Below are 56071 nucleotides of genomic sequence, written 5' to 3'. Positions count from 1 at the left end.
TGAGGCGCAGAAACCATGCGGGAACGTCGCCGGGCCATACCCACATTGCCGCCAGTTGGTCGACCGGCATGAAAAACTTCATACAGCCGAACAGCGTGAAGGCAATAAAGAGAAGCACCTGCGCGGACCATAGCCCGATTAGAAGCAACTTCCCCTGGGGCGCAGGCAAACCAGTCGCGGTGTTGGACATTCGAACCTCCTTGATAAGGGATGACGGCAATCCCGTCGAGCGAACAGATAGAGCTGGAAGCTCATCGTGAAAACCGTTATATTTTCGTGAAAATTTATCGACAGGATCGATGAGATATGCAGCCCCACCCGACTTTGGATCAGCTTCAGGTCTTCCTGACCGTGGTGGAGAAAGGCAGTTTTTCAGCCGCGTCCCGCGCCCTCAACCGAACGCAGTCGGTCGTCAGCTATACGATCGCCAATCTCGAGGCGCAGCTCAGGGTGGCGCTTTTCAGCCGCTCCGGCACCAAACGGCCGCAGCTGACGGAAGCCGGAAGGTCGGTGCTCGAGGATGCCCGCCGGTTGCTCGGCGATCTCGATCTGATGCGGGCGCGCGTCCAGGCCCTGAGCGACGGGCTGGAGGCCGAGCTCAATGTGGCGATGAGCGCTATCGTGCCGACGGACATTGTCGTCGACGTGCTGCGTGCCTTCCGCAGTCATTATCCCACCGTCTCCCTGAATGTAACGGTCGGCACATTGGGGATCGTCATAGATGCGGTTAGCAATGCGAGGGCCGTCGTCGGCTTTGGCGGCGCCATGGCGACGAGGAACGATCAGATCGTTTTCGAACGGATCGGCCAGTCGGCGATGATCCCCGTCGCCGCCCCCGACCATCCACTTGCAAAGTTGCGCCGGCCGATGACCCTCGCTGATGTGCGGGACGAAACCCAGCTCGTCGTCTACGACGCTTCGGGCTTGACGAAGGGACGCGATTTCAACGTGTTCTCGCTCAAGACTTGGCGTGTCAGCGACAACGCGACAAAACATCTCTATATCCGCGGCGCATTGGGCTGGGGCGGACTTCCGGCATCCTTGGTTAGAGATGATCTCGCCGATGGCCGTCTCGTCCATCTCCAGTTTCCCATCTTCGACCAGGGTGAGTACCCCATCCACGTGATACGCAATGTCGCAAACCCGCCGGGGCCGGCGGCAAGGTGGCTTACCACCGAACTTCAGGCGCGGCTTTCAGCCACTGACAAAGACGGGGGAGATCAAAAGGGCGTCCATTGAACGAGCCGCACTCAGTTCGATGCGTATCCTTGCGATATCCAAATTTCGCAGGCATGTACAATATGCGCAGGAAACCGTGCGTCGGCTACCCGTTTTTCTACAGGAACTGCAGGAATTAACAGAGGCTTAAGCGCTTTAGCGACATCTCGCACGGGACTATTTTCATAATCCATATGCGGTGTTTCTTTGCGGTCGACTCTTTCACATTCACTTGCCCGGGTCTTCGGAACCCTTCGCAGTCTCGGAAGAGATAGAGGCGGCAACGTCGCGATCGTCGTCGCCCTCACCCTGGTCCCGATGATCATCGCGGTCGGCGCGAGCTTCGACTACATTCGCACCTACAATATCCGACAGAGGATGCAGAGCGATCTTGACACTGCCCTGATTGCCGCTGTCAAAGAGATCGACACCGACGACAGCACCGCCCTCAAACAGAAAGTGTCCGACTGGTTCGGCGCGCAGGTGGAAAGCAGCTATACGCTTGGTGACATCAATATCGATACCAGCAACCATAAGATAACCGCGACGGCAAGCGGCACCGTTCCGACGACGTTGATGAAGATTGCCAACATCAACACCGTTCCCATCAGCGTCGGCAGCGCCGTCAAGGGGCCGGCCACCTCCTACCTCAACGTCTATATCGTCATCGACACGTCGCCTTCGATGCTTCTGGCGGCAACGACTGCAGGTCAGGCGACCATGTATTCCGGGATCGGCTGCCAGTTCGCCTGCCACACGGGCGATTCCCACACTATCGGCAACAAGACATACGCCAACAACTATGAATACAGCACGGCCAAGAACATAAAGCTGCGCGCCGATGTCGCCGGTGACGCCGTCAAGGACGTGCTTGCTTTGGTCGACACGTCCGACAGCAATCATCAACGAATCAAGGTCGGATTATATAGCCTGGGCGATACGCTGACGGAGGTTCTGGCCCCAACGCTGAGCACGGACACCGCGCGCAGCCGCCTCGCGGATTCGAGCTACGGCCTCACCAGCGCGACCTCGAAGGCGGCCACCTATTTCGACGTGTCGCTGGCGACGCTGAAGCAGAAGGTCGGCACCGGAGGGGACGGAACTACCTCAGGCACGCCGCTCAAGCTCGTTCTGCTGTTGACGGATGGCGTCCAGTCGCAGCGCGAATGGGTTACCGACAGCGTCGTATGGAAGAACAACAAGGCTGTATCCGGAGCATACTGGAATAAAGTCGCGCCGCTCAATCCGGACTGGTGCGGTTATCTGAAAAATCAATCCGACACGATGGCCGTGCTTTACACTGAATACCTGCCGCTCACCTCGGATTGGGGTTACAACGCGACCGTCGGCTCGACCATGGCAAGCGCCAACTGGAAGAATACCTGGGGCGGCACCATGCAGAGCGGCGTGTCTACAAGCATCACGAGACGCGACTACATTCCCTATGCGCTCTCGGACTGCGCATCCTCCAAGAGCCTGTTCATTTCAGCAGCGTCATCAGCCGAGATCACGGCAGGTCTGTCGGCGCTCTTCACACAATATCTCTCTTCCGTTCGGCTGACCCAATGAGGCGAAGGGGATTGTTTGTCTTGCTTCGCCGCATCTTGGGTGATCGCGATGGCGTCGCTGCAATTGAATTTGCGATCCTGGCCCTGCCGCTCTTCATCATCATATTTGGCATTATCGAAGTGTCGCTGATGTTCTTCGTCAACGCCACGCTTGACGCTTCGGTGCACAAGATCTCGCGGATGATCCGCACCGGCGAGGTAGCGTCTTCGAAGATCACATTGGCCGATTTCAAAGCCAGAATTTGTAATGACATGCTGCTCTCGTTCAACTGCTCCAGCGATCTCCTGGTCAAGGTGAGCGTGCTTTCCGATCTGTCGTCCGCGACCAGCGGCAATCCAATCGACACCAGCGGCAAGCTCGCCGTCACCGAGACTTACAATATCGGTCAGGGCAGCGACTATATCCTGGTCCAGACCTTCCTGCCCTGGACGGCCGTCGTCAATTTCCTCAGTCTTTCGAGCGCTAAGCTTTCCGACGGCCGCTATCTCATCGGATCTTCCGTGCTGTTTCGTAACGAGCCTTTCTGAGATGATGATAAAGCGGAATCTCTCCTTTTTCCGATGCGTCCTATCCCGCATCCTCCATCTTACGCGCGACCGCAGAGCCGCCTCGGGGGTCGAATTCGCGCTCGTGCTGCCGCTCCTGGTGATGCTGCTGTTCGGCACTGTCGACCTCGGCCATGCGCTCACGGTCAGCCGCAAGATAGACGAAATCGCCTCCACAACGGGCGACATGATCTCGCAGCAGAACACCTGGACGACGTCTGACGTCGCCAAGCTTCTTTCCGGCGCCAGCTTCATCCTCCAACCCTATGACACGACGGGTCTCACGATAACGGTCACCGTCAACGATATCAGCAAGACTGGCAGCGCGACGGTCAACTGGTCTGCCGCATTCAACACCACCGCGCTCAAATCCGGTACCGCGAGCGCGATCGAAATCCCGTCGCAAATCCAGGATCAAGGCGTTCAGGTCGTACTGACGCGGGTGCAATACAAATTGACGACACCCGTCTCGGCGTTCTTTTCAAGCTTTACCGGAATGAACGGCTACAGCTTCGATCAGCATTTCTTCAATCGACCGCGGACCAGCGATACGATCACCTACAAGTAGACCGTAAGTGACGAGGCATGGGTCAGAAGAGTAACGGACGACCGCCGCCGCGGCGCGCCCTCGTTCTGCTGACCACGCTGCGTTCGCATATGTCGTCGCGGCATCCTGAGATCGGCAATGCCCGCAAGATCCCGGCAGCCACTGCAATTCGTAGCACCGGCCTGCTTGACCAGCGGGCCACACCCTTGGATCGGTGCCCCGTCAATGGAAAGGCGCCAGGCGAAGGGATGTTGCCCCGCCGGGACGGCGAGCGAGTCCGGCGGCGTCTCAATCCAATGGCGAATTCACGCATCAAAGCGCGTCGCGATCTTTCATATTCGCTCCTTGCGCTTTAGCTCTTTGTTTTTGCGCATGTCGTTGACGCAAAACCGCTGCACACTTTTGCGCGACATGCTTTAGTCTTGCAGACACTATTGTACATTTTGCTGTTGGCGGTCCCCTGCTTTTGCTAGGACGGTCGGGCCACGGCACCGATCGGACCGGATGCCCTGAAAGAGCGGAGATTTGAGATGCCGGATGAGGTCGTAGTCTATCAGGCGGAAGCCGAGGCTTTAGCGATGCGAGCCTGCCTGGCAGCCGGCGCTCGGGAAGCCACCGCCCGCTCCCTTGTGGGCGCCACCTTGTCCGCCGCGCTTTATGGGCCTTCGACACTCGGATTTCCGCACATGGTGGATTACCTCGACAGCTTCCGCGAGGGCCGCATCAACTGCGATCCTGCGCCGACCTGCGAGCGTCCCTATCCCGCCTTCTTCGTCGCCAATGCCGATCAGGGCATCGCCCAACTCGGTTTCGATCTTGCGTTCGACGATCTCACGGCCGCGGTGCGCAATTTCGGGCTCGCCGTCTTCACACAGACGAACAGCTATACGGCAGGAGAACTCGGCTATTATGTTCGCAGGCTCGCCGGCGAAGGGATTGTCGGCATCGCCGCAACCAACGCCAATGCCATGGTGGTCGCCAAAGCAGGCGGCCCGGCTGTCTACAGCACGAACCCGCTGGCCTTCGGCTTTCCGCTTGGAGAAGGGTCGCTGCCTCTCATCATCGATCAGGCCTCCAGCGCCACCGCCTATGTCAATATCGTCGCAGCAGCAGCCGAGGGGCGCAGCATCCCGGAAGGATGGGCCGTCGACAAAGCGGGAATGAACACCTCCGATGCCGCAAAAGCGCTCGGCGGAGCCCTGCTTCCCTTCGGCGGGCGCAAGGGCGCCAATGTGGCGCTGATGGTGGAAATGCTGTCGGCCGGCCTGTCCGGCGGCCCCTGGTCATTGGACACGCCGTCTTTCAGAGAGGGGAGCGCCAGCCCCGCAGTGGGCTTGACGGTCGTGGCGATGATGCCCGGGCGCCCTGATGATGGCCTTGTCGAACGTGCACGTCGCCAGGCAGCCCGCCTCCAAGAGCACGGCGTGTTCGTGCCTGGCGTCAGCGGCATCGAACATCCCAGGCCAGGGTCGGAAGGGCTGAAAATGCCGCGCGCGGTATTCGAAGCCATCGTGAAGATTGCGGGCGCCTGACGGGTCCCCGTCGATCATGAACTGCCGCACAGCGGGGCTTTTTTCGGGGAGATGTTCGAGGAACGATCCGGATGCAAAGCCGATCGGCACTTTCACGCCACGGCTTGTGCGCCGGTAATTTCCACGAGCGAGCCGCACATGAATGCCGCCTCGTCGGAGGCGAGGAATGCGACGAGGGCCGCGACCTCCTCCGGCCTGCCGATGCGACCGTAGGGAACGAGCTTGTCAAGATCGGCGATCGTCCGGCCCGAGCGGGTGACGCCGCCCTCCAGCATCGGCGTGTGGATTTCGCCAGGACAGACGGCATTGACCCGCACTTTGTCGGGCGCGTAGTCCCTGGCGAGATTCTGGGTGAAGGCGGCGACCGCCGCCTTCGTCGTGTTATAGGCAATGTGGTTCGGCGCGGGATGGAGCCCCCATTGCGAGCCCGTGTTGACGATCGCACCGCCACCGCCCGCGATCATATGCGGCAGGGCCGCGCGGCAGAGATGGAACATCGAATCCAGATTGACCGCGAAACTCGTCTGCCAATCTTCATCCGACAGAGAGAGCAGGTTGCCGCGCCGGTTGATACCGGCATTGTTGACCAGCACGTCGAGCCGCCCCTTGATGGCAAAGGCTTTCTCGACCAACTCGACGCATTCCGGCTTGCGGGAGATGTCGGCCGCAATGGCGGTCGCCGATCCGCCTGCCGCCTCGATGAGCGCGGCGACTTCGCCTGCGGCCTGGGCGTTGGCATCCGTCACCACCACCAGAGCGCCTTCATCGGCGAGCCTCCTTGAGATGGCCGACCCGATGCCGCCTCCGCCGCCTGTCACGACCGCGACCTTGCCCGAAAATCTCTTCATGTCACTCTCCTACCTGATATAGCTGCCGCCGTTGACATCGAAGGTCGCTCCATTGACCGACGCCTGCGAAGGGCGGAGCAGGAACGCCACCAGCTCGGCGATCTCGGCTGTCTCTGCCATCTCGCCGATCGGGATGTCGCCGACAACAGCGTCCTTTCCGTGTTTCGCCACGAACTCTTCGGCCATGTCGGTGCGCACCCAGCCCGGCGCAATGGAGACGGCGACGACCCCATCGCGCCCGAAGCTGCGCGCGATCGATTTTGTGAGATTGATGAGCGCGGCCTTGGTCGCGCCGTAGGGCATGGCGTCGGCGGCGTAACCGCGCTGTCCGGCGCGGCTGGCCATATTGACGATCCGCCCGCCGCCCTGTTGTTTGAAATACATGATGGCCTCCTTGCAGAGGTCCGCCGCTGCGAAGAAATTCACCTGAAATTCTTTCTGCCAGGCGGCCCGCCAATCGGACGGATCGGCGTCGATCGAAATCTCGTTGCGGATGCCGGCATTGTTGACGACGGCATGAATGCGCCCCGCCGCCGCGAGCGCGTCGCGCCATAGCGCGAAGGCGCCGTCCAGGCTGGAGAGGTCGGCCTGGACGATCAGGCCGTTGCCACCGAGCTTGCGGAGCAGGGCTTGCGCCCTCTCTTTGTCACGCCCGTAATGGATGACGGGGCGCGCGCCTTCGGCAGACAGGCGCTCGACGATGGCGGCGCCGATCCCGCCCGATGCTCCGGTGACGAGGACCGTCTGGCCGGCCAGGGATTGAACGTGGGACATCGTGACTCCTAACCGAGCAGGTCGACCCGGGGGCCCCAGGTGTCGGACAGGGCAAATCCTGCGGCGAAGGGATCGTCGTCGGAGATACGCAGCTGTTCCCGGCCATAGATATATGCTTGGCCGGTTATTCTCGGCAGCACGGCGCGGCGGCCGCCCACCTCGGTTTCGCCGATCGCCTCTGCCAGGAACTCGCCGCCGATGATCGACCGCGACGTCCTCGCATCTCCAACGGAGACCTCGCCGCGGGCATAGAGCGTTGCCAGGTTCGCCGAACTGCCGGTTCCACAGGGCGAGCGGTCGACGCGGCCCGGCTGCAGCGTCGTGCAGGTCCTCACCGCGCCATCGGCTTCACGGCCGCGGAACATCACGTAAGCGATCTCGTCGACGCCGCTCAGGACGGGATGAGCGACCGAGACCTGGCCAGCCAGAAGCGCCTTGAGCTCGATACCGGCTTCCGCCAGCAGTCGGGCATTGACAGGCGCAATATCGAGGCCGAGCTGGTCGACGTCGACCAGCGCATAATAGACGCCGCCGAAAGCGACATCGATCTTGATGCGCCCCCATTTCGGCGTCTCCACTTCCCGGTCCAGCGCTTCCGCGAAGCTGGGCACGTTGTCGAGACTGACGGACAGGCATCTGTTGTCACGGCAGATGGCACGCGCGACGATGAGACCGGCCGGCGTATCGAGGCGGACGATCGTCTCCGGCTCCGACATCGGCAGCCGCCCGCTCTCGAGAAGGGCGGTGACCACGCAGATGCAGTTGCTGCCGGACATCGGATGAGCGCGGTCGGCCTGCAGCACGATGAAGCCGGCGTCGGCATCGGCGCGCGTCGGCGCGACCAGCAGGTTCACCGACATGGCGACATTGGCGCGCGGCTCGAAGGTGACGAAGCGGCGCAGGCTGTCGTTGACCGTGTTGATATGGTTCATTTTATCGAGCATCGTCGCACCCGGTATCTCGGGCGCGCCTGAGACGATGACCTTGCCGATCTCACCCTGGCAGTGGACCTGCAGCAAGTCGAGGCTGCGGTCCCAGTTCATTCGGCCGCCTCCGGCTTGATGTACCAGCCCCAGGGATCTTCGCTGGCGAAGCGGGTGATCTGCTTGGTCTCGAGATAGTTGTCGAGACCCCAGCGGCCGAGTTCGCGGCCGATGCCGGATTCCTTGTAGCCGCCCCAGGGCGCCTCGGTGAAGGTCGGCTGCGAGCAGTTGATCCAGACGATGCCGGCGCGGAAGGCGGCCGCGACGCGCTCAGCCCGAATGTCGTCCTTCGACATCACCGCGGCTGCAAGGCCGAAGCGGGAATCATTGGCGAGCTCGATCGCCTCCTCCTCGGTCTTGAACGGCCTTATGCAGACGACGGGCCCGAAGATTTCCTCCACCCAGGCGGCGCTGTCGAGCGGAACGTCCGTCAGAACGGTCGGCTGGAGATAGTAGCCCCTGTCGAACCCTTCGGGACGGGCTCCACCACAGGCAACCGTCGCGCCTGCCTGCCGGGCCGCTTCGATCGCCGCAACGACCTGCTCGTGCTGGCGCTCGGAAACCAGCGGCCCCAGCAGAACGCCGGCGTCCAGGCCGTTGCCGATCTTGATCTTGGTCGTTTCCTCGATGAGACGCGCAAGCAACCGCTCGTAGACGGTGTCCTGCACCAGGACTCTAGACGTCGCGGAGCAGACCTGGCCCTGGTTCCAGAAGATGCCGAACATGATCCACTCGGCGGCCTTGTCGATATCGGCGTCCTCGAAGACGACGAAGGGCGACTTTCCGCCGAGTTCGAGGCTGACGCGCTTGATGTCGCGAGCGGCTGCCGCCATGATTTTCGAGCCGACCGGCCCGGAGCCGGTAAAGGCCAGCTTGTCCACCTCCTTGTGATCGATGATCGCCTGTCCGGCGACCGACCCCGCTCCCGTAACGATGTTGAGCACGCCCGGCGGCAACCCGGCTTCGTCGGCGACCGCCGCCAGTTCGAGCGCCGTCAGCGACGTCAATTCGGCAGGCTTCAGCACCATGGTGCAGCCGGCGGCCAGTGCCGGCGCAACCTTCCACGCCGCCATCAGCAGCGGATAGTTCCAGGGAATGATCGCGCCGGCGACGCCCAGCGGCTCGCGGACCGCCTTGGAGGTAAAGCGCTGATCGGGAAGCGCGATCGCCTCCTCGGGATTGTTGTCGAGCTGTTCGGCGAGCCCCGCATAGAAATCGAAGCAGCCCGCCGCGTCGGCAACGTCCCAATCGGCCTCGGGGAACGGCTTGCCATTATCGAGAACTTCGAGGTGTGCGATCTCGGCCTGATGGGCACGGATGCCATCGGCGATCGCGCGGAGATACCGCGCGCGCTGGGCACCCGTCAGCTTCGGCCAGCCGTCCTTGTCGAAGGCTCGGCGAGCTGCCTTGACGGCAAGATCGACGTCCTCGGCCGTTGCGGCGCCGATCGTCTGGATCACCTCTTCCGTTGCAGGGTTGGTCACCGTGCAGGTACCACCCTTGATCGGCTTCACCCACTGTCCGTCGATATAGAGTTCGCTTCGCATGTTCACTCCCTTGCTTTCGTAGGTGTCAACCGCCCTAGAAGCGGTCGATACGGTAGGGTCTCATGTCCACGGGCGGCTGCGCGCCCGTAACAAGATCGGCCATCAGGCGGCCGGTCGTGGCTGCATAGGTGAGACCGAGATGTCCATGGCCGGTGGCGTACCAGACGTTGCGGCGCTTGGCGGACGGCCCCATGACCGGCACGGTGTCGGGCAGCGCCGGGCGATGCCCCATCCATTCCGTCGTCTCCACCGCCTTCAGCTCAGGCAGCGCCTCTTGGGCTCGCTTCACCAGGATCTTTGCACGCCGATAATCCGGCGGAGCATCGAGGCCGGCCATTTCGACCGTACCGCCGACGCGGATGCCGCCTGCCGTCGGCGTAACCATGAAAGCGCGCGCCGGCCAGATGATCGAATGGCGCATCGAAATACCAGGCTCCATGATCTGCGTGTGATAGCCGCGTTCGGTTTCGAGCGGGATATGTTCCCGCAGCAGCGCGGAAAGCCGGGCAGTGAAGGCGCCGGCCGCAAGCACCACCGCGTTCGCGGCAAAGATCTGCCCATCTGCCAGGTGGACCGCGGAAACGCCGGCCTCGTTTTGCTCGAAATCGACGACATCACCCTGAACGATCCTGCCGCCGAGCGCCTGGAATTTTTCAGTCAGCGCGGTGACGAGCTTGTACGGATCGGTGATCGACCGGTTGTCGGGAAAAAGGACCGCCTTGCCGATCGTGGTCGTCAAAGCCGGCTCGAGATCGCGGATGGCATTGCCGCCAAGGATTTCGTGCCGGAAGCCGAAGCGCTCCAGGATATCGATATGTTCCCGGTCCGTCTGGAACTCGGCCTCGTCGGCATAGAGGCTGAGGCACCCCTCGGCCGTCAGCATGTGCGTGAGGCCCGTCTCCTTCAGCAACACGTCCAGATCTTCGTGGACGCGCCGGCAGAGCACGGCGCCGGCCGCCTCCAATTCCCTCAGCTTCGAGGGACGGCTCGCAGCGAGGAACATGAGGAACCAGGGCACCAGTTTCGGCAGATAGCCGGGCCGGATGCGCACAGGACCTTCCGGATCGAGCAGCCATTTGGGCATCTGCGCCCAGATGCCGGGGCGCGAGGCCGGCATGAATTCGGTGACGGCGATGCTCGCCATATTGCCATAGGAGGCGCCTCGACCCGGCGCCGCCTTGTCGAGCAAGGTGACGTTGTTTCCCCGGCGCTGCAGTTCATAGGCGATGGTGGCGCCGATAATGCCGGCGCCGACGACCACAATGGATGACACGGTGAACCTCGCAAATTCAGAGATCCTCGGGGCGGCTCGGCCACCCCGACCTGTTCTTATTACCAGTTGAGGATCGGTTGCATCGCCGCCTTGAACTCGGCCTTTTCCTCCACCGTCAGTTCGCCGAGTGGTGCGCGGCACGCACCCACGGGCAAGCCCTGAAGCTCGCAGCCGTACTTGATCTTCTGCACGAACTTGCCGCTCTCGAGAATATTCATCGCCCGGTAGAGCGTTTTCATCTGCTGGCGCGCCTTGTCCAGATCGCCGGATCTGAACGTGCGGTCGAGATCGCAGCAGGCCTTGGCCATGCAGTTGGACGGACCGCAGATCCAGCTTTCCGCGCCCCAGAACATGAAATCGAGCGCGATATCGTCGGAGCCGCTGACGAGCTGGATCTTGCCCTCATAGCGACTGGCGATGTCGATCGCGCGCTGCAATACCCCAGAGCTTTCCTTGATCCCGATCACATGCGCATTATCGGCAAAATGATCCATCAGCTCGAAACTGATGTCCGAGCCATCCTTGGCCGGATAGGAATAAAGGACGAGGCTCACATCGACGGCACGGAGCACGGCTTCGTAGTGCTTGATGAGCTCTGCCTGGGTCGGACGGGTATAAAATGGCGGCGCCAGCAGCACCGTGTCATAGCCGATATCCTTGGCCATCGCCGTCTGCTCGATCACCTCGCGGGTGGCGGGCGCGTTGGTGCCGGCGATCAGAATTTCGCCCGGTTTGGCAAATTCCTTGACGAACTGCAGCACGTCACGGCGCTCTTCCTTGGATTGGCTGAAATACTCGCCGGTCGACCCGTTTGGAACCCAACCGGTGACGCCTGCCTCACGCAGATGTGCCAGGAGCTTTTCGAATGCCTTGAAGTCGATCTTGTTGTACGCGTCGAAGGGAGTGATGAGCGCGGGCATGACGCCGGAAAGTTTCATGGGATTCTCCTGTCTGGGAACGACATTGTTAGATTGCGAGCTTCTTGAGAATGCGTCCCTCGATGAGGGAGACGGCCCGCGTGAGTGGGAAGGCGATGATGAAGTAGATCAGGGCGACGATCGTCAGCACCTCGACGGGACGGGCGGTGTTGTTGGAGATGTTCTGGCCGACGAACATCAGATCGGCCATCCCCACCGCCGAGACGAGCGCGCTCTCCTTGAAAAGGCTGACGCAGTTCGACAGCAGCGTCGGAATTGCCCGCAGCACCGCTTGGGGTAGCACGACGTTCAGGACCTGGGCCCTGCGCGGCAGGCCGAGAGCGACGCAGGCGTCCAGCTGTTCCCGGCCGATGGACTTGAGGCTGGCCCGGAAGGTTTCGCTGGCAATCGCTCCCATGTAGAGCGTGAGCGCGATGACGCCCGATACCAAGTTCGAAAGCTCGACGCCGAGGATGAGCGGCAGGCAGAAAAATATCCAGAAGAGCTGGATGAGGACCGGCGTGCCGCGGAAGAATTCGACGTACAGGCTCGAGACCGCGCGAAGTACGAGGTTGCGCGACGTTCGGGCAAGGCCGACGAGGAAGCCGAGGGAGCATCCGAGCACGACGCAGATGACCGTGAGCTTGATCGTCATCCATAGGCCGAGCAGGAGTGCGTTTTCGAAGCGCAGCAGGATCGAGAAGTCGAGTGTCATTCTGGCCTCCTAGCTGACGAGGATCTGGCGGCGGCGTTCGAGCAGGCCGACGATCTGGGTTATCGGGAAGGAGACAGTGAAATAGATGAGGGCGACGACGGTGAAGGTCTCAATCGGACGATAAGTCTCCGTCGCCAGCGTTTTGCCCTGGTACATCAGGTCCTGGATCGCCACGATCGCGACCAGCGCGCTCTGCTGGAAGATGACGATGCCGTTGGTCAAAAGCACCGGGATCGAGGCGCGGAACGCCGTCGGAAACACGATGTAAAGCACCCGTTGCGCCGGATTGAGACCGAGCGCGATGCCGGCGTCGAGCTGCTCGCGCGGAACCGCCTGGATGGATGCCCGGTAGGCCTCGGCGTTGAACGCCATCAGGTTGAGACCGAGCGCCATGATGCCCATCGTCATCGGATCGAGGAAGACGTCGAACAGCATCGGTACGCAGTAGAATATCCAGACGATCTGAACGATGGCCGGCGTGCAGCGGAAGAATTCGACGAAAAGCATGAACGGCAGCCGCACGACCTTGATCGGGCTCATGATCAGCAGGGCCAGTCCGAAGCCCAGAACGATGCCGATGACGTTTGCCGCGGCCGTCAATTGCAGTGAAACCCACAGCCCCTGCAGAAGCGGAGCGATGGAGACTGCGTTGAAGTCGAACGTGTAGTTCACTTGTGCCTCCCTACTTCTTGATGGGCCTACTTCTTGATGGGCCTACTGCTTAATATGGAAAACGCGGTCGATGAATTCCTTCGTACGCTCCTCGCGCGGGGCGGCGAGCACCTGCTCGGGAGGGCCGTCCTCGACGACCACGCCGCCGGCGCAGAAGATGACGCGCGAGGCGATGTTCTTGGCGAACCACATGTCGTGGGTCACGATCATCATCGGCATGTTCTGGGCGGCGAGTTGCAGGATGACCTGCTCCACCTCGCTGACGAGCTCCGGGTCGAGAGCCGACGTGACTTCGTCGAAAAGCATCAGTTTCGGGTCGAGCATGAGCGCGCGGGCAATAGCGACGCGCTGTTTCTGGCCACCGGAAAGCTGGGCCGGATAGGCATTGGATTTGGCTGCGAGCCCGAACCGCTCGAGCAGCGCCTGCGCGCGGGCCGTGGCCTTCGCCTTGGCTTCTCCGCGCACCTTGCAGGGAGCAAGAATCAGGTTCTGAATGACGTTCAGATGCGGAAACAGCGTGTAGTGCTGGAACACCATGCCGATCGAACGGCGGACATCGGTGTCGATCTGGGTCTTCCGGCCTGCGCTATCGGATGAAATATATGCACTCCCATCGAAGCTGACTGACCCGCTGTCGATCTGCTCCAGCCCCATCATCACGCGCAGCAGCGTGCTTTTGCCGCCGCCGCTGGGCCCGATGACGACGACACGTTCGCCGGGCTTCATTTCGATGTCGATGCCTTTCAGCACCTGAATGGCTCCGTTTCCATAGCTTTTGTGGAGCGCCTGCATTTTCACGAGGGGAAGGCTGAAAGACGTGGTCATGGCCAATCTCCGATGATCGAAGCTGGAAGGGCCGGCGCGATCTTCGCACCGGCCCGGCGAGGTTACTTTGCGCCCTTGAGCACGTCGTCGACCGCCTTGCGGATCAGTTCATCGACATGGCCGGTGGCGACCCTCTCTTCGAGGAAGATATTGATCACTTCGACGTCGGCGGCCGAAAGCTGATGCGGCAGGCCGAAAGCAACGCCCTGCTTGGCGAGTGCCGGCGTCGGGTTGAGCGCCAGCGCCCAATCCGGGTTCGATTGCGTGAAGAGCTGGTTGGTGTCGGAAGCGTCGACCAGGATATCGGCGCGCTTCGAGCTCACTGCCAGGCGGGTTTCGTCGTTGCCGGGAAGACGCATGACCGTGGCATTCTTCACCGCCGCGGAGATGGCTTTGTCCTGCGCCGTGCCGGACATGACCGCGAGCGTCACGCCCGCCTTGTCGATATCGGCCACCGAGGCGGCGCCGGCCGGAATTTTCGGATTGTTTTTGTTATAGGCGAGCGAGATCTGGTACTCCATCGCCGGGATCGAAAACTGCACAGCCATGGCACGCGCCGAGGTCCGGTTGAGCGCCAGTGACAGATCCCATTTGCCCGCCTGCAGGCCGGCAACGATGTTGTCCCAGGTCGTATCGACGAATTCAGGCTTCACCTTAAGGACGTCGGCAAATTCCTTGCAGAGATCGGCAAAGAAGCCGGAATATTCGCCGGTTGCCGGATCGCGCATGACATAGGGCGGCGCCACTGCCGCGCCGCAGCGCAGCACACCCGCCTTCTGCACGCCCTGCCAATATCCTTCGGCGGTCTCAGCATGTGCGGCGGTTGCGCAAAGACCGCCCATCAGGGCGAGCGCGGGCAGCGCCCGCAAGGCGGACGTCATCAGTTTCGAAAGCATCGGGCATTCCTCTTTTGCTGTGCGCGAAGCGCGCGGTTCCACTCGTCGGCTGCAGCCGTTTCTCTTATTTTCTTGTCGGCTTCGTGTCGACTGTGAATAATATGTCAACAGCGTGTCGACAAAGTCAAGCGGAAAAATTCCATTGCCGACACGCTGATTTTCTGGCCCAATGGGACCTGCGTTTGGAGAAAGGGACTTGAGTGTCTGATGAATCGGAAGTGAAACGAATCCGTGGGACTGGCTGGAAGAGCGTCTACGAGACGCTCCGCAACGAGATCCTGTCGCTCGCTCTGCCGCCCGGTCAGCTCCTCGACGAGATGACGCTCGCCGAACGCTTCGACATGTCGCGCTCGCCGGTGCGCGAAGCCCTGATCCGGCTCGGCGGCGACGAACTGGTCGTGACGCTTTCCAACCGCAGCACGATTGTTGCGCCGATCGAAGTGGCGACCTTTCCCAAATATGTGGAGGCGCTCGATATCGCGCAGCGCATGAATACGCGGCTTGCCGCCGCACTCAGGACGGAAACCGACCTGAAGACCATCACCAAGCGGCTGAAAACCTTCGAGGCGGCAGTCAAAACCGGCAATCACCTGGCCATGTCGGAAGCCAACAAGGAGTTCCACATGGCCATCGCCCATGCCGGAAAAAATCAGTATCTCGCCTCGTTCTACGAGAAGCTGCTGTCGCAGGGACAGCGCATGCTCCACCTGCATTTCGAATATCTGGAGCGGACCCATGAGGGCTATCTCTTGACCGACGAGCACTCGCTGATGCTCGATGCCATCAAGGACAAGAACGTCGATCTCGCCGATGAGCTCGCTCACGCCCATACACGCCAGTTCCAGGACAATTTCATCAACTTCATGCGCGAGAACTACACCACGGATGTCGCGCTGGGACCGTTGCGGGCTGCGGAGTAATTAGATGAAGATCGACAGAATCGGATTTGTCGGCACCGGCGCCATCACCGAAGCGATGGTTCGTGGGCTACTGGCCGAACCGGCCTATGCCGCCGAGATTCACGTTTCGCCACGAAGCGCCCATATCGCCGAGGGCCTGGCGGCCGAATTCGCCGCCGTGACGATCGCCCGCGACAATCAGGATGTCGTCGCGCGCAGCGACATGGTGTTTCTGGCGATACGGCCGCAGATCGCCGAGGAGGTCGTGCGGGAACTTTCGTTCAGGAATGGCCAGATGGTCGTCAGCCTCGTCGCGGCGACGGAGCGCCAAGCCCTGCTCGAATGGATCGGCGCCGATGTCAGCCTCCTGCAGGCGATACCCCTGCCCTTCGTCGCACACCGGCAAGGTGTGACCGCCGTCTATCCCCCGGATGCCACGGTTGCGGCGCTGTTTGACACGCTCGGAACGGCCGTCCAATGCCAGTCCAGGAAGGAATATGATCTCCTCGCAGCCGCAAGCGCCGTCATGTCGACCTACTTCGGCATCATGGAATCGGTTGCCGGCTGGCTGGAAAAAAGCGGGCTCGAAAGGGCGAAGGGACAGGCCTACATAGCCCCGCTCTTCGCAGGCCTGGCGCAGAAGGCGAGCGGAGCCGGCGCCGAGCCGTTCAGTGCGCTGAGCCGCGAATTCGCCACCAGGGGAGGACTGAACGAGCAGGTTCTTTCCGACTTCGACAAGAAGGGCGGCGTTGCCGCACTTACCGCAGCACTCGACGGGGTGCTCGCCCGCATCGAGGGCAAAGGCTAGAGCATGATGCCGAAAGGTTTAAGCGGTTTTCGGACGACATCCTGTTCTAAAAAGTTGGTGGCGTGCAGGCGCTGATGACGTCGCAAGGTACAGGCCCGACACAGCGGAACCGATGCGGTCGCCGGCTCTCGAAATAATAGGCATCGCCCGGCCCGAGGATACGCCGCTCGTCGTCGACGGTCACCTCAAGCCTTCCCGAGAGTACGATCCCGCCCTCCTCTCCCTCGTGGACAAGCGGAATCTTTCCGGTGTCGGCCCCTGGCTGGTAGCATTCCTTGAGCATTTGCAGGCTGCGCCCGAACAAGTTCTCCCCAACCTGCCTGTAGGAGATGGCGCCCTTGCCGATCTCAACCAGTTCCTCGGCCGCATAGAAGGCCTTCCTTGGACGCTCAGGCTCAAAGGCGAAGAATTCCGCCAGACCGATCGGGATCCCGTCCAGAATTCTCTTCAAAGCCCCGACCGAGGGGTTGGAGGCGTTCGATTCTATCAGCGAAATCGTCGAATTCGGCACTCCCGTACGCTTGGCAAGTTCACGCTGCGAAAGCTTGCGGGCGATACGGAGATGGCGAAGGCGGTTGCCGATATCGACTGACATGGTGCGGTCCGTTTATGTTGTCCAGAATATCGAAAAGACTACCTTCTCGTCTATTTAATTTCAATGACTTGTGCCGACTGAGAAAAGGACTTGTTTGACAAGAAGAAATTGCCATGCTCGGCGGCAATCACAGGAGGCCAGCATGGACCAGATCAGCAAAACCAACGCGCCCGTACTCGATAATTTCTGGATGCCGTTCACCGCGAACCGGCAATTCAAGGCGACGCCGCGCCTTCTGGCGGCCGCGGAGGGCATGTATTACACCGATGTCGATGGAAATCAGGTGCTTGACGGCACCGCCGGGCTCTGGTGCTGCAATGCCGGCCACGGCCGCAGGAAGATCTCCCAGGCGGTCGAGCGGCAGCTTGCGACGCTCGACTATGCCCCGACCTTCCAGATGGGCCATCCGATCGCCTTCGACTTCGCCGCGAAGCTGGCTGCGAACGCGCCAGGCGGCCCGGAAGCCAAGCTCGACAGGGTCTTCTTTACAGGCTCTGGTTCGGAATCGGTCGATACGGCGCTGAAGATCGCCATCGCCTACCAGCGTGCGATCGGCCAGGGCACGCGTACGCGGATCATCGGGCGCGAGAATGGATATCACGGCGTCGGCTTTGGCGGCATTTCCGTCGGCGGCCTCGTCAACAACCGGCGGGTCTTTCCGCAGATACCGGCCGACCATATGCGCCATACGCTCGACGTCGAGCGCAATGCGTTTTCGAAGGGCCTTCCTGCCCACGGCGTGGAACTGGCCGACGATCTGGAACGCCTGGTGCAACTGCACGGCGCCGAAACCATCGCCGCCGTCATCGTCGAGCCGATGTCGGGATCGGCGGGCGTGGTCCTGCCGCCGAAGGGCTATCTGGAAAAGCTGCGTGCAACCGCCGACAAGCACGGCATCCTGCTGATCTTCGACGAGGTCATCACCGGCTTCGGCCGCCTCGGCACGCCTTTCGCGGTCGATTATTTCGGCGTCGTGCCCGATCTCGTCACCACGGCAAAGGGCCTCACCAACGGTGCAATCCCGATGGGCGCGGTCTTTGCCAGCCGCAAGATCTATGACGGCCTGATGGTCGGCCCGGAAAATGCGATCGAGCTCTTCCATGGCTATACCTATTCCGGCCATCCGGTCGCCTGCGCAGCCGGCCTCGCGACCCTCGAAATCTATGAGGAGGAGGGGCTATTGTCCCGTGCATCCGAGCTTGCCGAATACTGGCAGGAGGGCCTCCATTCGCTGAAAGGCCAGCCTCATGTCGTCGATATCCGCAATCTCGGTCTGGTGGGCGCGGTCGAACTGGCGCCCCGTGACGGGGCACCGGGAACCCGCGGTTACGACATCTTCGTCGACTGCTTCAACAAGGGCCTGCTGATCCGCGTGACCGGCGACATCATCGCGCTCTCGCCACCGCTCATCATCGAGAAAAACCAGATCGACACGATCGTTTCGACCCTCGGCGATGCACTGAAGCGCGCCGCATAGACCTGCATCCGGCGTCCCCCGTCAGCGATCGGACATTTAGTCCATCGCCGACGGAACCATCCGGCCGCCGACGTGGAACTCAGCGCTTCAAGGTCTGCGACGGCAGTTGACCGAAACGCTTCTTATATTCAGCTGAAAATCGCCCGAGATGGGTAAACCCCCATCTGAGCGCGATGTCGGCGACGGCCTGTTTCAGGCCGGATTCGAGCAAATCGCGATGGGCGGCAAGCATCCTGAGTTCATGCAGGTAGGCCATCGGAGTGGTATCCCTGAACTGCCGGAAACCCTGTTGCAAGGTCCGAACGCTGACCTCGGCTGCGGTCGCGATGTCGCTCAGCGAAATCGGCTCGGCGATATGTTCCCGCATGAAGTCAATGGCCCATTTCACATGGCGTGGAGCGGGCGCCGGAGCGGGGAGCGCGAGTGCCTCCGAATAGCGATGGGGACAGGTCTCCAGCAGCAGATAGATCGTCGCGTCGCAGAGCGCGTTCAGAGCCAGCGGCGACTGTCGCAGCGGCCCGTCGCGGTTCAGCCCGCGATGGAGGTTCACGGCCAGTTGCTGCAACACAAGTCCCGAACCGGTCGTCAGGTCGATAATGGGATGAAAATCGGTGTCACCGATGATCGTTCGCTCAAACATATGCGTCAGCTGCCTGTTGATCCTCGCTTGATCGATGAACAGACCGAGATGATGGCGCGGGCCGACTAGGCGGGCACCCGAGGCGCGGCCTGCCCCGAGAATGGTACCGCAACCGGGAACCGAATGGATCTGCTCCTTCCCCGCATGGAAGACGGCGTTTCCCTCCATCGGCAGGAATATGATCACCTTGCCGCTGGGTGCCTCCCGCCTGATCGAGATCGTGCCTTCGTAGGCGCATTCGGCTATGGCCAGATCTTCCGTCGAGACGAAATTGCAGCGGTAGGCGATGGGCGCGTCAGCCTGAGCCGCAGCCTTGATCGGGGAGTTCGGCGTCGACAATATTTCCGAGAGTGCGTCCGGGTCCGTCCCGCTGAAGGCCGTCTCCCAAAACGACGGACTCTGCCTCGCCGGATCGTGGAGGAAGCTGCCATTGACGGGGTTATGGGAACGACCGGACATTCATGACCTCAAAGACAATGCCCATCGGTGATAAGCGATTTGCGCAATCAATTCTCTTCATTTAGCGCCGTCGGATGAGGTTTCAGCCGTAGCGATTGATTGCGAGATCCCGAGCGTCGATCTCAGGCGTGCGGCCGCCGACCAGATCGCTGATCAACCGCGCCGAACCGGTGCTCATCGTCCAGCCGAGCGTACCGTGGCCGGTATTGAGGAAGAGGCCGATGATCTTTGTCGGACCGATGACCGGCGTGCCATCCGGCGTCATCGGGCGCAGGCCGGACCAGAAGGACGCTTTGGAAACATCGCCGCCGGGGAAAAGGTCGGTCACGGAATGCTCCAGCGTGCTGCGGCGGGCCAGGCCGAGATCGTTGGTATAGCCTGAGATTTCAGCCATGCCGCCGACCCGGATCCGGTCGCCGAGCCGGGTGATCGCAATCTTGTAAGTCTCGTCCATGACGGTCGATTCCGGTGCGCGCGACGCGTCAGTGATCGGGATAGTGAGCGAGTAACCCTTGACGGGATAGACCGGCAGGCTGATGCCGAAGGGCTTGAGCAGCAGCGGCGAATAGCTGCCGAGCGCAACCACCACCGCATCCGCACTCATCCGTTCACGATCGGTGATAACGCCGCGCACGCGGCCGGCCTCGACATCCAGTGCTTTGATCGTCGTCCCGTAAACGAATCGGACACCAAGCGCTTCGGCCTTCGCGGCCAGCGCATTGGTGAATTTGAAGCAGTCACCGGTCTCGTCCTTCGGCGTCAGCAGGCCGCCGACGATCTTGTCGCGCACGTGCTTCAATGCCGGTTCGAAGCGGATGCAGCCGTCCCGGTCCAGCACTTCATAGGGAATGCCGTCGGCGGCCAGCGCCTTGACATCCTTTGCCGAGGCATCAAGCTGCTGCTGCGTGCGGAACAGTTGCAGGGTTCCCTGCATGCGTTCGTCATAGGCGATGCCGGTTTCTGCGCGAAGCTCGGCCAGCGCGATGCGGCTGTAATCTGCAAGGCGCAGCATGCGGCTCTTGTTGATTGCATAGCGCTCGGAGGTGCAGTTCGACAACATCCTTGCCATCCAGGAGAGCATGGCCATGTCGAGTTTCGGGCGCAGGACGAGCGGCGCATGTTTCATGAACAGCCACTTGATGGCTTTGGCAGGAATGCCGGGCGCTGCCCATGGCGAGCAATAGCCGAAAGAGACTTCGCCGGCATTGGCAAAGCTCGTCTCCAGCGCCGGACCTTTCTGCCGGTCGACGACCGTGACCTCATGGCCTGATTTAGCCAACTGATAAGCGGATGTGATGCCGACAATGCCGGCCCCCAGAACGATGACTTTCATGATCTTCCCAATGATGCAGCCGGCGGGCTCTCAGCGATATTGCCTGTGATAACGATCGCCCAGACCGGTTAGGATTTCGTAAGATACAGTGCCGGCGTCGCCGGCGATGTCCTCGAGCGTCTGGCTGGGGCCGAGCACTTCGACAAGGCTGCCGAGGCTCAGCGCGCCTTCCGGCAATGCCGATATGTCGACGGTCGTACTATCCATCGACACGCGGCCGACGATTGGCAGGCGGATACCGTTGAAATAGACGGCGCCGCGATCGCTGAGGCTGCGCGGCAGGCCGTCGGCGTAGCCCGCGGCAATGGTGGCGAGACGCATTTCCCCTCGCGTGACATGCGCGCCTCCGTAACCGACTTTCGCGCCGGATGGTACAGTGCGCGTCTGCACGACGGCGACATCAAGGTTGACGACCGGTTCCATCGGGTTCTCGACGCTGGAGTTCGGAGCGCCGCCATAAAGGGCGATGCCGGGGCGAGCGAGCACGCCGTGACAGGCCCGGCCCAGGAACACGCCGCCGGAATTGGCGAAGGAGATATCGTAGCCGGGAAATTCGTCGGCAATGCGCGACATTTCGGCAAATTGCTCGCCGTTCTGCTCGCTCCCCACGTCGTCGGCTGAAGCCAGATGGCTCATGATGAACAGGATTTCGACGCTGCTGGCTTCGCCAAGGGCCACCGCCAGCTCGGTTCGCTCCTCCTCGGGAAAACCGAGCCGCGACATGCCGGTGTCGAATTGCAGCACGGCAGGCAGGCAGCGCTTCAGCATGCGCGCTGCCGTCGCCCATTGCCGCCACTGGGCCAGCGAGTTGAGAACCGGGACGATGCCCATCTCGGCGCAGGCGATCTCGTTGCCCGGCTGCAAGCCGTTCAGCACGAAAATCTGAGCGTCGCGCGCAAGGGCCGTCCGCAACCTGACGGCCTCGACGAACTGGGCGACGAAGAAATGCCTGCAGCCGTGATCATAGAGTGTTTGGGCGACCCGTTCGGCGCCGAGGCCGTAGGCGTCGGCCTTGACAACGGCCCCCGAGCGAACCGGCGCCAGCACCGATACGAGCTTACGGTAGTTACGGCCGAGCGCTGCCAGATCGATTGTCAGATAGCCCGTCGCACCCTGCATGGCCGGGACGGTGCGGGTGCGGGAAACCAAAATGTCGCTATCCATATCGACCCCTTATCCATTTGCCACCCGGAGTCTATGAAATAATGAGCGAAATTGCTCATCATTTCGTGGCATGATCTTGCACAATTTATCTATTATCCGCATAATCAGCAAAAAATTGGAATGAACAATCATGTCCGCCCTCGACGCTACCGATCGCAATATTCTGAGACTGCTGCGCCTCGATGCCCGCATGAGCAATGCCAAGCTCGCAGCAGAGATCGGCCTTTCTCCATCGGCCTGCCTCCGGCGCATCAAGATCATGGAAAAATCAGCCGTGATCCGCGGCTATACGGCGCTGGTGGACACCGGCAATGCGGATGAGATGATCGCCGTGATCATCAACATCACCCTCGAACGGCAGACGGAGGACCATCTCGACCGCTTCGAGGCGGCGGTCCGCCGGCATCCTGAGATCCGCGAATGCTTTCTGATGACGGGCGGTTCCGACTATCTCCTGCGCGTGGAGGTCGCCAGTCCGGGCGAATTCGAGCGGATCCACAAGGAAATACTATCGACCCTGCCGGGCGTTCTCAGAATTCATTCCAGTTTCTCGATCCGCAATGTTCTGGCGACGCGCACGAGGGGCAGGCGGTGAATCACACCGCGCTGGTCGAAATGCACAACGCACCTCCCTCTCCTTATTACTCAACGGTTTCAGGCGGAAGAGGAATAGCGGCCACCGTGCCTTTCCCGGTATGCGTGTTCTCGACAGCCGGCATGACCCAATTTATCGTATCCCATAGAAGTCGACCCGATTGACGCCGCAATGCGGCAAGGGCACCGACCTTCACCGCAAACGTGGCACGCCCATTCAAAGGCATGAGCCTTGTCGGAACAATCGGCCGCATCATCGGTTCGGGAGAGCGCTTAACCGGGGAGGCTTTCATGCGTGCGGCTCTGATTGCTGCCATATTCTCGCTGTCGTGCCTGCCTGACACCGCAAAGGCGTCGGAGACAGGGTTTTTGCGATCCTTGGCAGGCGATTGGCACGGGACCGGGATGGTGCTCACCAAGATCGGCGGCACAAACCTCAATGTCTCCTGTTCGCTCCGATCCGACGCCAGTGAATCCGCTGTGTCGATGAACGGGAAATGTCGCGGCCTTGCGGTTTTCACAAGAGCTTTCTCGGCCAATGTAAAGGTATTGGGACAGCGTTACACCGGCAGCTACATCGGACCATCGGGCCAGCCATCCAAACTGGTGGGCAGCAGGCAGGGCGACGCGCTCAATCTTCGCGTGACCTGGGCTCGCGTGGTCAATGGCGACCGGAACGCAATATTGATGATCGAAAAAATCGGACAGGATAGGCTCCGACTGCAGACGGTCGATCGAGACCCGGCGTCAGGCCAATCCGTAGTAACGAGCCGCATCGATCTGCAACGTCCTACTTCAGCGGGAAGATAGGGAGGCAGTCGGGAGTATTGGCGTGGTCAGCTTCAACCCGCTCATGCTTCCCGGCATATCTGCTCGACTGATATCCCTGTCTGGACTTTACCTTCCGCCTCCAGGTCCCCCGGTTGAGAAGACAACTTCGAAGACGAGCCCTTCGGGCCTGTAGTCCGACCTGGATTGCGCCCGCGCCTTGGAGGAAAAGGCCCGCTCTATAAGGACGGAGCCGAAGCCTCTTTTCGTCGGCATCGACACCGCCGGGCCGCCGGTTTCCGTCCAGACGAGAAGGACGCGCCCATCATCGTGCCTCCACTCGATGGCCACGGTTCCCTGCTCGCCTCCGAGGCTCCCGTACTTCGTCGCATTGGTCGCCAACTCGTGGAGCACGAGTGAAAGCGGCAGGGCGATGTCGGCGGGAAGAACCACGTCGGGGCCAGCCAGACGAATGCGTTCCTCCGAGGCAATGTGCGCCCGCAAGGCGGCGGAGATGATCTCCCGGATGGGCGCGGCCGATCCCTCCCGCGACAGGATCAGATCATATGTGCCGGCAAGCGCCGCCAGCCTTTCGGCAAAGGAATTGTAGCTTTCCGGATTGGCGCGCGAGAAGGTCTGCCGGGCGATCGCCTGAACGAGGGTGAAGCCATTCTTGACCCGGTGCGCCATTTCGCGGACGAGCAGGGTTCGCTCCTCCTCGGCCTGCTCGTTCTGGCGTCTGCGCTCGTCGAGTTCGTCGAGCAGTCGATCGAAGGTAGCGCCGACGACTTCCAGCTCGTCCGGCCCCGTCATGCCGGTGCGCGCCGTCGTCTGGCCGCTGCGCCACTTCTCCATCACCTCTGCTATCCTGGAGATCGGCACGAGGATGAAGCGGTTGCCGATGAAGATCGCGGCGAGGAAGGCGAAAAGCGCGCCGCCGATGATGGCGAGCGCATTCATCAGCGTCGCCCGGTTGATCGGCGCAAAAGCCTCCGGTTTCGAGAAGCCGGCACTGACATAGAGGGGACTGGCAGGCAGGGCTATCGGGCGATAGCCGAGAACGCTCGTTGTTCCATCCTTGCCTGTAATCTCGACCACGTCGGGCTGCTCGGCATGGACCAGGCGCTGGTATTCCTCGGATATGACAGTGCCGACGAACTGCTCCGGAAGGGGAACGTGCGCGACAACGGTTCCCTTGCCGTCGGCTATGGTCACCTCGTTACCGGGCGCGACGCCACGCTCGGTGATGCGGTTCTGCAGCCAGTCCACCCGGATCCCGCTGACGATGACGGCCTTGACGGTCTCGCCTTCCATCAAAGGCATCGCAAGCGGCAGGACGGGGCGGTCGGTTAGGCGGCTCTGCGTGTAGGTCCCGACGGAAAAGTCTTTGGTTTCCAGCGTCTGCTGGAAGTAATCGCGATCGGAGAATACCACGCCGTCCGGAAAGGCCATGCTGCCGCAGACGGGCCGTCCATCAAGGCCGACGACGAAGATGGTGCGAATGTTCGGAATGCTTTCGGCGACCGACTTGAGCGCCTCGTTGCAAGCCTGGACATCGAGGTGGCGGACCGAAGGCATGGCGGACACGGACACCAGAAGGGCGTGCAGCCCCTCCACGATCCGTTCTACTTCCGAGGATGCTTGTCTGGCCGCCTCCGCCGCGGATGCGCGCATCTCTTCGTTGCGCTGATTGCGAAGCTCGACTTCGTTGTAGGCGAGCATCGCAACCACCGGCGCGAGCGCCGCGACCGCAACTGCAACCAGCTTGAGTCTCATCCTGTTCCCTCTCGGACAAGGGTTCGTAGCACGATCTGGCCCAGATCACGCGGGCTAACTTGTTTACAAAATATCAACGCACGAATCCGGCCGTCGGCGCGCAAGCCTTGCCGACCTTTCGATCGCGGCTAGATAATCCAAGGATGATTGATGCCAAAAGCATGCCTTCCGAAGGTTCTGCAGCCGGGTCTTGCTCGTCGCGGCCGCTGACTGGCGCGATGGCGGATGAGGTCGAACGTCTTTTGTCCGGCCGAACCCGTGATATCAGGCTGTCAGGAGATCTGCGCCGCCGATTCGACGAAAAGTCATGGCGACAGACGGCGAAGGTCATCCGTTCCTGGATGATCTGGGTGGCATTCGTCGATGTTCTGACGCTGGCGCTGAACGCTATTCTGCTTCCTCACCCAGTCGTCCTGTCGATGGTCGCTCCCGCCTGCCTTTTGCCGCCGGCGGCAGTATTTACGGCGATCGTTTGGAGCAAGCCGCGCGCCGCAACGGTTCAGCGAGCGTCGCTGCTTGCGGGAATGTCTCTCATTCTTCTCTCGGTGGCACTCGTCGGCGTTTTTGCCGGAGGGGAGTTTTACGAACGGCATTTGAACATCATGCTGTTCGTCGCAACGAGTGCAATCACCATCTTCAGCGTGCCGCTGGCGTGGACAATCGCGATCGCCTGTTATGCCGTTTGCCTTTATTTTATCCTTCAATGGCATAACCCGATCTTGGAAGCGGGCAGCGTCGTCGCCGCGACGCTGTTCTTTTCCTGCGGTATTATCGCGACCGTGGTTGCCCGGCGGACGATGAACATCCTGGCGCAAAAGACATTTCTGCTGGATTGCAGGGATCGGCGCCGGGTCGCGGAGCTTGCCGATGCAAATGCAAGGTTGGAGCGGCTGGCCAGAACCGATCCGCTGACGGGAATTGCCAATCGCCGCTGGATGATGGAAACGCTCGAGGGTCTGTGGCGCGACGGTCGTGAAACCGGCGTCGTCGCAGCCATGCTCATGTGCGACATTGATCACTTCAAGGCGCTCAATGATAAGCTCGGCCATGGCGAGGGCGACCGCTGCCTCGTCAAGGTTGCCGGCATCATCCAGAGCTGCGTGCGAGCCGATCGCGACCTCGTCTCGCGCCATGGCGGCGAGGAATTTTTAATCGTGCTTCCGGATGCCGAAGAAGAAGAGGCAGTCGGGGTTGCAAAGCGAATACGCGAGAGCGTGGAAGCCGCCGCCCTTCCAAACCCCTCCTCCGGTGTCGGCCCTTCCGTGACGCTCAGCGTCGGAGTAGCCTTGAAATCGGCTCTCGATACCGACATTTCACTGACCAACCTCCAGCACCAGGCCGACATGGCGCTTTATCGCGCTAAGGAGGCGGGACGCAACCAGGTCTGCGTCTTTCGTCGGCCGCAACAGGCTGCGCTATCCGCCGCCGAGCAGATCGCCGCCCGACGCTAGAACGGGAATCCCAGTGGCCAACGGCTGATCGACGTCATCGGATCACCAGGATTGCAACCATGGCGACTGCCGAGGCGAGGCCCGCGGCGTTGAGCCCGAACATCAGATATTCCGCCGCTTTTTGTCGGGGATGACCGGGCTCCACGTTTCCGAAGACGGCCGTCAACCCGCCTGCGATCCAGCTCGCCAATGTCAGGGCACCGAGAAGAAGCGCCCACTGCGTTGCTGTATCCATGTCCTGCTCCAATGCGGATACACGCCAGGCAGGGAAATGCTGCTGCGCGGGTTGATCGGTAACACGCGGGGTCCGTTTTTGTTTCCCGGCGGTAACGCACTTTGTTGTGAGCACCCTTAGGCAGCAGGCTTGAGAGATTGAGCGACGAAGACTTGACGTCCACCTAATGTCTACATAATGTCTTCAAAAGAAATTATATAGACGAGCAACATTATGAATGCCATCGCCGCCCCGGACCGTAAATCCAGCCTCGAACTCGCCTTGCGCAGACGCATCCTGACGATGGAACTGCCTCCCGGTGCGGTGCTTGATGAAGTGGCCCTGAGCGAAGAGTTCGGGCTGTCGCGACCGCCGGTGCGCGAGCTGATGCGGCAGATGGCTGGCGAAGGTTATATCGAGCTTGAGACGAACCGCGCCGCGCGCGTCAGCTCGATGAGCTACCACTCCCTGCGCGACTTCTTCCTGCTTGCGCCGATGATCTACATTACCGCCAACAAGCTTGCGGCGGAAAACCGGACGAAAGCAGAACTCGAGATTCTCAAAAACACACAGCGCGCCTTCCGCAAGGCGGTCGACGACTGCGATGTCGAGGGCCGGGTGTTCTTCAATGACCAGTTCCACCGGCAAGTCGGCGAGATGGCTCACAATGTCTACGTGGTCCCAAGCCTGCGCCGCCTGCAGATCGACCATGCTCGCATCGGAAAGATCTTCTACAAGCATCCAAATACGCCACGCATGCAGGAAGAACTCGAACTGGCGACGGATCAGCACGACGAGATGATCGAGGCCATTGAGCGGCGCGACGCCGAAGCCTCCGGGGAATTGGCGCGGCTTCACCTCGAACTGTCCCGGCGGAACATGGCCATGTACGCGGCCCCTGAGGGAATGGAAGCGCCGACCCTCTAGGCCGACCAAGATCAATACACGCAGCTCAAGACAACCTAGCTCGAACTTTCGGCCTAACGCAACGGGATTTCACTCCATGACAGCCTTTCCGTTTCCAGGACTCAATCTCGCAATCACCACCCCGTTCGACGATGCCGGCCGCATCGACTACGGGCGGCTCGAAGTCAATGTCGAGCGCTATCTCGCGGCCGGGGTCCGCAGCTTTCTGTTCAGCTCCGGGACCGGAATGCACGTCTATCTCTCCAAGCAAGAATCCGAGGAACTGATCGCCCGTGGCGTGAAACTCGTCAACGGCCGTGCGAAGGTGATTGCCCAGACCTCGGCGCTGCTGGTGGAAGACGTCGTGGAGCGGACCGCCCGGGCGCGTGATGCCGGGGCCGAAGGCGTCATGGTGCTTCCGCCCTTCTTCGAAGGGCCGACCGACGACCAGGGCATTCTCGATTTCTACGCCGAAGTTGCTAAGGCCGGCCTACCCGTCATTGGTTACAATGTGCCGCAGACGGTTGGCGTCGCGATCACGCCGGAACTCCTCAATAGGCTGAATGAAATTCCAGGCTTCTGCGCCGTCAAGGACAGCAGCGGAGACCTAGGGAAACAGGCGGCACTCATCCGCACCGGCCGTTTCGTCATGAACGGCGCTGACCCCCTCGTTCCCTATGCACTCTATGCCGGCTGCGACGGTTTGATCTGGGGCGGAGCGAACTTTGCGCCGCGCACTTCTGTCGCCCTCGTCGAGGCGGCAGCACAGTGCAAATGGGATGAGGTGCGCGCGCTCTGGAAAATCCTGGAGCCGTCGATGGGGCTGATCTGGGAAGGCGATTACGTGCAATCCGTCTATGTAGCCGCCGAGCTCATCGGCTACGGCGCCGGCGCGCCGAGAAAGCCGCTGCGGGCGCTCGATCCGGAAAAGCTTCCAGCCCTCCGGCGCTCCCTGGAAATGCTCATGGAGCGAGAAGCGATTTGACCGAGACCATGGCCGCCAAGAACATCTTCGTCGCATCGAAGTTTCCGAAACGCGCCGGCGTTTCTGGCTGGGTGGCCACACTTCCGCCACGCACGCCTCGACCCGCATTGGGCGAAGCGATCAGCGTCGACGTCGCGATCATCGGTGGTGGTTTTGCCGGCCTATCCGCGGCCCACCGGATCTCGCGGCTCGACCCGGCCGCCCGGGTGGCCGTTCTCGAAGCGGGCATTGTCGGCGAGGGACCGGCGGGAGCCAATTCGGGCTTCATCATCGACCTTCCGCACGAGGTTTCCTCGGCCGATTTCAGCGGCGAGTCCGAAGGCAAGTTCCGCGACTCCGTGCTCTTGCAGCGTTCGGCGATCGCTTTGGCGACTGAGCTGGCCGCTGAGAACGGCTGGGGAAAGGCGCTGTTCGATCCGTGCGGCCGCTACAGCGTCGCGATGAGCACGGAAGGCGATAAGCATCTCGAGACCTATTCGATGCAGCTTTCCAGGATGGGCGAAGCGCATCGCCTGCTGAAGGCAGCGGAAATCGAAGCAGTGACGGGTTCGAAGGCCTTCACATCAGGTCTATTCTCGCCGGGCACGATCATCATCCAGCCGGCCGCCTATATCGGAGCGGTGGCCGATTGTCTGAAGGAGCAGGTGAAGCTTTTCGAGCAGACGCCGGCTCTCTCCTTCGAGCGCTCCGGCGACGGCTGGCTGGTGAAGACACCAAAGGGAAGCGTGCAGGCGGGGAAGATCATCCTGGCCAATAATGGCCATGCGGAGAGCTTCGGCTTCTTCCGCGGGCGCCTGCTCCATGTCTTCACCTACGCATCTCTGACGGAGGAATTCGATCCGGCAAGGCTCGGCGGCGACCGGAAATGGGCGGCGACTCCGGCGCTGCCGATGGGAACGACCGTTCGGCGCATCAACACCGACGGCGGCGACCGGATCCTGGTGCGCTCGCGCTACAGCTACAATCCGAGCATCGAAATCAGCAATGCCGCCATCCAGAGCGCCGGCCGCCTGCACGACGGCAAATTCTCCCACCGTTTCCCGACGCTTGCCGGCGTCGGCATGCAGTATCGCTGGGCAGGCGCGATGGCGCTGACACGCAACCATGTACCGGCCTTCGGGGAAATCGAACGGGGTGTTTTCGCAGCCTGCGGCTGCAACGGCCTCGGGGCGTCGAACTCGACCGCCGCCGGCATCGCCGCGGCCGAACGCGTGCTTGGGCATCAATCTGAACTCGGTCGCGTCTTTAGCCGACTGGCCGAACCGGTTTCGCTGCCGCCGCGGCCGCTGACGACGATCGGCGCCAGGGTTCATCTGGCCTATCGCGAATGGCGTGCGGGAGCGGAATGACAGCGTGCCGGCGCCACACCGCTAAAACGTAAGCTGTACCTTACAGGCGGCACTGCGGTCACCAGCAAGAACGAAAGCTGCCATGGCCTGTTCGAGCGGCAGGCTGTGGCTGATGATCGGCCGTATGTCGATCGTGCGGCTCGCGATCAGGTCGACCGCGGTGGCGAATTCCTCGTGGAAGCGCTGCGTGCCGTGGATGTGAAGCTCCTTGCCGACAATGGCATTGAGAGGAATCGGAATCTCTCCCGTTACGCCGACCTGCACGATCGTGCCGCGCGGCCTGATGGCGGCGATGGCGCTGCGGATCGCCGGGGCGGCGGCGGAGCATTCGAAAACGAGATCGAAATAGCCCTTCCCCGCCTCGAATTCCCCAAGCGCTGCGGCATCCCGGGAAACGTTGATCGTCCGGCTGGCACCCATCGCCTTGGCCCTCTCCAGCGCCGCGTCCGCCAGATCGGTCACCACGATCTCGGCTGCACCGTGATAAGCGGCAACGGCGACCATCAAGGCGCCGATCGGGCCGGCTCCGGTGACGAGGACACGTTTGCCGGTGATATTGCCGGCGCGCGATGCGGCGTGCAGGCAGACCGAGAGGGGCTCGCTGCAGGCCGCTTCCGCGGCGGTCGTCGCGGCCCCCACGTCGAAGCACTGCCTGGCCGGCACCACCAGCCACTCGCGGAACATGCCCTGCTCATGCGGCAATCGCATCGCGCTACCCATGAAGCGCATTTCAAGGCAGTGGATCGGCAAGCCCTGCTGGCAATACTCGCAATGTCCGCAAGGCTGGCTCGGATTGACCGCCACCAGCGTGCCGGCCTTGAGATCGACGCCCTCGCCTGCCTGGCTCACGGTTCCCGAGGCCTCGTGGCCCGGTATGATCGGCTCGCGAACCCTGACAGGTCCGAAGCCGCCATCCTGATAATAATGCAGATCGGAGCCGCAGATGCCTGCGGCGGCCATTTTGAGAAGCACCTCGCCTGAACCGGGGACCGGAACGGTGTCGGTTTCTATCCTGAGATCGCCCTTTTGGTAAAGCCGTGCCAGACGTGTCTGCATTGTATCCCTCCTATCTCAGCAGCCCGAGCTGCTCCGGCAGCCAAAGCGATACCGAGGGCACGAAGGTGATCAGGATCAGCGCCAGGAAAAGCGGCACCAGCCAGGGCAGGATCGCCATCGTCGTGCGTTCGACCGAGAGTTTCGCGACCCTCGACAGCACGAAAAGCACCATGCCGAGCGGCGGGTGTAGCAGGCCGATCATCAGGTTCAGCGTCATGATCAGGCCGAATTGAACCGGATCGATGTCGAACTTCGCGACGATCGGCAGCAGGATCGGCACGAGGATTGTGATCGCCGCGATCGTATCCAGGAAGCAGCCGACGAAGAGCATCAGCAGGTTCACGAGGATCAGGAACACCCATTTATTGTCGGTGATCGACAGGATCGCATCGGACAACAGTGCTGCGGCCTGGCTCACCGTCAGCAGCCATGCGAAGACCGAGGCCGCGGTAACGATGAAGAGAACGGATGCCGTCGTCTCGATCGTATCGAAGCTTGCCTTGGCAAGCGTCGAGAACGTCATCGTGCGGTAGCGCACAAGGCCGAGAAATAACGACCAGAGGACGGCTGCGACGGCGGCCTCCGTCGGCGTGAACCAGCCCATCGTCATGCCGCCGATCAGAATGACCGGGGTCATCAGCGCCATGACGGCGGAAAAGCGGAAATGCCAGTCGAGCGCCAGAAGCACGAGAAGAGCAATGCCCGCCGCCGCGTTCATCGATAGCCCGGCGCGCATCATCAAATAGATTGTTACAGGCACCAGCAGGACGACGACGATTTCCATTCCGGCCGACAGCAGCTCGCGCATATTAAACGGCGCGTCCGAGCCCCATCGCTTCCAATAGGCAAAGGCGGCGACGGTGATCATCATCAGCAACGTCATGACAATGCCGGGCAGGATGCCGGCCATGAAAAGTGCGCCGATCGAGACGTTCGCCATCATGCCGTAAATCACGAAAGGCAGCGACGGCGGGAAGATCGGCCCGAGCGTTGCCGACGCCGCCGTCACGCCAACCGCGGCCTCGACCGGATAGCCGTGGTCCTTCATCGCCTTGATCTCGATCGTGCCGATACCGGCCGCATCGGCAAGTGCGGTGCCCGACATGCCGGAGAAGATGACGGAACCAATGATATTGACCTGCGCCAGCCCGCCCTTCATCCAACCGACGAGCGCAACCGCAAAGGAATAGATGCGGCCTGTGACACCCGCCGAATTCATCAGGTTGCCCGCCAGAATGAAGAACGGCACGGCGAGGAGGGGGAAGCTTTCGACACCGGCGATCATGCGCTGGGCGACGATGATGTCGGGGGCAACGCCGTAGAGAACGATGTAAAGCACGGACGCGACAGCCATCGAGATTGCGACGGGCACCCCGATCAGCATCAGCACCAGAAACGAGCCAAGAAGCAGCAGCATCGGATCAATCCTCGACGGTCTGGAATTCTTCCGGGCGCTCCAGAACGGAGTAGCCGCGGCGCATATTGGCGATGAAGACGATGACCGCGCGGATCAGCATCAGCACGAAGGCGACGAGAACGGAGTAGAAGACGATGTTGCGCGGCAGCTCGACGGTGACCATCTGCTCGTCGGCGACGATATCGACATAGCGCCACATCAGGTGGCAGCCATAGGCGAAAAAGCCGATGCGAACGATGTCGACGACGGTCGCCAGCACGCGGGCAAGGCCTGCCGGCATATAGTGATAGAACACGTCCACCTGGATATGCCGCGAGGTGCGCACGCACATGACGGCGCCCAGAAAGACGACGCCGATCAGGCAGTTGATCGCGATCTCCTCGGTCCATGCATAGCTGTCGTTCAGCACATAGCGCGTGAAGAACTGCAGGAAGACACAACCCGCCATCAGCCAGAAGACCATTAGCGTGATCCAGTCTTCGATGGCGTAGTCCGACATGTTTGCGGTCGGCGCGTGGCCTTCGAATTCGTGACCGATTTCCTCGGCCGTGATTTGCGTGTGTATTTCTTGCGACATGATCGGCCTTGTTCCGGTTGGGGAAGAAGGGCGCGGCGGCTAACGCCGCGCCTTGGCTTTACTGGATCGCGCGGATTGCTTCCCAATCGGCTTTCTCGTAGCCGAAGTCCTCGAACTTGACCTTTTCCATCACGGCCTTCTCGAAATCGCCCTTATCGACCTCGGCAACGTTCAGCCCCTTTTCCCTAAAGGTCGCAATCAGGCTGTTTTCCTTGCCGGCGATCGTCTTGCTCGTGCGCTCGGCGGCTTCCTGCATGACGTCGCCGAAGATCTTTTTGTCTTCGTCGGACAGGCTCGCCCACCGCGTCTTCGAGATCACGGTGTTGAGGTGATCGACGATGTGTCCGGTGAGGATGATGTTCTTCTGGACTTCGTAGAACTTCTTCGCCTCGATTGTCGTCAGCGGGTTTTCCTGTGCCTCGACCGTGCCGTTCTGCAAAGCGAGATAGACTTCGGCAAAAGCGATCGGCGTGGTGTTGGCGCCGCAGGCCCGCGGCATGGCGAGATAGGCCGGAACGTCGGGCACCCGGATCTTCAATCCCTGCATATCGGCGCATTTGGCGATCGGCTTGTTCGCAGTTGTGTGGCGCGTGCCGTAATAGCTGACGGCGGCAATGTGGTTGCCGGTTTTATCCTCATAGCCTTTGGCAAGGCGTTTGAAGACATCGCTCTTGGTGTAGGCGATCAAATGATCGGGACCGCGAAAAATATAGGGGAAGTAGGTGACGCCGATCGGCTTGTAGTCGCGTGCGGCAAAGCTCGATCCCGAGATGATGATGTCGACCGTGCCGAGCTTGAGGCCCTGGTTGATATCGGCTTCCTTGCCGAGCTGCGAGGCCGGATAAACCTCGATCTTGTAGCGCCCGTCGGTTCGCTTGTTGATCTCTTCCGCGGCCCAAACGGAATCCGTGTGGAAGGGCTCGGACGTTTCATAGACATGCGCCCATTTCAGCACTGTCTCAGCATGCGCGACCGCCGTCGTCGCCATGATCGCGGCTGCGGTGCAAAGTATCGTTGTCAGTCTGCTCTTCATCGCTCTCTCCTCCGGGCTCAGTTAAGTCTCAAGTCTTGGTCGTTCCTTTCGCAGGCCGCTTGCTGCGGCCGCGCTGCTCCTCTCCCGAAAGCTCCTCCCCGAAGCTCTCGGAAAACCTCTTCTGCGACATGGTGAGATGGGCGCGCATGGCCGCCTTGGCGCCTGCGGCATCGCCGGCGGCGATCGCGTCGCGAATGGTCCGATGTTCGTCGACGGCGCTGCGCCATGTTCCCGGCCCCTCGAAGTGGCTGGCGAGCTTGGCGAAATAAGGCGTCATCCGCATGTCGAACATCTCGCCGGTTACCCGGATCAGCGTCGCATTGCCGACGATCGCGGCAATGCCGGTGTGGAAAGCGCGATCGGCGGCAAGCACCGTGCTCGCATCATTGACGCCGCCGCTCATACGCGTCAGCGCTTCATCGAGCAGGGCGATATCGTCCGGCTTGGCGCAGCCTGCAGCTTCCTCGGCAATCGCGCATTCGATGATGGCGCGCGCCTGCAGCAGCTCGAAAGGCCCCTCCACCGGCTCGCGCTCGCTCCCCGCCACAGTCGCGGCATGCTGGCGCACCACATAGATGCCGGATCCCATACGGATGTTGACGAGGCCTTCGACCTCCAGGACGATCAGCGCTTCGCGGACGGTCGGGCGTGACACCGACAGCTGTTCCGCCAGGTCACGTTCGGCCGGCAACCGCTGACCGACGGCAAGCTCGCCGCTTACGATCATCAATCGAATCTGATCGGCCACCTGCCTATAGAGGCGGCGTGATTCAACAGGCGAAAACATCTTGGGCCTCCTCGGCGCGCTTCTCCTCAAGCACGCATCTGGTCAACTGGCCTGACCAATTGGCGCATAGGTATCATCGCTGGGGTTGTGCGTCAATCCGTCGCATAAACGTTAAACAGGAAAACCACAGATGGGAACCTTCATGATTTCCAAGGGTCGCGGGCTATAGGGAGAATGCGACGATCGAACAGGATCTGCCGGGGAAGTGACGCCAGACAGGCCGACTATCTGGGAGATGATCGGCCAATGGCGGATAGTGGGGCGATGGCTGATCCCGTCCTCTTGTACCAGGAACGTCATGACGGCTTCGAGCGACGCTCGCAGATCATTGCCACACCCCGGGTGGAATAGATGGGAGGCTCGCCTCGGTTTCAGAGCCCTACCGAGGAGCTATATCCCGGCATACCATTCGTAGCCGCGATCCTCCCAGAATCCGCCATTGCCGCCGTAAAGCCGACCGAGATCCGCGACCGCTTCGATGCGGGTCAGATACTTCGCCTGCTTGTAACCGAGCTGCCGCTCGACTCTGAGCCTCAGCGGCGCTCCATGCGCCACTTCCAGGTCGCGGCCGTTCATCGAATAAGCAAGGATCGTCTGCGGGTGGAAGGCATCGACCAGATCGATACTCTCATAATACCAGCCGGTGCCATCAAGCGACTTTTCGTATTCGTCGGCGCAGTGGAACACGATATAGCGCGCCTCGGGCTTCAGCCCGACCGATTGCAGCAAGGCGCCAAGCGGCAGACCAGTCCATTTGCCGATCGCACTCCAGCCTTCGACGCAGTCGTGGCGGGTGATCTGGGTGTGCGACGGCATCGCCTTCAACTGGGCGAGCGACAGCTGAGCCGGTTTTTCCACCAGTCCGCCGATATCAAGTCTCCAGGTCGAAAACTGCTGGCTCATCCAGTCGAGATATTGCGGGTTGTCAGGCATGCTGGTGCCGTTCGAGCGAAAGACCGGCGAGAGATCCGCCTCGCTGAATTCACGCGCCAGCGCGTTGTCGCCTTGCAGGAAGCGCTGCGCCTTCATGCTGAACCCCTCAGCGATCTTCAGGACCGATTTCGTCCGGTCGCTTTCGACCAAGGCGTCGCAGCCGCTCAATCCCAGCGCGGAGGCAGTCAGGGTCGAACCGATCAGGAAGCGGCGGCGGGTGATGAGGCGGCTCATTGTTCATCTCCCTGTTCGATGGCGAAATAACCGGTGATCATCGAACGCAGATTGTTGAAGACACCCGACAGGATCACCATGGCGACATGCACCAAGACGAAGGCGACGAGCGAGAAGGCAGTGAGAAAATGCAGTGTGCGGGCCGATTGCCGCCCACCGAAGATATCGAGCAGCCAGGGCGCCACGGCATCGAAGCCCGGCGACATGGTCAACCCCGTCGCAACCATCAACGGCAGCAACAGGAAGATCACCAGGAGATAGGTCAGCTTCTGCAGCGTGTTGTAGTGGCGTGCCTCGGCTCCTTTGGGAAAGCGCAGCCGGGCATGGTTGACGACCTCATGGCCGAGATGCGTGAGTGTCAGCTCCGCGCCGGCCGGGGCGAGATCCCGGCGGAAATGCCGGCTGACCAACCCATAGGCGAGATAGACGAGACCGTTGAGGACGAACAACCAGGCAAAAAAGAAATGCCAGTGCCGACCGGTCGACAGATCCTGATAGCTTGGAAGGGTAAGCCAGCTTGGAAAACCCCTCGCTGTCGCCTCGCCGTCGACATTCGAAAGACCGAGCATGCCTGTCGTATCGAAGGTGAACGAACCGACATGCGTCAGCCCCTTCACCTGACTGCCGTCTTCGGTAGCTTCCATGGAGATGAAGGACGGGTCGTTGTCGGCGCCATACTGGCCCCAATAGAGCGCCGGATGTGCATTGAATATCTGCAGGCCGCTGAACAGCAGCACCGTGAGGCACAGCACGTTCACCCAATGCGAAAGGCGCACAGTAAGGCTGTGGCGGTAGATGAGCGTGCGGCCGGTTTGCGTGCCGGCATCGATCGTCGCCATGACTGTTCTCCGGATGAATGGACATTTCGGGACAAGAAGACGCGGCCGCCTACAAATACATAATTCAAAGTGCGACAGCGTCCTTTGCGTCTCTAAAAAGACGCGCGGCGCTGTAGAAAGTTTCAGCAGCCGCGCAGATGCGAAACGCCTACTTCATCGCATCGCAGGTCTTCATCATGTCGGTCTTTTTCATCGCGTCCTTTTCCATGCCGGCCTTGTGCATGCAGTCCTTCTTGGTGCCCGACATCTTCATGGCATCCTTCGACATCTTGCCGCTCTCCATAGTGTCCTTCTTCATCGCATCGGTCTTCATGGCGTCCTCAGCCGATGCGACGCCTGCGAGAGAAAGACCGACGACGAAGGTGCAGGCTGCAAGGCTGGAAAAAAGCTTGGTCATGGAACTCTCCTGAAAATGGATTTTCGTGTCCGCTGGCGGCGTGCCGATGGCTCACATTAAGCTATTCGAGAGAGCGTCGGAATGCGTTACAGCCTCACGTGCATGTGATAGAGCTGTGATGCCGTTACTTTTTTGATCTTCCCTGTAACCGATTGGCCGCTTCTAGCGAATGAACTCTCTGACAGCATGACAACCGCCCATTCGGAAGAAGCCCTGAAAGCATTGATGCTTCTGTCCCTTGACGGGGACGAGGCGGCGTATCGGCGTTTGCTGGCGGCTTTGCGCCTGCTGCTCGTCGGTTATTACAGCCGCAGGATGGCCGCGGCGACGAAAGCGGATATGGAAGACCTGGTCCAGGAGACATTGCTGGCACTGCATTCTCGCCGATCCACCTATGACCGAAGAAGACCGTTCACGGCCTGGTTCTTCTCGATCGCCCGCTACAAGCTGATCGACCATCATCGCGGCCGCGGCGGACGCAGGCTGGCAGAGACCGAGCTTGGCGAGGAAATCGAAAGCGACTTCAGCGAGGATAGCTTGACGGCCCGCATGGACGTCGAGCGGTTGCTCGACGGCTTGCCATTGAGACAACAGGAGCTGATCCGGCTGGTGAAATTGGAGGGCCAGTCGGTTGCCGACACCGCAAACCGCACCGGCCAGTCTGAATCGGCGGTCAAGGTCGGCATCCACCGGGCGCTCAAGGCGCTCGGAGAGAGATTGCGAGGCGCATCGTGACAAAGACGGACGACATCATCGAAAGCCTGGCAAGGGACCTGACGCCGGTGCCGCGCAATTCACTGTGGCAGCACTTTGCGCTCGGCATATTGCCGGCCCTCGGGCTCTCCCTGGTGCTGATGCTGACCATTCTCGGTCCGCGGGTCGATATGCCTGACGTGCTGATGCTGCCGGTCTTCTGGATCAAATCGGCCTATAATGCGCTGATTGCGGTAGCGGCCTTCCTCGCCGTCTATCGGCTCTCCCGACCCGACGGTTCCGAGGGCCGCTTTTTCGGTTGGCTTGCCGTGACCTTCGCCGCCATGGCAGCGGTGGCAGCCGTCCAACTCATCATGGCTCCGACCGAGACTTACCCGGTGCTGATCCTTGGCTCCTCGGCGCTCCATTGCCCGCTGCTGATCCTTGGCTTCGCGATACCTATTTATGCCGGCGCCGTCTGGGCACTGCGCCGTACGGCACCCTCGGATCTGCGGCTGACGGGCTTCGTCGCCGGTATCGCCGCGGGAGCAGCGGGCGCCTGGGTCTATTCCTGGTTCTGCACCGAAAACGGCATGCCCTTCGTGCTGATCTGGTATTCCCTCGGCATCCTGCTCACCGGCGCGCTCGGCGCTTTCACCGGCCCTCGCCTGCTGCGCTGGTAGATCCTTCCCGGCTGGAGATCAGCGATGCGCGAACGACACATGATCTATTGCTTCATCCAATACGAAATCACCCGAATGCTTTCCCGGCTCTTCCATTGCATGGTCAATCTGAAATCAGGCAATTCCCAGAAATGGATACCAAGGCGGCCGACTCTCGTTGGCGTCCCCAATTTCTCCTCCGCATCGGCCAGTGTGCTGGAGAAGCTCAAGTCCTTCCAGATCGGACCCTTATAGCTTTCGTACTCATCCTCATCCCCCCAGAAGGCGCAGTGCGTCAACAGGAACGGACCTTTGCCGTCATCCTGGAATTCATGGTCGAAGACCACGCCCGAATGCTTGAAAGTAAGGTGTATACCCAGTCGGGGCGCGGAAATGTCGTAGGTATCCAATCCTTTATCGAGGGCGACAGCGTTGCCCCAGACAATTCCGAAAGGCTCCACTATCGTCCTGCCAGTCTCGCTATCGAATGCTTGCCCAAGCGCAGCAACGAAACTCTGCGGAGCAGGATATTCCACCGGCGACGCCGGCATTCGGTCTCCTGACATTATCCCGATTCATGCCTTCAAGGCGGTGGTCATCTCACGCGCGGACAACACCTTCATGACGCTTAGATCGGCGTTGTCTCATTCGCCGACTGATTGGCCCGATCACTTGCTCCGAGGCGGGCCAATACGGGTCCGGAAAACGGCCGACCTGACCATCTCAGCACGTCGCTCCACCTCTGAGGCGAACAATCTGACGTCATCGCGCTTCATCTTTGCGTCACGCGTCGCGGAGTGACCAACCGGATTGGCATGTTGCCTTCGAAGGCCCGGCTGCTGCGCTCCACGCCCGCCGCGTTTTTGTCGCCGTCCAATTGAAATTGACTGACCAGATCCCGCAGACGGCCTGCCTCGGAGGACAAAGAGGCGGCAGCAGCCGTCGACTGCTCGACCATGGCGGCATTTTGCTGGGTCGCCTGGTCCATATGATTGACGGCTGTATTGATCTCGGCAAGGCCAGTCGACTGCTCGCGCGCCGATGTGGCAATCGCATCCATGAGTTGGTTGATCTGTACGACGTATTCACCGATCGACTTGAGCGACGTACCGGTTTCGAGAACCAGTTTCACGCCATTTTTCACGTCGGTTGACGACTTTTGAATAAAGCCCTTGATTTCCTTGGCTGCTTGCGCTGCGCGCTGGGCAAGCTCACGGACTTCCTGTGCGACCACTGCAAAACCTTTGCCGGCCTCACCCGCACGGGCGGCCTCAACGCCGGCGTTCAGCGCCAGGAGGTTGGTCTGGAAGGCGATTTCATCGATTGCACCAATGATGTTCGAAATCTGCTCCGAACTGTCCTCGATGCGTCGCATGGCCTGCTCCGCCTCCGACACGACAGCTGCCGACCGCTGCGCGCTGATATCGGCTTCCAGGGCCACATTGCGTGCCTCGTCGGTACGTTTGGACGCCATCGACACATTCGAGGTGATCTCGTCCAAAGCTGCAGCCGTCTCCTCGAGAGAGGCAGCTTGCTGTTCGGTACGCTTGGAAAGGTCCTGCGCGGCAGAGGCAATCTCACCAGTGCCGTTGTCTATGCTGTGCACCGTCTGCAGCACGGCTCCGATCGTCGCCCCCAATTGCCGGAGCGAGGCGTTGAAGTCTTCGCGCAAGCTTTCGTATTCGGATGCAAATTGTTCCGAAAGCTGGAAAGATATGTCGCCTGCTGCAAGCCGCCGGAGGCCTCCGCCCAATGTTGTCGTTGCGAAGCGCAATTGTTCCGCCTCGCGTTCGGCGCGCTGCTGGGCTGCCGCGCGCACTGCTTCGCTCTCGCTGCGGGATGCAGCCGCTTCCGTTTCCAACCTGACGACATTAAGAGCATTCTGGCGGAAGACTTCGACGGCACCGGCCATTTCGCCAACTTCGTCGGCGCGGCCGGCACCGGGTATGTCGCTATCAAGGTCACCGTCCGACAGACGCCTCATGGCGGAGGCGATGCTTCGGATCGGATTGGCGATGCCGAATATCGCAAACACCATGCCAGCCATGGCGATCAGTACGGCCAGCGCTGCGATTGCGGACGTCAACATGAAAGCGGACGTCGCTGAACCATCGCTGGCGGCCACAAACCCTTCAGCCTGGTTGAGAATAAAAGCGACCAGATCGCCCACAGCCTTGTCCACCAGCTCGGATTGAGGTTCCATATTTTCCTTGAAGAAACGGACTGCGTCAGGCTCCTTCCCGCTGTTCTCAAGTGCGATCATTTGCTCTGCCAATTCGCGATATTTGCTCACTTCAGGCTTGAGCTGATTGATCAGTTCGCGCCCTCGCTCGGTTCGGACGCCCTTTTCGTATTCGGTGACGACCTTCTCGACCGCGGCGCCGGCGGCATCGATTTTTTGCCGTGCGACGGTCTGCTCCTCCGCTGTATCCTCCAGAAGGTATTGAGCGTAGACCAGTTTCAGCTCGAGGAAGTTGTCCTTGATTTCGCGAGCGGTCACGAGCCGCTGCATCCAGAACGTCCCAATCTGCTCGGTATTGGCACGGAGTGTCGAAATCGTGCTCAGCGAGACATAGGACAGGCCAACCATGAACAGGCTGATGATCGACAGCTTCACGATCAGGGCTTGCTTGATACTGGGGCGCTTCATGCGGGTCTCCTCGAAGATAACTGGTGCGACCGGCTTGCCGGTTAATGCAAAATCTCGCACCAGATTCAAAAATTTAGTATTAACTAAACAACGGATCCGTGCGGTTTCCAGAAATCTTCTGCGCCGGCCGAAACTTCCGCGATTATTTAAACGCACAACGACCCTAAGTTACTGGAAACTCCAGCAATAAAGCAGCCATAACGAGCGAAAATCGGATCTCAATCTCCGAAAAATAACGCTCGGCCGATCGGGCCAGCGCCGGCTGATGAACGATTGGCGGACTGCGTGCTTGCCGCGCGGTCCTGAGCAGACATACTGGATCTATGCAACAGTCAGAAAATCAACCCGCCGCCATCGAAATTGCGCTCTGGCGATATCCCAAGAAGGAACACGACTGGAACCGCTGGGAGCAGTCGCTTTCACAGGCCGAACGGGATCGGGCGACGACCTACCGATTTGAAGGAGACCGAGCCTCGTTCATTGCCGGCCGCTATCTCTTGCGGCGGCTGTTGAGCGGGTCTATCGGGACAGTGCTAGGCAATGTCGTATTGTCTCCGGACAAGTACGGCAGACTAGGAATTGCGGACAGTTATCTGATCCATAGGACGATAGCCGCGATAATGACGACTGCGAGGTAGTTTTCGGCGGTTTTTTCGAAGCGCGTAGCGACCCTGCGGAACTGCTTGAGTCTTGAGAAGCAGCATTCGATGAGGTGACGCTGGGCATAGAGATGCTTGTCCAGCGGGTATTTTTGCGCACGGGAAGGATTGTTGGGGATCACCGCCACAGCGCCTTTATCGGCGATGGCATTGCGCAGGCGATCGCTGTCGTAAGCGGTGTCGGCCATGACGATGTCGGCGGATAGGCCCTCGATCAGGGCTTCGGCTTGCGGCGCGTCGCCCTTCTGGCCTGCGGTAAGTGTGAAGCGGACCGGGCAGCCGAGACCACGCACAGCCATGTGGATCTTGGCGCTCAGGCCGCCGCGAGAACGGCCAAGGGCCTGATCTTCAGCCCTTTTTTTGCGCCGGCAGCGTGCTGATGGGCGCGGATGATGATGGAATCGACGATCAGGTATTCGAAGTCCGGATCGTCCGACATCGCGGCGAACATGCGCCACCAGATGCCCTTCCGGCTCCAGCGGCTGAAACGGCGGAAGACACTGTTCCACTCGCCGAATACTTCCGGCAGGTCACGCCAGGGTGAGCCGGTACGGACAATCCAAAGCACCGCTTCCACAAACATGCGGTTGTCGCGGCCGGACGACCGCGCGTGCGCTCGTCACCAATGATGTGACGCGATATCCGCTCCCACTGCTCATCCCGAAGGATCAGACGATCCAAAACACCCATGACTGCCTCCAAAAGACAGTCTTGAATCTGATTTGCTAAGCCTTGGGAATCCCAAGAGTCCACACTTCCTAAGGCTCGAGGATCGTGATACGCCGCAATTCAGCCTCGCCAACACCGACGGGCTTGTGACGGTCGCTGTCGCTTCAGGATGTGATCGCCGGCGATGCTGCAATGCCGATCACGACCAAAGCTGTCGTGGCAAACAGGCTTTTCCTGTAAATTCCCGATACAACATTAGAAACATTCAAAAAAACACGCGCCATTCTTGGTCCCTTCCTCACGGATGCGGGCGGAACCTATGGAGCGGTACAAGCCTTGTCAACATAAGGTGATTATTTTAGTCATCTTTTACCGATGAAATCCACTGCCTCCACACTCCCGAGTAGGTTGCACGCGTCACCGAGGCTCAGCAGGCGCCCTACCTTGCGTTTCAACTGCATAGCCGCGACATCGAAGTGGGGAGGGCTCTCGCCGGGACGCTGTTTTTCGCGGGCGATGTGGCTGCAACGACGTTGCTAGATGGGCCCATCAGCCTAACCATTTGACAGATATCCTACAAGTATATATGCAACAAGCATCTTATTGGCGATGCGAGAAAGTGACCGGCATGACATTGAAATCGATGAAGCCGCTGACGCGCGCGCCGCTGCTGCATGTCTCCGTTCAGGAAAGTCTGCGCGCCTATATCGATGACAACGGCCTTGCGCCCGGAACCCTGCTTCCGGCGGAAGGAGAGCTTGCCACCCAGCTCGGCGTCAGCCGCAATTCGCTGAGAGAAGGCATCAAGGCCTTGGAATCGCTCGGCGTGCTGGACACGCGGCGCGGCGTCGGCATCTTCGTGAAGGCATTTTCCTTCGAACCGCTTCTCGACAACCTCGCTTACGGCCTCGGCGGCGCCCTGCGGCAGATCGAGGAGGTGCTTGAAATCAGGCGTACGCTGGAAGTGGGATTGATCGGCAAAACGATCGATGTAATCGGCGAGGAGGACATCGCCGAACTGCGCGCCACCGTCGGTCGAATGCGCGCCCATGCCGAGCGCGGCGAAACCTTTGCGGCAGACGACCAGCTGTTCCACCGGCTGCTGTTTCGCTGCCAGGACAATGAAACGCTCGTACGGCTGATCGACGTCTTCTGGCTCGCCTTCTACAAGGCGTCGGATTTCGTCAACCTTGAAAATCTCGATCCGATGGCGACGTGGCGCGATCATGCCGCGATCGTCGATGCGATCGAGGCAAAGGATCTGGAGGAGGCACGCCGACGCCTGGATCGTCATTACGAGGGTATTGCCCGGGTGATTGCCAACAACAAGACAAGTTCAAACGTGGGAGGAACACATGAAAAGACTGTCTAGATTATCCGTTATCGCCCTCGGCGCCCTGCTGTCGACGGCTGCCGTTCCGGCTCTTGTCGTTTCAGGCACTGCAGCCGAGGCTCAGGCAGCCACGCTGTCCGGCGGCTTCGATGTCGGCCCGGGCGGCTTTCAGGGCAACTTCAACCCGCTTGCGGCGACCGCCGGTTTCACCTGGCTCAGCATCTACTACGAACCGCTGATCACCTATGACGAGAAGTTGCAGAAGGTCGTCGGCGCACTGGCAAGCTCCTACGAGGTCAGCCCGGATCAGACGACCTACACGTTCAAGCTGGCGGACGCCAAATGGCATGATGGCAAGCCCTTCACCGCCAAGGATGCGAAATTCACCATCGGCCTTGCGATGGACGCGAAGACCGGCTCGGTGCTCGCTGCCCGGCTGAAGGGCATATCGTCCGTCGAGACGCCGGACGATCACACGGTCGTCATCAAACTCAGCGCACCCAGCAGCAGTTTTCTCGACACGATGACCAAGGTGATGATGCTGCCCGAGCATGCGCTCGCTTCGATACCGGCCGACCAGCTGGCAAAGAACACTTGGTGGTCCACCGCTCCGATCGGCACCGGGCCGTTCAAATTCACCAAATACGTCTCGGATCAGTATGTCGAGCTTGCTGCAAACACCGATTATCGCGGTGGCAAACCGGCACTGGAACGCGTCATCAACCGCTATTTCGCCAGCCCCGCCGCAGCGATTGCGGCGCTGAGATCCGGCGAGATCCAGTTCACCTATGTCGATTCCAACGACGTGCCGACCTTCAAGGACAACAAGGACTTCAAGGTCATCGAAGGCAACTCTTTCGTCGTCAACTATCTGGGCTTCAATCACGATTCCCCGATCTGGAAGGATGTTCGCGTCCGCCAGGCGGTGATGTATGCGATCAATCGCGATGCCATCATTCAGAGCCTCTATGGCGGCGCGGCCAAGCCAGCCAACTGCGCCTATGTCGCCGAACAGCTGATACCCCAGGGCATCGACACCTATGCCTATGATCCCGAGAAGGCCAAGAAGTTGCTGAAGGACGCCGGCTGGGACCAGATCAACGGCGCCAAGCCGATCACGCTTCTGACCTATTACAGCACGCCGCTGGCCACCAACGTGCTTGCCGCCGTCCAGGCGATGCTTGCGCAGGTCGGCATCAACATCGTTCCGCGCGCCGTCGATGCGCCGACCTATAACAGCATGGTGCTCAATGCGACGCCGGATATTGCCCAGTTCCAGATGGTTTACGCCGGGCTACAGAACGGGCCGGATGCCGGAAGCATCAATGTCGGCATCAACGAGAAGCAGATCCCTCCGGCCGGACCGAACGTCGCCAGAGTTCGCATGCCCGACCTCACCAAGGCACTCGACAGCGCCCTTGCCGAGCCCGACAGTGCCAAGCGGGATGCGGCCTATCAGGACGTCTGCAAGGTGATGAACACGAACCTGCCCTGGGCGACGCTTTGGGTGGCAAACCGCTACGGCATCGTCTCGACAAAGGTGAAGGATTTTGTCTGGACGCCGGCGCCGGGTGGTGGCCCTTACCAGGCCGCCCCGCAGAAATGGTCGATCGCCGAATAGGCGTTTCCGCAAGCCTGGGTGGCTTCGGCCACCCTGATAGGACGGCCTGACAATACGGATTGACGATGCTTCGATACAGTCTTAGACGCCTGATCATAGGGGTAGGCATGCTCGTTGCCCTGAGCATGCTGATCTTCCTGCTGCTGCGCCTGACACCCGGCGATCCGATCGATGCCTATATCGATCCGAACCTGCCGATGTCGCCGTCAGATCTTGCCGATCTGCGCAGAAACCTCGGACTCGACCAGCCCTTGCCCGTCCAGTATCTGGGTTGGCTGCAGCAGGCGTTGACCGGCAATCTTGGCTATTCGATCAAGCGCCTCGACCAGCCAGTACTCAGCCTGGTGCTGTCGCGGATCGGACCTACGGTGCTGTTGATGGGCACCGCACTTGCCGTCGCCATCGTCCTCGGCATCGCCTGCGGGGTGATCGGCGCCGTCCGCCGCAATTCGTTCGCCGATCTCTCCTTGTCGGTGGTTGCGCTTGCCGGCATTTCGAGCCCGGCATTCCTCAGCGCACTGATCGGCCTTTATATTTTCTCGGTCCGCCTGCACTGGATGCCGTCGGGTGGCATGCTGACGCCCGGCGAGGAGTTCTCGGTCGGTGATCTCCTTCACCATCTGATCCTGCCGGCCGCCCTCCTGTCCGTCGCGCAAACCGCATTGATCATGCGTTACATGCGCGCTTCGCTGCTCGAAGTTCTGAACCAGGATTACGTGCGCACGGCCCGCGCCAAGGGCGTTCTCGAGTTCTGGGTCATCGCTAAACATGCGTTGCGCAATGCGCTTCTTCCGATCGTCACCCTGATCGGCTCAACCATCGGGCTTGCGATCGGCGGCGCCATCTTCATCGAGAGCGTCTTCAACTGGCCGGGCATGGGGCTTTTGCTCGTCGATGCCGTGCAGACCCGCGACTACCCCGTCATCATGGGAGCGACGCTCGTCATCGGCGCTTGCGTTATCGTCGTCAATCTTCTGACCGACATCACCTATGCGGTTGTCGACCCGCGCATCAAGGTGGGCTGACCATGCTGGCACGCTCCCCCCAACGCCGCAGCCCGGGGCCACTTGCCCGCGCCTCCAGCCGTTTTCTGCTCAACAGCGCGGCCGTTGCCGGCGTTTGCATTGCCATTCCGATGCTGCTGCTGATCCTCTCCTATCCTTTATGGTGGGCTTTCCAGCCGAACGATATCGATCTTCTGGCGATGAACAGCGGCCCGACGGCAACCCACTGGTTCGGAACCGACGGCGTCGGCCGCGATGTCTTTGCGCGCGTACTCGAAGGCGGCAGGATTTCTCTGCTGGTTGCCGTCGCGTCGACCGCCCTTTCCGCGGTCATCGGCTTTCTGTTCGGAGCCATATCGGCGCTTGCGGGACGTTGGACGGACGCGGTCTCGATGCGCTTTGTCGATCTGGTGATGACCCTGCCGCCTGTCATCTTCCTGCTTGTGCTCGCCTCGATTGCCGGCACCGGCATCTGGCCGACCGTGCTCGTCATCTCGCTGCTCTCCTGGCCGCTGCTTGCCCGCATGATCCGCTCCCGGCTGCTGGAATTGCGTGAGCGCGACTTCGTCATGGCCGCCCGCGGCATGGGCGCCGGTATCGGGCATCTGCTCTTCCGCCACGGTCTGCCGAACTCGATCGATATCCTCGTGGTCTACGCAACGCTGCAGATTGCCAATGCCATCCTGCTCGAGGCGGGCCTGTCCTTCCTCGGCCTCGGTATCGCGCCGCCGGCGGCCAGCTGGGGCAACATGCTGAATGCGGCGCGCTCGACGGCCGTACTCGAACAATATCCGTGGCAATGGCTCTTCCCCGGCGGCGCGCTGATCCTTGCCGTGCTTGCAATCAATTTCATCGGCGATGGCCTCAGAGATGCCTTCGACCCGCGTGCCGAACTGAACTGACAATCGAAAGAAGCGAAAATGACCAAATTCAAGGGTGTCGTCCCCCCCGTCGTAACACCGCTCAATCCGGATCTCACCGTCGACTACCCCTCCTATACCCGCGTGCTGGAACATCTGATCGATGCCGGCTGCCACGGCGTATTCGTGCTCGGCTCGACGAGCGAAGTGATCTTCCATGACGAAAAGACCCGCCGCGAAATCATTGAGCATTCCGCCAAGGTGGTGAATGGCCGCGTGCCGCTGATCGTCGGCGTCATCGATCCGGCCACGGATCGGGTCATCGCTCATTCGAAGGTCGCAAAGGCCGCCGGCGCCGACGCAGTGGTGGTAACCGCACCATTTTACACTGTCACCAGCCAGTCCGAGATCCTCGACCATTTCCGTTATGTGAGAGACGCGGTGGATGTACCGTTGATCGCCTACGACATTCCTGTCTGCGTTCACGTCAAGCTGCAGCGCCAGACCGTCGTCACGCTTGCCAGGGAAGGCGCCATTATCGGCCTCAAGGATTCCAGCGGCGACGACGGCAACTTCCGCTATGCGCTCCTCGACCTTGCCGAACACAAGGACGTCTTCCTGATGACCGGTTCCGAGATCGTCGTCGACACAGCGCTATTGATGGGGGCCGACGGCGTTGTTCCCGGTATCGCCAATGTCGATCCGCACGGTTATGTGCGCCTTTGGGATGCCGCGCAGCGCGGCGATTGGGTCGCAGCAAAGAAGGAGCAGGAGCGCCTCTGCCGGCTCTTCGAAATCGTCTGGGTCGCGCAGGGCCGTGTCAGTGGAGGTGCATCGGGTATCGGCGCCTTCAAGGCCGCCATGCAGAGCCTCGGCATCATCGACAGCGCCGTCATGCCGCGACCGCGTGCCTCGCTCAACGATGCGGAAACGGCACGGATCGACGAGATCCTGCGTGCAACCGGCCTGCTGAACTGAGCAAGCCGATGGAACAGACCGCCGGACCGGTACTCGATATCAGGGGATTGCGAACGATCTTCCGCATGCGCGGCGGCGAGATCACCGCGGTCAACGATATCGACCTGACGGTTGCCGCCGGCGAGACGCTGGCGCTCGTCGGCGAATCCGGCTCCGGCAAGTCGGTCACCAGCCTGTCGGTCATGCGGCTGCTCACCCGCAACATCGGTGTGATCGCCGCAGGCAGCATCCGCCTGACCACGCGGTCCGGCGCGGTCCGGGACCTTGTTTCCCTTGATGAAAGGAGCATGCGCGGGATCAGGGGCGACGACATCGGCATGGTGTTCCAGGAGCCGATGTCGAGCCTCAATCCCGTTTTCACCATCGGCGACCAGATCGCCGAACCGATCCGCATCCATCGCGGGGCGGGCCGCAAGGCGGCGATGGACGCAGCCGTCGCCTTGCTTGAAAGCGTCGGTATACCGGACGCCCGGCGCCGTGCCGGCCAATATCCGCACGAATTGTCGGGCGGCATGCGCCAGCGTGCCACGATCGCCATGGCGCTCGCCTGCGATCCGGCGCTGCTGATCGCCGACGAGCCGACCACGGCGCTCGACGTGACGATCCAGGCGCAGATTCTCGATCTGCTTCTCAGGCTGCAGCGCGAGCGCGGCATGGCCATGCTCTTCGTCACCCACAATCTTGGCGTGGTCGCCGAAATCGCCCATCGCGTCGCGGTGATGTATGCCGGCCGGATCGTCGAAGAGGGACCGGTCGGCGAGGTTTTCCGCAATCCGAAGCATCCCTATACGATGGGCCTTCTCGCCTCCATGCCGCGCCTGGGTGACGCGGCGCGGATGAAGCAGGCCGGCGACAAGCTCGCCGCCATTCCCGGCATGGTCCCGAGCCTGATGAACATGCCGAGCGGCTGTGCCTTTTCGCCGCGCTGCAAATTCGCGATCGATGCCTGTAGCGCCGCGGTTCCCGTGCTTGAACAGGTCAATCCGCAGCACCGCAGCCGCTGCATCAGATGGCAGGAGATCTAGATGAGCGCACCGCTGCTATCCGTCCGCGACCTCTCGAAACATTATACTTCCCGCGGTACGCGGCTGAACATTCTTGAGGGCATCTCCTTCGATATCGGCAAGGGGGAAGTCGTCGGGCTCGTCGGCGAATCCGGCAGCGGAAAGACCACGATCGGGCGCTCCGTCCTTCGGCTCGTCGAACCTTCGTCAGGCAGCGTCCGCTTCGACGGGAATGAACTCACAGCACTTTCCGCCTCGGCGCTCAGACGGCAACGGCCGCGTATGCAGTATATTTTCCAGGATCCCTTCGCCAGCCTGTCGCCGCGCATGACGATCGGCGAAATCCTGACCGAGGGCCTGAAGATCCAGGGGATCGGCACCTCTCACGACAGGTTGGAACGGGCGCTGTCGGCCTTGGCCCAGGTCGATCTGCCCACTGAGGCGATCAATCGGTACGCGCATGAATTTTCCGGTGGCCAGCGCCAGCGCATCGGCATCGCCCGGGCATTGACCTTATCGCCCGAATTCATCGTCGCCGACGAGCCGGTCTCGGCGCTCGACGTGTCGATCCAGGCGCAGGTGATCAATCTGCTGCGCGAACTGCAGCAGCGGCTTGGCCTTACCATGCTGTTCATCTCGCATGATCTTGCCGTCGTCGAATATATCTGCGACCGGGTGATCGTGCTCTATCTCGGCCGTATCATGGAAATTGCGCCAAGCGCCGATCTCTATGCGAGGCCGCAGCATCCCTATACGCGCGCGCTGCTCTCGGCGATTCCGTCGCCCGATCCGGATGCCCGCCGGAACAGACAGATCCTGAAAGGCGATATTCCAAGCCCGGCCAATCCGCCGAGCGGATGCGTTTTTCGCACGCGCTGTCCGAGCGCGCTCGATGCCTGCGCCGGCGTCGTCCCGCAATTGCGGGAAATCGCGCCCGGCCACGTCAAGGCCTGCATTCGCGACGACCTCGACTGATCCGCCATCTACCGGAGAAAACAGATGAACGCGAAGACGCCACATCCCGCCATCGGCGGAAACTGGGCGAGCCTGCTTTTGCCGATCGCAGCCGATGACAGCATCGAATTCGACAAGCTCGGCGAAGAGATCGACATCCTCATCGATGCCGGTGTCGACGGTATCTATTCGAACGGCACGGCAGGGGAATTCCACAATCAGACGGAGGAGGAATTCGACAGCATCCAGGCGATGCTGGCCGAACGCTGCAAGGCTTCCTCCATGCCATTCGTGATCGGCGCCTGCCAGCCCGACCCGCGGATCATGCTCAATCGCGTCCGCCGCGCCGCCGGGCTCGATCCCCGCGCCATTCAGGTCATATTGCCGGACTGGTGGCCGATCAGCGATGTCGAAGCAGTCGACTTTTTGAAACGGGCGGCCGTCGTCGCCGACGGAATTCCGCTCATCCTCTACAATCCGCCGCATGCAAAACGGGTGCTGGCGCCAAAGGAGTTGGGCATGGTCTGCGCGGCAGTGCCGGAGGTAACCGGCATCAAGCTCGCCGACGGCGACGCTTCCTGGTATGCCGAAACACGCCGGCATCTGTCCGGGCTTTCGCTCTTCGTCCCCGGCCATCATCTCGCAACCGGCATCAAGCAAGGCGTCGCAGCAGGCTCCTTTTCCAATGTGGCCTGCCTTAGTCCCCGCGGTGCTCAGACCTGGACACTCTCGATGCGAAGCGATCTCGACGCCGCACTCGAACTGGAACGACACATCTGCATGTTTATGGACGCGCATATCGTCCCCTTTCGCCAGGATTTCGGCTATTCGAACGCCGCTCTCGACAAGCTTTTGTGTGCCATCGGCAATTGGGGACCGGTGGGCACCCGCTTACGCTCTCCTTATCAATCGATAGACTCGGCAGAAGCGGTCAGGTTGCGACGCATCGCACGCTCCGAACTCCCCGATCTTTTCCCCTGAATTTGCTTAAAGAAGGGGCTTTCCGATATGGCGCAGAACGAAAAGCTCTACCATCCCAGCCGGGCCGATATCTTGCTGGAGGCCTCCTTCAGCAGAACGATGAAGCGGTCGACGTCGCTTTTTTGCGTGCGAAAGGCGGGGGCGCCGACATTCACCGCGGCGATCACGGATCCGTCGAATGCCAGAACCGGCACTGAGACGGAGACGAGTTGCTCGCTGACTTCACCGTAACTCACACAAAATCCCTGGCGGCGGATTTTATCCAATTCAGCAACCAACTTGCTGCGATCCGTGATGGTGCGCTTGGTCAGCCGCGGCAAAGTCTCGGGGATCATTTGCAACTGCACCTGGGGGTGGAGATAGGCGAGAAGCACCTTGTACGAGCCGGCCGTGAGCGGTCGTCTTCGACCGATCATCGCCTGTACCCGCAAGTCGCGCATCGGTTCGAACTTTGCAATGCACAGGGATTCGCCATTGTCGATGATCCTGAGCTGGGTCGTTTCGTTCGCCTTCTGGCCAACTTCTTCAAGAACAGGATTGGCTATTCGCACCAGATCAACCTGTGTCGAGGCGGCAGTCCCGAGAATGATCGCAGTCGTCCCCAGCCGGTAAGTGCCTGTATCGCTCTTCCGCACCAGGCCGCGCCGTTCCAGTGTGCGTAACATGCGTAAAATTCTCGGCTTGGTTTCCCCGAGGTTCTGCGCCACCTCAGTCAATCTGATATCCGGGTTTTTGGCGACATTTAGCAAGACGTCGATGCAGACATCAACAGACTGCACGATATCGCTTTTTGACGGTTGTCTTTTGTCCATGGGACCAGAATTTTTTCCGCGACAGAGGTTGAAGGCATGGCATAGTTTGAAGTTACACCTATCGTAACGCGCTTGTTTTCCGTTTGACAACCCCCTTGAGGGGCCCTTACCAATTTGTGTCGAGAGTGGACGGGAACCTGCTCGTACCGACCAAGCAAGGTCGGCCTAAAAACGCTAAACCGGGATTGAAGAAATGGCCGTAAAAACATTGACGCGAGCAGCTATCGGGCTGTTCGGCACGATTGCTATTCCTGCAATGGTCGTCGCACAGGAAACCCCGCTGACGATCGGGATGTCGACGACGCCGACGACGCTCGACCCCCATGAAGACAGTTCGGCGCCCAACAATGCGACCTCGCGCCATATCTGGGACAGCCTCATAAACCTCACCGGAACGTCGGCAAATGCGCCGGAACTCGCCACCGAATGGAAGGTCGTCGACCCTACCCACTGGGAATTCAAGCTGCGAAAGGGCGTGAAATTCCATGACGGCAGCGAGTTCAACGCCGATGACGTCATCGCTTCGCTTCTGCGTGCCCGCGACAAGCCCAGCCAGAGCTTTGCTTCCTACACACGCAATATTGTGAACGTCACGGCCACGGATCCCTATACCATCGTCGTCGAGACGAAGGTTCCGGATCCGATCCTGCTGAATTCCGTCAGCCGAATTCGCATTATCAGCGCCGATTGCAAGGAGGCGCCAGTCCAGGATTTCGACAACGGCAAGTGTGCAATCGGAACCGGGGCATATTCCTTCGTCTCCTATTCGCCAGGCAGCAACCTGACCTTGAAGCGCAATGACAGCTATTTCGCTGGCCCCTCGCACTGGTCGAACGTCACGCTCCGCTTCCTGCCCGACGATGGCGCCCGTCTGGCATCGCTTCTCTCCAACGAGATCGACATTGTCGAAACCCTTCCTGCCGATGGAATGGCACGCGTGGAAGCGAGCGATAATCTGCAAGTCATCAACGGCCTGTCTTCCCGCTTCGTTTATCTTGGCCTCGATGTCAGCCGCGATGTTTCACCTTTCGTGAAGGCTGCGGATGGCTCCGATCTCGACAAGAACCCGCTCAAGGATGAGCAGGTGCGTCGCGCAATGCTGATGTCGATCAACCGGCCGGCAATCGTCGACCGCGTCATGCAGAAGAACGGCACGGTGGCCGACCAATTCGTCGACCAAGGCTATGCCGGCTATTCCGAAAAAGTCGAGAAGGTGGGCTATGATCCTGCCGCCGCCAAGGCGCTTCTGGCCGAGGCCGGTTATCCGGATGGCTTCAGCCTGACCCTGCATGGTCCCTCTGGCCGTTACGTCAAGGATGCCGAAGTTCTGCAGGCGGTCGGCCAGATGTTCACGCGCATCGGCATCAAATCGAAAGTCGAGGTCCTGCCCTGGTCGATGTATTCGGAAGCCTATTCGAAAGGCGCCTACAGCACCTATTTCGGCTCCTGGGGTGTCAACACCGGCGAAACCACCAATCCGACTGTTGCGCTGGTCGCCACGCGCGACGAGAAAAAGGGGACCGGCAGATATAATGGCGGCGGCGTGTCCGATCCGCAGATCGACGAGGTGCTGGCCAAGGCGAGTTCGACGCTCGATGAAGCTGCACGCGCGCCCCTTCTCCAGGAGCTGTCGATTGAGACCTTCAACAACCTCTGGCTCCTACCGATGCATTACGAAAATGTCGTGCTGGGTGCCAAGAAGACCGTGTCCTACACTCCGCGCGGCGACAAATATACGCTCGCTTACGACGTGAAGCCGGCGGACTGATGCATGTCGTCCAAAAGCGTGCAGCGGTTTTGAGACAAATTAAGATTTGAAGTGCGTCGCATCGATCCATTCGATGCGACGCGGTTTTAAAACAGCAGCATGGGGCCGCACCAGAGCCGTCCCTTTCTTCATCTTCCAGGAGACATTCATGCAGGAACTTGGAACGGGCGAAGCCGTCGCCCGGGCGAAGGCCATCTATGACTATGGCCAGACGGCCATCTTCGCCTCTCAGGCCGATCCCCGCCTCCATATGGTGCTTTATGTGCCACCGACGGCGGCAGATGGCCGCGAGCTCGACCTCCTGGTCGCGGTCCACGGCACCGGGCGCACGTCGGCCATCGACTTCCGCGACGGTTTTGCCGAATTCGGGCTCTACAACGACTGCGCCATCCTTTGCCCAATCTTCCCGGTTGGCGTTCTCGGCGATGGTGCGCGTTCCGGCTACAAGTTCCTTGAGGAAGGCGACATCCGTTACGACCAGGTCGTCCTCGCCATGGTCGCGGAGATGGCCGACAAATACCGCCAGGACTGGTCCAAATTCGCCATGTTCGGCTTCTCCGGCGGCGGGCATTTCGTGCACCGTTTCACCATCCTGCATCCGGAAAAACTCTGGGCGGCATCCATCGGCGCACCTGGTTCCGTCACCCTTCTGGATCCGACGCGTGACTGGTGGGTCGGCATTCGGGATCTGGAGGCGCGCTTCGGCAAGCCCTTCCGGCCCGAAGATCTCGCCAGGGTGCCGGTGCATATGATCGTCGGCGATGCCGATCTGGAGACCTGGGAAATCACCCACAAGCCGGGCGGCAAATATTATATGGACGGCGCCAACGACGCCGGCAACACCCGGCCCGAGCGCCTTGCCGCCCTGGCGAACTCATTCCGCAAAGCGGGTGTCGATGTGACATTCGATCGTGTTCCGGGCGTCTCTCACGACCGGATGAAGGTTCTCGGTCACGTCAAGGCCTTCCTGGCAAAGGTGCTGGAGGAGCGGCTCGCGAAATGAGAAATGCAACGATCGTAGCGCCTCAGCCGGAGGCAGTCGAAGCCGGGGCGGAAGTTCTCGAACGCGGCGGCAATGCCATCGACGCAGCACTCGCCTGTGCTTTCGTCCAAGGGGTGGTCGACCCGCAGATGGCCGGCATCGGCGGCTTCGGCTCGATGCATGTCTACATGCCGAAAAAGGGCGTGCACGAGATCCTCGAATTTTATGCGCGCGCGCCGTTGAAGGCTGCACCGGACATGTGGCTCGACAAGATCAAGCACCAGAGCCGCGACGGCTTCGGCTACGTGCTTGAAGGCAATATTTCCGATATCGGCTACCTTGCCGTCTGCACCCCCGGCTCGCTCAAGGGCTATGAGACCGCGCTGCGCGACTACGGCACCTTCGATTGGGCCGATCTCATCAAGCCGGCCATCCACCTTGCCCGTAACGGTTTCATGATCCGAAACCACATGCACTGGTATTGGGCCAAGGACCAGTCGAACGACGGCTTTGCCAACACGCTCGCCAAGCTGCGCTTTTCTGCAACGGGCCGGAAAACCTATTTCCACGACGACGGCACGCTCAAGAATGTCGGCGACCTGCTCGTCAACAAGGACATGGCCGAGACCCTCGAACGCATCGCGCGAAGCGGCGACTCGGACATTTTCTATCACGGCGAACTGGCCGAACAGATCGCCGACGATTTCAAGACACATGGCGGCTTGATCGATCGGGAGGATCTGGCGCGTTACGAATTATCGAAGGTAGAGCCGGTTTGGGGCGACTACCGCGACAACCGCATTGCTACCTCACCTCCGCCAGGCTCGGGCTTCTCGATGCTCGAACTCCTGCATATCATGGAGCAGTTCGATGTCGGCTCGCTGCAGCA

At 60.8% G+C, this 56071-nt stretch carries 55 protein-coding genes and 2 pseudogenes (2 of these 57 cut by a window edge); 28 read left to right on the top strand and 29 right to left on the bottom strand.

Annotated features, from left to right (window positions below; genetic code table 11):
* Positions 1-190, bottom strand: partial view of a DoxX family protein gene (locus HJB89_RS26735; protein ID WP_207584566.1) — the 5' end (the start) only. The gene continues 239 nt to the left of window position 1, outside the view; the window shows 190 of its 429 coding nt (coding positions 1-190); it begins with the start codon at positions 188-190; its stop codon lies beyond the left edge, outside the window.
* Positions 191-306: 116 nt separating this feature from the next.
* Here HJB89_RS26735 and HJB89_RS26730 point away from each other — a divergent pair, with 116 nt between their 5' ends.
* The 5 genes from HJB89_RS26730 (at position 307) to HJB89_RS26710 (ending at position 5411) form a co-directional block, all read left to right on the top strand.
* On the top strand, positions 307-1239 hold the full coding sequence (locus HJB89_RS26730; protein ID WP_221117212.1) for a LysR family transcriptional regulator: 933 nt from the start codon (positions 307-309) through the stop codon (positions 1237-1239).
* A gap of 186 nt (positions 1240-1425) precedes the next feature.
* Positions 1426-2787, top strand: a complete 1362-nt coding sequence (locus HJB89_RS26725) for a TadE/TadG family type IV pilus assembly protein (RefSeq protein WP_207584564.1) — start codon at positions 1426-1428, stop codon at positions 2785-2787.
* A complete protein-coding gene (locus tag HJB89_RS26720) occupies positions 2784-3314 on the top strand; it encodes a TadE/TadG family type IV pilus assembly protein (RefSeq protein WP_207584563.1) in 531 nt (176 codons plus the stop codon). The genes HJB89_RS26725 and HJB89_RS26720 overlap by 4 nt, the downstream gene beginning before the upstream one ends.
* A gap of 1 nt (position 3315) precedes the next feature.
* A complete protein-coding gene (locus tag HJB89_RS26715) occupies positions 3316-3900 on the top strand; it encodes a TadE/TadG family type IV pilus assembly protein (protein ID WP_207584562.1) in 585 nt (194 codons plus the stop codon).
* Between the two features lie 509 nt (positions 3901-4409).
* Positions 4410-5411: an Ldh family oxidoreductase gene (locus tag HJB89_RS26710; protein WP_221117211.1), complete on the top strand. Its 1002-nt coding sequence runs from the start codon at positions 4410-4412 to the stop codon at positions 5409-5411.
* 92 nt (positions 5412-5503) lie between these two features.
* Here HJB89_RS26710 and HJB89_RS26705 read toward each other — a convergent pair whose 3' ends face one another.
* The 10 genes from HJB89_RS26705 to HJB89_RS26660 all read right to left on the bottom strand — a co-directional run bounded on the left by HJB89_RS26705 (position 5504) and on the right by HJB89_RS26660 (position 14861).
* Positions 5504-6259: an SDR family NAD(P)-dependent oxidoreductase gene (locus HJB89_RS26705; protein WP_221150788.1), complete on the bottom strand. Its 756-nt coding sequence runs from the start codon at positions 6257-6259 to the stop codon at positions 5504-5506.
* 9 nt (positions 6260-6268) lie between these two features.
* On the bottom strand, positions 6269-7033 hold the full coding sequence (locus tag HJB89_RS26700) for an SDR family NAD(P)-dependent oxidoreductase (protein ID WP_221142239.1): 765 nt from the start codon (positions 7031-7033) through the stop codon (positions 6269-6271).
* A gap of 8 nt (positions 7034-7041) precedes the next feature.
* Positions 7042-8076: a proline racemase family protein gene (locus tag HJB89_RS26695; RefSeq protein WP_221117208.1), complete on the bottom strand. Its 1035-nt coding sequence runs from the start codon at positions 8074-8076 to the stop codon at positions 7042-7044.
* A complete protein-coding gene (locus HJB89_RS26690; protein ID WP_221142241.1) occupies positions 8073-9563 on the bottom strand; it encodes an aldehyde dehydrogenase family protein in 1491 nt (496 codons plus the stop codon). The genes HJB89_RS26695 and HJB89_RS26690 overlap by 4 nt, the downstream gene beginning before the upstream one ends.
* 34 nt (positions 9564-9597) lie before the next feature.
* Complete coding sequence (locus HJB89_RS26685) at positions 9598-10836, bottom strand: FAD-binding oxidoreductase (protein WP_221150787.1); 1239 nt, start codon at positions 10834-10836, stop codon at positions 9598-9600.
* A 59-nt stretch (positions 10837-10895) separates the two neighbouring features.
* Complete coding sequence (locus HJB89_RS26680) at positions 10896-11774, bottom strand: dihydrodipicolinate synthase family protein (RefSeq protein ID WP_207584555.1); 879 nt, start codon at positions 11772-11774, stop codon at positions 10896-10898.
* A 28-nt stretch (positions 11775-11802) separates the two neighbouring features.
* Positions 11803-12468 carry an amino acid ABC transporter permease gene (locus HJB89_RS26675; RefSeq protein ID WP_207584554.1) on the bottom strand — a complete coding sequence of 222 codons (666 nt, stop codon included), beginning with the start codon at positions 12466-12468 and terminating at the stop codon, positions 11803-11805.
* Positions 12469-12477: 9 nt separating this feature from the next.
* The gene (locus HJB89_RS26670; RefSeq protein ID WP_221150786.1) at positions 12478-13140 is read right to left on the bottom strand and encodes an amino acid ABC transporter permease; all 663 of its coding nucleotides are present in this window, start codon (positions 13138-13140) and stop codon (positions 12478-12480) included.
* Between the two features lie 42 nt (positions 13141-13182).
* The gene (locus HJB89_RS26665) at positions 13183-13965 is read right to left on the bottom strand and encodes an amino acid ABC transporter ATP-binding protein (RefSeq protein WP_207584552.1); all 783 of its coding nucleotides are present in this window, start codon (positions 13963-13965) and stop codon (positions 13183-13185) included.
* 62 nt (positions 13966-14027) lie between these two features.
* Positions 14028-14861, bottom strand: coding sequence for an ABC transporter substrate-binding protein (locus HJB89_RS26660; RefSeq protein WP_207584551.1), 834 nt, complete (start codon positions 14859-14861; stop codon positions 14028-14030).
* A 200-nt stretch (positions 14862-15061) separates the two neighbouring features.
* Between HJB89_RS26660 and HJB89_RS26655 the strand changes: the two genes are divergently transcribed.
* Both HJB89_RS26655 and HJB89_RS26650 read left to right on the top strand, forming a co-directional pair.
* On the top strand, positions 15062-15781 hold the full coding sequence (locus tag HJB89_RS26655) for a GntR family transcriptional regulator (RefSeq protein ID WP_207584550.1): 720 nt from the start codon (positions 15062-15064) through the stop codon (positions 15779-15781).
* A 4-nt stretch (positions 15782-15785) separates the two neighbouring features.
* The gene (locus HJB89_RS26650) at positions 15786-16568 is read left to right on the top strand and encodes a pyrroline-5-carboxylate reductase (protein WP_221117206.1); all 783 of its coding nucleotides are present in this window, start codon (positions 15786-15788) and stop codon (positions 16566-16568) included.
* 46 nt (positions 16569-16614) lie between these two features.
* Here the strand turns inward: HJB89_RS26650 and HJB89_RS26645 are convergent, their stop codons facing one another.
* Positions 16615-17163, bottom strand: coding sequence for a cupin domain-containing protein (locus HJB89_RS26645; protein WP_207584548.1), 549 nt, complete (start codon positions 17161-17163; stop codon positions 16615-16617).
* Between the two features lie 142 nt (positions 17164-17305).
* On the opposite strand from HJB89_RS26645, the gene HJB89_RS26640 reads away from it, so the two are divergent.
* The gene (locus HJB89_RS26640; RefSeq protein ID WP_221150785.1) at positions 17306-18640 is read left to right on the top strand and encodes an aspartate aminotransferase family protein; all 1335 of its coding nucleotides are present in this window, start codon (positions 17306-17308) and stop codon (positions 18638-18640) included.
* Between the two features lie 79 nt (positions 18641-18719).
* On the opposite strand, the gene HJB89_RS26635 is transcribed toward HJB89_RS26640, so the two are convergent.
* From HJB89_RS26635 to alr, 3 genes are all read right to left on the bottom strand, one after another.
* Positions 18720-19739, bottom strand: coding sequence for an AraC family transcriptional regulator (locus HJB89_RS26635; RefSeq protein ID WP_221117205.1), 1020 nt, complete (start codon positions 19737-19739; stop codon positions 18720-18722).
* Between the two features lie 82 nt (positions 19740-19821).
* Positions 19822-21072 (bottom strand): D-amino acid dehydrogenase, encoded by a 1251-nt coding sequence (locus HJB89_RS26630; protein WP_207584545.1) that lies wholly within the window; start codon positions 21070-21072, stop codon positions 19822-19824.
* Positions 21073-21102: 30 nt separating this feature from the next.
* Positions 21103-22236 carry an alanine racemase gene (gene alr, locus HJB89_RS26625; protein ID WP_221150784.1) on the bottom strand — a complete coding sequence of 378 codons (1134 nt, stop codon included), beginning with the start codon at positions 22234-22236 and terminating at the stop codon, positions 21103-21105.
* A 130-nt stretch (positions 22237-22366) separates the two neighbouring features.
* On the opposite strand from alr, the gene HJB89_RS26620 reads away from it, so the two are divergent.
* Positions 22367-22831, top strand: coding sequence for an Lrp/AsnC family transcriptional regulator (locus HJB89_RS26620; protein ID WP_207584543.1), 465 nt, complete (start codon positions 22367-22369; stop codon positions 22829-22831).
* A 290-nt stretch (positions 22832-23121) separates the two neighbouring features.
* Positions 23122-23640 (top strand): hypothetical protein, encoded by a 519-nt coding sequence (locus tag HJB89_RS26615; protein ID WP_221133065.1) that lies wholly within the window; start codon positions 23122-23124, stop codon positions 23638-23640.
* Positions 23641-23727: 87 nt separating this feature from the next.
* Here the strand turns inward: HJB89_RS26615 and HJB89_RS26610 are convergent, their stop codons facing one another.
* A complete protein-coding gene (locus tag HJB89_RS26610) occupies positions 23728-25374 on the bottom strand; it encodes a sensor histidine kinase (RefSeq protein ID WP_221150783.1) in 1647 nt (548 codons plus the stop codon).
* A gap of 143 nt (positions 25375-25517) precedes the next feature.
* Between HJB89_RS26610 and HJB89_RS26605 the strand changes: the two genes are divergently transcribed.
* Complete coding sequence (locus tag HJB89_RS26605) at positions 25518-26825, top strand: GGDEF domain-containing protein (RefSeq protein ID WP_221133064.1); 1308 nt, start codon at positions 25518-25520, stop codon at positions 26823-26825.
* Positions 26826-26859: 34 nt separating this feature from the next.
* Here HJB89_RS26605 and HJB89_RS26600 read toward each other — a convergent pair whose 3' ends face one another.
* Positions 26860-27060, bottom strand: coding sequence for a hypothetical protein (locus HJB89_RS26600; RefSeq protein WP_207584539.1), 201 nt, complete (start codon positions 27058-27060; stop codon positions 26860-26862).
* Positions 27061-27273: 213 nt separating this feature from the next.
* Between HJB89_RS26600 and HJB89_RS26595 the strand changes: the two genes are divergently transcribed.
* From HJB89_RS26595 to HJB89_RS26585, 3 genes are all read left to right on the top strand, one after another.
* Complete coding sequence (locus tag HJB89_RS26595; protein ID WP_207584538.1) at positions 27274-27966, top strand: GntR family transcriptional regulator; 693 nt, start codon at positions 27274-27276, stop codon at positions 27964-27966.
* Positions 27967-28042: 76 nt separating this feature from the next.
* Positions 28043-28930, top strand: coding sequence for a dihydrodipicolinate synthase family protein (locus HJB89_RS26590; RefSeq protein ID WP_221133063.1), 888 nt, complete (start codon positions 28043-28045; stop codon positions 28928-28930).
* A gap of 8 nt (positions 28931-28938) precedes the next feature.
* Positions 28939-30279 carry an FAD-binding oxidoreductase gene (locus HJB89_RS26585; RefSeq protein ID WP_221150806.1) on the top strand — a complete coding sequence of 447 codons (1341 nt, stop codon included), beginning with the start codon at positions 28939-28941 and terminating at the stop codon, positions 30277-30279.
* Positions 30280-30300: 21 nt separating this feature from the next.
* Here the strand turns inward: HJB89_RS26585 and HJB89_RS26580 are convergent, their stop codons facing one another.
* The 8 genes from HJB89_RS26580 to HJB89_RS26545 form a co-directional block, all read right to left on the bottom strand.
* A complete protein-coding gene (locus HJB89_RS26580) occupies positions 30301-31335 on the bottom strand; it encodes an L-idonate 5-dehydrogenase (RefSeq protein ID WP_207584536.1) in 1035 nt (344 codons plus the stop codon).
* 10 nt (positions 31336-31345) lie between these two features.
* Entirely contained in the window at positions 31346-32752 is a 1407-nt protein-coding gene (locus HJB89_RS26575; RefSeq protein ID WP_207584535.1) for a TRAP transporter large permease, read from the bottom strand.
* A gap of 4 nt (positions 32753-32756) precedes the next feature.
* The gene (locus HJB89_RS26570) at positions 32757-33329 is read right to left on the bottom strand and encodes a TRAP transporter small permease (RefSeq protein ID WP_221133062.1); all 573 of its coding nucleotides are present in this window, start codon (positions 33327-33329) and stop codon (positions 32757-32759) included.
* A 58-nt stretch (positions 33330-33387) separates the two neighbouring features.
* Complete coding sequence (locus HJB89_RS26565) at positions 33388-34362, bottom strand: sialic acid TRAP transporter substrate-binding protein SiaP (protein ID WP_221117197.1); 975 nt, start codon at positions 34360-34362, stop codon at positions 33388-33390.
* A 28-nt stretch (positions 34363-34390) separates the two neighbouring features.
* Positions 34391-35149, bottom strand: coding sequence for a FadR/GntR family transcriptional regulator (locus tag HJB89_RS26560; RefSeq protein ID WP_207584532.1), 759 nt, complete (start codon positions 35147-35149; stop codon positions 34391-34393).
* Positions 35150-35539: 390 nt separating this feature from the next.
* Positions 35540-36316 carry a molybdopterin-binding protein gene (locus HJB89_RS26555; RefSeq protein WP_207584531.1) on the bottom strand — a complete coding sequence of 259 codons (777 nt, stop codon included), beginning with the start codon at positions 36314-36316 and terminating at the stop codon, positions 35540-35542.
* Positions 36313-37155, bottom strand: a complete 843-nt coding sequence (locus HJB89_RS26550) for a cytochrome b/b6 domain-containing protein (RefSeq protein WP_221133060.1) — start codon at positions 37153-37155, stop codon at positions 36313-36315. Before HJB89_RS26550 ends, HJB89_RS26555 begins: the two co-directional genes overlap by 4 nt.
* A gap of 148 nt (positions 37156-37303) precedes the next feature.
* Positions 37304-37552, bottom strand: a complete 249-nt coding sequence (locus tag HJB89_RS26545; RefSeq protein WP_221117195.1) for a pentapeptide MXKDX repeat protein — start codon at positions 37550-37552, stop codon at positions 37304-37306.
* Positions 37553-37738: 186 nt separating this feature from the next.
* Between HJB89_RS26545 and HJB89_RS26540 the strand changes: the two genes are divergently transcribed.
* Positions 37739-38287, top strand: a complete 549-nt coding sequence (locus HJB89_RS26540; RefSeq protein WP_207584528.1) for a sigma-70 family RNA polymerase sigma factor — start codon at positions 37739-37741, stop codon at positions 38285-38287.
* Positions 38284-38928, top strand: a complete 645-nt coding sequence (locus HJB89_RS26535) for an NrsF family protein (protein ID WP_207584527.1) — start codon at positions 38284-38286, stop codon at positions 38926-38928. Before HJB89_RS26540 ends, HJB89_RS26535 begins: the two co-directional genes overlap by 4 nt.
* A 44-nt stretch (positions 38929-38972) precedes the next feature.
* On the opposite strand, the gene HJB89_RS26530 is transcribed toward HJB89_RS26535, so the two are convergent.
* From HJB89_RS26530 to HJB89_RS26520, 3 genes and pseudogenes are all read right to left on the bottom strand, one after another.
* Positions 38973-39458: a hypothetical protein gene (locus tag HJB89_RS26530; RefSeq protein WP_221150782.1), complete on the bottom strand. Its 486-nt coding sequence runs from the start codon at positions 39456-39458 to the stop codon at positions 38973-38975.
* Positions 39459-39679: 221 nt separating this feature from the next.
* On the bottom strand, positions 39680-41557 hold the full coding sequence (locus HJB89_RS26525) for a methyl-accepting chemotaxis protein (protein ID WP_207584526.1): 1878 nt from the start codon (positions 41555-41557) through the stop codon (positions 39680-39682).
* A gap of 589 nt (positions 41558-42146) precedes the next feature.
* Positions 42147-42906, bottom strand: a pseudogene (locus tag HJB89_RS26520) (IS5 family transposase).
* Between the two features lie 65 nt (positions 42907-42971).
* Between HJB89_RS26520 and HJB89_RS33425 the strand changes: the two are divergent.
* The 9 genes and pseudogenes from HJB89_RS33425 to HJB89_RS26480 form a co-directional block, all read left to right on the top strand.
* Positions 42972-43061: pseudogene (locus HJB89_RS33425) on the top strand (phosphopantetheinyl transferase); the annotation flags it as partial.
* A 452-nt stretch (positions 43062-43513) separates the two neighbouring features.
* On the top strand, positions 43514-44257 hold the full coding sequence (locus HJB89_RS26515; protein ID WP_207584525.1) for a FadR/GntR family transcriptional regulator: 744 nt from the start codon (positions 43514-43516) through the stop codon (positions 44255-44257).
* Positions 44241-45839, top strand: coding sequence for an ABC transporter substrate-binding protein (locus HJB89_RS26510; protein WP_207584524.1), 1599 nt, complete (start codon positions 44241-44243; stop codon positions 45837-45839). Before HJB89_RS26515 ends, HJB89_RS26510 begins: the two co-directional genes overlap by 17 nt.
* 65 nt (positions 45840-45904) lie before the next feature.
* Entirely contained in the window at positions 45905-46864 is a 960-nt protein-coding gene (locus HJB89_RS26505; protein WP_207584523.1) for an ABC transporter permease, read from the top strand.
* Positions 46865-46866: 2 nt separating this feature from the next.
* Positions 46867-47745, top strand: coding sequence for an ABC transporter permease (locus HJB89_RS26500; protein ID WP_207584522.1), 879 nt, complete (start codon positions 46867-46869; stop codon positions 47743-47745).
* Between the two features lie 18 nt (positions 47746-47763).
* Positions 47764-48681: a dihydrodipicolinate synthase family protein gene (locus HJB89_RS26495; RefSeq protein ID WP_207584521.1), complete on the top strand. Its 918-nt coding sequence runs from the start codon at positions 47764-47766 to the stop codon at positions 48679-48681.
* An 8-nt stretch (positions 48682-48689) separates the two neighbouring features.
* The gene (locus HJB89_RS26490; RefSeq protein WP_221117191.1) at positions 48690-49706 is read left to right on the top strand and encodes an ABC transporter ATP-binding protein; all 1017 of its coding nucleotides are present in this window, start codon (positions 48690-48692) and stop codon (positions 49704-49706) included.
* A complete protein-coding gene (locus HJB89_RS26485; protein ID WP_221117190.1) occupies positions 49707-50660 on the top strand; it encodes an ABC transporter ATP-binding protein in 954 nt (317 codons plus the stop codon).
* 24 nt (positions 50661-50684) lie between these two features.
* Entirely contained in the window at positions 50685-51620 is a 936-nt protein-coding gene (locus HJB89_RS26480) for a dihydrodipicolinate synthase family protein (RefSeq protein ID WP_221150781.1), read from the top strand.
* A gap of 47 nt (positions 51621-51667) precedes the next feature.
* On the opposite strand, the gene HJB89_RS26475 is transcribed toward HJB89_RS26480, so the two are convergent.
* Positions 51668-52432 carry an IclR family transcriptional regulator gene (locus tag HJB89_RS26475; protein WP_221117188.1) on the bottom strand — a complete coding sequence of 255 codons (765 nt, stop codon included), beginning with the start codon at positions 52430-52432 and terminating at the stop codon, positions 51668-51670.
* Between the two features lie 193 nt (positions 52433-52625).
* Between HJB89_RS26475 and HJB89_RS26470 the strand changes: the two genes are divergently transcribed.
* The 3 genes from HJB89_RS26470 to ggt form a co-directional block, all read left to right on the top strand.
* Positions 52626-54200, top strand: coding sequence for an ABC transporter substrate-binding protein (locus tag HJB89_RS26470; protein WP_221150780.1), 1575 nt, complete (start codon positions 52626-52628; stop codon positions 54198-54200).
* Positions 54201-54348: 148 nt separating this feature from the next.
* Positions 54349-55203, top strand: a complete 855-nt coding sequence (locus tag HJB89_RS26465; protein ID WP_221117186.1) for an alpha/beta hydrolase — start codon at positions 54349-54351, stop codon at positions 55201-55203.
* On the top strand, positions 55200-56071 hold the 5' portion of the coding sequence (gene ggt, locus HJB89_RS26460) for a gamma-glutamyltransferase (RefSeq protein WP_221150779.1). The gene runs 739 nt beyond the window's last position; 872 of the gene's 1611 nt are visible here — the first part of the coding sequence; its start codon is at positions 55200-55202; the stop codon falls past the right edge of the window. The genes HJB89_RS26465 and ggt overlap by 4 nt, the downstream gene beginning before the upstream one ends.

The organism is Rhizobium sp. NZLR8, from assembly GCF_019685025.1.
Classification (GTDB): Bacteria; Pseudomonadota; Alphaproteobacteria; order Rhizobiales; family Rhizobiaceae; genus Rhizobium.
The sequence above is the reverse complement of the archived record's forward strand: the minus strand, read 5'-3'. Positions and strand labels throughout refer to the sequence as shown.

Bases quoted from the DNA above. Each gene is read 5' to 3' on its own strand.
- HJB89_RS26695 (WP_221117208.1), bottom strand. From the start codon at position 8,076: ATGAACTGGGACCGCAGCCTCGACTTGCTGCAGGTCCACTGCCAGGGT.
- HJB89_RS26715 (WP_207584562.1), top strand. From the start codon at position 3,316: ATGATGATAAAGCGGAATCTCTCCTTTTTCCGATGCGTCCTATCCCGC.
- HJB89_RS26565 (WP_221117197.1), bottom strand. From the start codon at position 34,362: ATGAAGAGCAGACTGACAACGATACTTTGCACCGCAGCCGCGATCATG.
- HJB89_RS26505 (WP_207584523.1), top strand. From the start codon at position 45,905: ATGCTTCGATACAGTCTTAGACGCCTGATCATAGGGGTAGGCATGCTC.
- HJB89_RS26575 (WP_207584535.1), bottom strand. From the start codon at position 32,752: ATGCTGCTGCTTCTTGGCTCGTTTCTGGTGCTGATGCTGATCGGGGTG.
- HJB89_RS26600 (WP_207584539.1), bottom strand. From the start codon at position 27,060: ATGGATACAGCAACGCAGTGGGCGCTTCTTCTCGGTGCCCTGACATTG.
- HJB89_RS26485 (WP_221117190.1), top strand. From the start codon at position 49,707: ATGAGCGCACCGCTGCTATCCGTCCGCGACCTCTCGAAACATTATACT.
- HJB89_RS26525 (WP_207584526.1), bottom strand. From the start codon at position 41,557: ATGAAGCGCCCCAGTATCAAGCAAGCCCTGATCGTGAAGCTGTCGATC.
- HJB89_RS26540 (WP_207584528.1), top strand. From the start codon at position 37,739: ATGACAACCGCCCATTCGGAAGAAGCCCTGAAAGCATTGATGCTTCTG.
- HJB89_RS26660 (WP_207584551.1), bottom strand. From the start codon at position 14,861: ATGCTTTCGAAACTGATGACGTCCGCCTTGCGGGCGCTGCCCGCGCTC.
- HJB89_RS26495 (WP_207584521.1), top strand. From the start codon at position 47,764: ATGACCAAATTCAAGGGTGTCGTCCCCCCCGTCGTAACACCGCTCAAT.
- HJB89_RS26500 (WP_207584522.1), top strand. From the start codon at position 46,867: ATGCTGGCACGCTCCCCCCAACGCCGCAGCCCGGGGCCACTTGCCCGC.
- HJB89_RS26650 (WP_221117206.1), top strand. From the start codon at position 15,786: ATGAAGATCGACAGAATCGGATTTGTCGGCACCGGCGCCATCACCGAA.
- HJB89_RS26585 (WP_221150806.1), top strand. From the start codon at position 28,939: ATGGCCGCCAAGAACATCTTCGTCGCATCGAAGTTTCCGAAACGCGCC.
- HJB89_RS26605 (WP_221133064.1), top strand. From the start codon at position 25,518: ATGATTGATGCCAAAAGCATGCCTTCCGAAGGTTCTGCAGCCGGGTCT.
- HJB89_RS26700 (WP_221142239.1), bottom strand. From the start codon at position 7,033: ATGTCCCACGTTCAATCCCTGGCCGGCCAGACGGTCCTCGTCACCGGA.
- HJB89_RS26645 (WP_207584548.1), bottom strand. From the start codon at position 17,163: ATGTCAGTCGATATCGGCAACCGCCTTCGCCATCTCCGTATCGCCCGC.
- HJB89_RS26475 (WP_221117188.1), bottom strand. From the start codon at position 52,432: ATGGACAAAAGACAACCGTCAAAAAGCGATATCGTGCAGTCTGTTGAT.
- HJB89_RS26680 (WP_207584555.1), bottom strand. From the start codon at position 11,774: ATGAAACTTTCCGGCGTCATGCCCGCGCTCATCACTCCCTTCGACGCG.
- HJB89_RS26730 (WP_221117212.1), top strand. From the start codon at position 307: ATGCAGCCCCACCCGACTTTGGATCAGCTTCAGGTCTTCCTGACCGTG.
- HJB89_RS26530 (WP_221150782.1), bottom strand. From the start codon at position 39,458: ATGCCGGCGTCGCCGGTGGAATATCCTGCTCCGCAGAGTTTCGTTGCT.
- alr (WP_221150784.1), bottom strand. From the start codon at position 22,236: ATGGATAGCGACATTTTGGTTTCCCGCACCCGCACCGTCCCGGCCATG.
- HJB89_RS26640 (WP_221150785.1), top strand. From the start codon at position 17,306: ATGGACCAGATCAGCAAAACCAACGCGCCCGTACTCGATAATTTCTGG.
- HJB89_RS26705 (WP_221150788.1), bottom strand. From the start codon at position 6,259: ATGAAGAGATTTTCGGGCAAGGTCGCGGTCGTGACAGGCGGCGGAGGC.
- HJB89_RS26595 (WP_207584538.1), top strand. From the start codon at position 27,274: ATGAATGCCATCGCCGCCCCGGACCGTAAATCCAGCCTCGAACTCGCC.
- HJB89_RS26545 (WP_221117195.1), bottom strand. From the start codon at position 37,552: ATGACCAAGCTTTTTTCCAGCCTTGCAGCCTGCACCTTCGTCGTCGGT.
- HJB89_RS26490 (WP_221117191.1), top strand. From the start codon at position 48,690: ATGGAACAGACCGCCGGACCGGTACTCGATATCAGGGGATTGCGAACG.
- HJB89_RS26720 (WP_207584563.1), top strand. From the start codon at position 2,784: ATGAGGCGAAGGGGATTGTTTGTCTTGCTTCGCCGCATCTTGGGTGAT.
- HJB89_RS26630 (WP_207584545.1), bottom strand. From the start codon at position 21,072: ATGAAAGTCATCGTTCTGGGGGCCGGCATTGTCGGCATCACATCCGCT.
- HJB89_RS26570 (WP_221133062.1), bottom strand. From the start codon at position 33,329: ATGTCGCAAGAAATACACACGCAAATCACGGCCGAGGAAATCGGTCAC.
- HJB89_RS26550 (WP_221133060.1), bottom strand. From the start codon at position 37,155: ATGGCGACGATCGATGCCGGCACGCAAACCGGCCGCACGCTCATCTAC.
- HJB89_RS26590 (WP_221133063.1), top strand. From the start codon at position 28,043: ATGACAGCCTTTCCGTTTCCAGGACTCAATCTCGCAATCACCACCCCG.
- HJB89_RS26710 (WP_221117211.1), top strand. From the start codon at position 4,410: ATGCCGGATGAGGTCGTAGTCTATCAGGCGGAAGCCGAGGCTTTAGCG.
- HJB89_RS26560 (WP_207584532.1), bottom strand. From the start codon at position 35,149: ATGTTTTCGCCTGTTGAATCACGCCGCCTCTATAGGCAGGTGGCCGAT.
- HJB89_RS26675 (WP_207584554.1), bottom strand. From the start codon at position 12,468: ATGACACTCGACTTCTCGATCCTGCTGCGCTTCGAAAACGCACTCCTG.
- HJB89_RS26635 (WP_221117205.1), bottom strand. From the start codon at position 19,739: ATGTCCGGTCGTTCCCATAACCCCGTCAATGGCAGCTTCCTCCACGAT.
- HJB89_RS26580 (WP_207584536.1), bottom strand. From the start codon at position 31,335: ATGCAGACACGTCTGGCACGGCTTTACCAAAAGGGCGATCTCAGGATA.
- HJB89_RS26510 (WP_207584524.1), top strand. From the start codon at position 44,241: ATGAAAAGACTGTCTAGATTATCCGTTATCGCCCTCGGCGCCCTGCTG.
- HJB89_RS26665 (WP_207584552.1), bottom strand. From the start codon at position 13,965: ATGACCACGTCTTTCAGCCTTCCCCTCGTGAAAATGCAGGCGCTCCAC.
- HJB89_RS26615 (WP_221133065.1), top strand. From the start codon at position 23,122: ATGCGTGCGGCTCTGATTGCTGCCATATTCTCGCTGTCGTGCCTGCCT.
- HJB89_RS26465 (WP_221117186.1), top strand. From the start codon at position 54,349: ATGCAGGAACTTGGAACGGGCGAAGCCGTCGCCCGGGCGAAGGCCATC.
- HJB89_RS26555 (WP_207584531.1), bottom strand. From the start codon at position 36,316: ATGAGCCGCCTCATCACCCGCCGCCGCTTCCTGATCGGTTCGACCCTG.
- HJB89_RS26690 (WP_221142241.1), bottom strand. From the start codon at position 9,563: ATGCGAAGCGAACTCTATATCGACGGACAGTGGGTGAAGCCGATCAAG.
- HJB89_RS26620 (WP_207584543.1), top strand. From the start codon at position 22,367: ATGTCCGCCCTCGACGCTACCGATCGCAATATTCTGAGACTGCTGCGC.
- HJB89_RS26480 (WP_221150781.1), top strand. From the start codon at position 50,685: ATGAACGCGAAGACGCCACATCCCGCCATCGGCGGAAACTGGGCGAGC.
- HJB89_RS26470 (WP_221150780.1), top strand. From the start codon at position 52,626: ATGGCCGTAAAAACATTGACGCGAGCAGCTATCGGGCTGTTCGGCACG.
- HJB89_RS26515 (WP_207584525.1), top strand. From the start codon at position 43,514: ATGACATTGAAATCGATGAAGCCGCTGACGCGCGCGCCGCTGCTGCAT.
- HJB89_RS26610 (WP_221150783.1), bottom strand. From the start codon at position 25,374: ATGAGACTCAAGCTGGTTGCAGTTGCGGTCGCGGCGCTCGCGCCGGTG.